This is a genomic window from Coriobacteriia bacterium, from assembly GCA_018368455.1.
Taxonomy (GTDB): domain Bacteria; phylum Actinomycetota; class Coriobacteriia; order Coriobacteriales; family UMGS124; genus JAGZEG01.
Map to the genome: position 1 here is coordinate 1 of JAGZEG010000015.1, position 57,671 is coordinate 57,671.

Here is a 57,671-nt window from a genome sequence, read left to right on the forward strand (position 1 = left end):
CTTCCTTACCGTCGTCTAAATCGACCTTCTGCTCTCGCAGTATCCGGCTCTCAAGGTTCGCCGCGCCCCGCGGTGCCCGTGGGCCCCGCCGTTGCGCGATGAGGTAATATACCGGAGGGCGCGCCCCCCGCGCAAGGGGGAGGGGCGAGACCACGGAACGGACACAAGGAGGAACATAAGCAAAAAGAAGGGCCCCACTGCCCGGCTATCTGCCGAGCGGCGGGGCCCTCGTTCGATCCTATCGCACTAACTACTTGCTTACTGCTGCTCGCGCGTCTTGCGGCGCACGAGAACGCCAGCGCCCGTCAGGACAATCGCACCCATGATGGCACTCACGAACGCCATCGGGCCGGTCGCGTCGCCCGTCTTGGGGATGCTCGGCTTGTTCGGCTCATCGCCGCCGGGCGTCACGGATGTGTCGGGCTCGTCCGGCGTCGGGGGCTCGGGCTCCTCGGGCTTCTCGTAGCTGTTCGAGAAGGTTGCCGGACCGTCGGGGTAGCCCGCCGTGGCCACGAGATTGCCCTTGCCGTCATCGGCCACGCTCACCTGGATGCGATACGTCGAGGCGTCATAGGTCATGCCCTCCTCGCGGCCCGCCACCTCCGAGATCACATAGCCGTACTCGCCTTCCGCCTCAAAGCGCAGCGCCGGGAAACTGATCGAGCCGTCGGCCGCGTTCGTTGCCGTGGAGACAACCTGCCCGGTCGCCGCGTCCGTCAGGGCGAACGTGAAGTCGCCGCCCTTCAGGTCGCGACCGGTCAGGGACTTCGTGGCAACCGGCGTCACCTGCGCGGCGTCGCCAGCCGTGGGCTTGTAAGCGTTCGTGAACGCAACACCACCCTCGGGGTAACTCACCGTCGCGCTCAGCGTGCCATCGAGGTTGTCAACAACGCTAACGTGTACCGTAAAGCTGACATCAGAGTACGTGACGCCATCGATCGTCTCGCCAGCGTGCACCTCGCTCAGGACGAAGTCATACTCGCCGGGCTCGGCGAACGTGATCGGCGTGAACGTGAAGCCCGCAGGCTGGCCGTCCGAGGCCGCCTTGGAGGACGCGGTGGCCCAGATCTGGCCGTCCGCGCCCGTGGCGACGAAGGCGAACTCGCCGTCGGCCATGTCACGGCCCGTCAGCGTCTTCGTACCCTCAAGTGTGACGCTCGTGCCCTGCGTCGCCTTGTACGTGTTGACGAACTCCATGCCCTCAGCCGTGACGTCGAAACCGTCGGCGTCCAGGATGCTGGCGACGGAAGCACTCAGCGTGCCGTCACCGTTGTCGACGACGTGGATGTTGACCGTGTACGCCATGCGGTCATACGTCACACCGGCCAGAGTGCTGCCCGCGTTGTTCTCGACGACCGTGAAGACGTAGTCGCCAGGCTCAGCGATGGAGAAGGAGCCGAAGCGGATGGCGCCCGGCTGGCCGTTCTGCGCCGCGAGGGACATGCCGCCCGCCACGACGTTGCCGTTGGCGTCGAGCACGCTGAACGTGAACTCGCCGTCAGCCGCGTCGCGACCCATGAGCGTCTTCGTGCCTTCGAGCGTGACCTTGGCGGGATAGATGGCCTTGTACGTGTTGGTGAACACGACGTTCGCCATGCCATCGGCGCCCTCGAGCGTGATCTCGCTCATGGAACCGTCCGTGCCCGTGCGCTCGATCCTCGTGATAGCGGCAGCCATCGTGCCGTTGCCGGCATCGGTGACGTTCACGGTCACGTGGTAGAGAGCGCCGTCGTACGTAACGCCGTCCTGGCCGTCGTTGACCTCGTAGATCGTGTAGTGGTGCTCGCCAAGGTCGCTGGAGATGAGCTGCATGCCCGGATCGACCGGCTCAATGGCGTAGGGCTCGGCGCCCTGGTCATCGGCGATAGCGACCGTCGGGGCGAGCAGGTCAGCTGCCACGTCGAGAACCGTCTCGTCCGCGACGGTCTCCTCGCTCAGGGCCTCAGGCTCGACGCCCTCCTCCTCAGAGACAACCGTCTCGTCGGGCGTGGGCTCGGCGGCCGGGATGTCCGTGTTCTCGGTTGCGCCCTCGGCGGGATCCGTCGTATCCGCGGGCACATCGGGCGTCACCGGATCGGCGGGCTCAATGGGCTCGACAGGCTCAGTCGTGGCATCGTCGGCAGCGGCGCTGTTTTCAGGCGCAGCGGCCGGCTCGACATACGGGCCGTAGACGTAGACCTCGACCGAGGAGTTCGTCGCTATCGCCGTACCGGCAGCAATGTCCGCGCCGTCGGCCATGACGCGATAGACAACACCGGCCTGCTCAGGCGTCGGGGCAGCGTCGCCCGTCACGACCGTCGGGATGAAGCCGGCGTTTGCCAGGGCCATGCTCGCCGCGTCAGCCGTCTGGTTGAGAACGTCGGGCAGCACCGAGGCCGTTGCGTCGTACGTATAGAAGATGGAGCCGAACGTAACGTTGCCGCTCGCGTCGCTGACGCCGCTTGTGACGACCTGGCCCGTGGCGTCGTCGACAACGTCGAAGCGGAAGCCCGCCTTGCTGTGCGGATCGTTGATCTCCTTCGTGGCCGAGAAGTTGATGCTCGTGCCCTTGAGGTTGTACGTGTTCGTGAAGTACGGCGCGGCCACGAGCTCGCCCGTCGTGTCGTCACGGTAGGACGCCTGGTAGTCGTACGTGCCGTTGCCGTCACGCGTCACGGTCAGCTCGAGCGTATAGGTCGTCGTGTCGTAGCCGATGCCGTTCTCCGGGTTGGCCGCGCCGCTCCAGACCTCGCTGATTGTGTAGTAGAACGTGCCCTCACCACGCAGGGTGATGGGCGTGAACGTGATGACGCCACGCGCGTCGGACAGGCCCGTGGAGACAACCTGGCCCGTCTCCCAGTCCGTCACCGAGAACGTAAAGCGCTTGCCGTCGAGGTTGACGCCGTCGGCGGCCTCCGTCCACTTCTCGCCCTGCGGCGTGAACGTGATGTCCTCGCCGAAGACGTTCGTGAAGCTGGGCTGGTCGAACTGGGCGCCGTCCGCTGTGTAGGCAGGCTGGACCTCGGCCACGAGCGAGCCATGGCCGTCGTCGGTCACGACGACGTCGACGTAGAAGACCGTCTCGTCGTAGCGCACGCCGAACGTGCCGTTGTTGATCTCGCTCACCTCGTAGGTAAACGTCTTCGTGCGCGTGACAGTGCCGTCGCCGTTGTCGGACGTCGTCGCATCGGAGGCGTTCAGGTCATCCATCTCGTAGGCGAGCGGGAAGCTGAACGTGCCCGTGTTCGTCGTACCGTCAGCGAAGAGCGTCGTGGCACCGGCGGCGTTGGGGTCGCCGTCCGTGAGCGGGCGCACGAAGAAGCTGTACTCGCCGGCCTGGAGGAACGTGCCCTCGGGCAGGCCCACCACCGTCTTCGCGCCGACGATCGCCGTCGTCTCGGGCTCGGCGCTGCCGTAGCGGTTCTCGAACGGCAGGCTGCTCATGCCCTCGGGATACGCGACGGAAGGCGTGAGCGCGCCCTTGCCGTTGTCGGTCACCGTGACCGTGACCTCGTAGTACGTCGCGGCACCGTTCTCGTCGACCGGGAAGGTCGGCGTGATGCCAGCGGCACCGAGGGCCGCGGTGGTCTCGTAGACCCGGTAGGTATACGTGTACGTGACGAAGCCCTCAGCGCTGGTGCCCTGCGCGGCCAGGCCGTTCTGGGCGTCGGCCTTCAGCGTCTCCGTCGTGTAGACAATCGTCGAGAAGTCGATCGCCGCGCTGACACCAGACTCGGCGGCAGCGTTGGAGCCCGTCGCAACCATAGAGCCGTCGGCAGCGTTCGTGACCACGAAGGAGAACTCGCCATCGGCCATCGGACGGCCGACAAGCGCCTTCGTGGCGTCGAGGCTGACGTTGCTCTCGCCGCCGAGCTGGCCCTTTGCGCTGTACGTGTTGGCAAACGTCAGCGTCGGGGTTGCGCCGTCGGCGTCGCCCTGCGTGTGCGTGTACGTCTGGGTCTCGCCGTTGGAGCCGGCAACCGTCGTCGTCACGACAAGCTGGCCCGCCTCGTTCTGGCCGACAGCGATCGTGACCGTGTACGTCGTGCCGTCGTACGTGACGCCGCCCTTGGCGTCGTCCACCTCGGAGACCGTGAAGCTGTAGGACGCACCCACGTCCTCCTGCGTGAAGACGATGCCGGAGACGGGGTTGCCCTCAACATCGGTGACCAGGCCCTCGAAGAGCGGGGTCGTGGCCGTCTCGCCGTCGAGCGCCGCGGACGTGTGGTACGTCGTGCCGCTCTCGGAGAGGCCCAGGCGGTCGGCCGAGGCCGCGTCGGAGGCAGTGGCAACGAACGAGAACGTCTCGCCCTCGGTCATGTCGCGGCCCGTGAGCGTCTTGGCGATCTGGACGTTCACCGCGTCACCGAAGTCAACCTGTCCGGACTCGAACAGGTTCGACCAGTTAGCGCCGCCCGTGATGACCGGCTCAGAGGCGGTCAAGTTGCCCTTGCCATCGTCGGTCACCGTGATGGAGAGCGTGGCGTGGTGACCGTCGTACGTGATGTCGCCGAGCGTCTTGTAGCCGTCAGGCAGGCCCTCCGCCTTGGCAGCACCCTCGGGGATGATCTCGGAGACGTCGTAGGTGAAGGTCTTCTCGAACACGCGGTTACCCTCGGCGTCACGCATGTTCGCGTCACCGAACGTCACCGTGCCGAAGCCGAACATCTTCGTTTCGCCAGCGTCGGCATTGCCGGCATCCATGCCAGGATCAACGGCATCGTCAGCCTCAACGGTGGGTGACCCGGCATCAACCGTCGTCTCGCCCGAAGCAAACGCCGGTGCACCGTCCTGCGGGACGATCTGGAAGTTGAAGAGCTCCGTGCCCCAGCTCTTACCCATGAACGACTTCGTGAACAGGGCGGAGGTGTCCGTCGGGTTCGTATCGACCGTCGTCTCACCCGTCTTATATATGTTGGTAAACGTCAGGGAGGCATCAGCCAGCTCGCCCTCCTGCTCGCCCGGCACCGTGATGGAGCCGATGCCGGCGGTCAGCGTACCGTCGCCGTTGTCCTTCACGTTGACCGTGACAAGACGCTGCGTCGCGTCATAGGTGATGCCATCGAGCGTGTAGCCATTCTCAGGCGTGGCGCCCTCGGGCAGCAGCTCGGTAACGTAGAACTGGAACGTGCCGGCCTGCTTGAACGTGATGTCGTCGAAAGCCGCCTTGTGCTCGGGCATGGTGCTGTCGATCGCGATGTCAGAGGCGTTCTCGGGCAGCACGATATTGCCAGCATCCACGGCCGCCTTCGTGGCCTCGTCGTTCTCGTTCGCAGAGAGCGCGAAGGAGAACGCGTCGTTCTCAGTCCAGTCGCGGCCCTGGAGATCCTTCGTCACCACGAGGTTGGTTGCGCCCTCAAGCGTGGTGGGCGTGACCGCGTAGTGGTTCTCGAAGAAGGCCGTGGCAAGCGCCTGACCGCCCGCGATGGTGCCTGTGAGGGTGGTTCCCTCCACCATCTCGCCAGCCTCTTCGGGGCTGTTCGCTCCGCTGTCGACACGAGTGGTGTAGCCGTCAGGCACCTCGATCTCGGTCACCGTCCACGTGGAGCCGGAGGGCAGGCCGGAGATCTCGACGGACTGGCCGTCCTTGAGCGTGACGGTGCCCTTGCCGCTGGTAGCTGCGAGCTCAAGCTCGCCGTCTGCGGCGCCGCCCTGGCCAACGTACGGGAATTCGCCAGTCACGGTCTCGCCCGTGGCGCTCGTGACGGAGACCTCGAACTTGAAGTCCTTGCCCCTGGCCTGAGCCTCGTCGATGCCCTGGCCGTCCTCGATCGTGACCTGCTTGCCGATCACGAGCTTGCCATTAGCAGGCGTGACCTCGGGGCCGGGGACGGTGTTCGTGCTGATCGCCGGGTTGTCGCCGATGTTCAGCGTCGCCTGGTTGTCAATGGTGCTCGTGAGGGCGGCGTCGTTCACCGCGACACGGACGCTCACCGTGCCGTTGGCGCCGTCGGGCTGCTCGCCCAGGCTCCACGTCACCGTGTTGTTCTCACCGAGGACACCGCCGTCGGAAGCCTCGAGGAACGTGAGGCCCGCGGGCAGGACATCGGTCACCGTGACGTTAGCTGCGGCGCCCGTCGTGTTCGCCCACTCGATCGTGTAGACGAGCTCGTCACCGACCTTGATCTCGCCCTCGACCTCGGGCCTGCCGTCGACCGTCTTCTTGGGGAAGTCGTTCGTCGTCTCCGTCGAGGTCTTCGGATCGTTGTCACCGACCTTGATCGTGGCCGTATTCGTGATGGGGTCGTTGTTTACGGCGTCATCTGTCACCTTCACCTGGAAGGAAACCATGCCAGAGGCGTTGGCGGCAGCGTTCTCGATCGTCCACGTGATCGTGCCGTCATCCGCGACAGACACGCTGTAGCCCTCAGCGCCTGCCTCCGCGCCAACAAACTTGGCGCTGCCGTGCACGTACTCAGTGCCCTCCGGCGCCGCATCCGTCACCACGACCTTCGCCGCAGCCGCATTGCCAGCATCGTCAATGGCGTCGTTCGCCCACTCGACCGTGTACGTGAGCGTATCGCCCGCGCCCACAAGCTGGCCGTTGATCGACGTCGTGGGCTCGCCGTTCTCGTCGGTGCCAAGGACGTCCTTCTCCGGCTGCTCCACCGGCGTGTAGACGTTGATGAAGTTAGCCGTCCACTCCGTGTGCCCGTCAACCTGCTCCTCGCCAACCTGCTCAGCATCGGAGCCGGTCCCAAGAACCTTCGTCATTATCGAAGACACCCTGAGCGCGCCGTTATCGTCCGTACCCCACACCGACACGACCACCTCGTACTGTGCCGTGGAGTACGTCAGGTTGGCGTCACCGGACTTACCCGTCTCCGTGATGAGGTAGGTGTACGTGCCCGCCTTGCTGTACTGGATGTCGCCGAAGCTCGGGCTCGGGTTGTCAGCCGTCGCCACGATCTCGGTGACCTCAGGCATCGGGGTGTCTTCAGGGCTCACGTCAGAAGCAGTGATCTGGAACGTGTACTGCTCGTTCGGCTGCCAGCCACGGCCCTCCAACGTCTTGGAGACCTTGAGGTTCTGCGGGCCGGGCAGGATGCCATGCGACGGGGCATAGGTGTTGGTCACGACGACCGCAGAGGTCTCGTTAGCAGCGATCGTACCCGTGCTCGTGTCGCCCTCGCCGGCATCGTAGGACGTCCTGAAGTTTGCGAGAGGCGTCTCGCTCACACGGTAGCTCGCGCCCTCGGGAAGGCCCTTGATGACGGCCGTACCTCCAGCCTTGAGCTTCAGCGTCCCACCATTGGTGACCTGAGCAGTCTCCGTCGTCTCACCGTTGTAATTGATATCGACGTCGTACGTACCCGCGAGAGCCTGGCTCGCCTTGTCCTTGAGCTCGACTGTGAACTCGAACTCCTGGCCCTCAGGGGCAGGCGTGTTCTCGTCGTACAGTGCGACGTTCTTAGTGATGGACAGGTCGCCGGTCTTGAGTTCGGGGCCAGGGACGGTGTTGGTGATGACCTCGGAGTTGTCGCCAACCTTGATGGTGGCCTTATTGGTCAGCTCGTCGACGACCAGCGCCTTGTCGGTTACCTGTGCCTTGATGGTCACCGTGCCAGACGAGCCAGCAGGAACCTCGCCAATAGTGACAGTTACAACCGTACCGTCATCGGTACCGCCCAGCGCGGTTACCTGATAGTTCTCAGCGCCCTCAACCACAACCTGTTCGTGATCCGCAAACGGCTGCAGACCATTCATGAACGCGTCGGTCACGACGACATCGGCAGTCTCGCCGGTCGTGTTGGCCCACTGAATCGTATAGGTGAGAACGTCACCGACCTGGACGCCATCCTCAGAAGGCTGCTCGACCGTCTTCTTGGGGAAGTCGTTTTTGACCTCGACGTTGTAGTCGTGGCCGCCCACGTTGATCGTGGCCTTGTTGGTGATCTCGTCCACCGGGGTTGCAGCAGATTCGTCAACCACAACGTCGAAGCTCACCGTTCCGGTCTGACCGGCTGCGGCCTCGATCGACCAGGTAATCATCCCGCTCTCGTCCTGCGTGCCCTCATCGTTGATGCGGATGAGCTTCGTACCCGCAGGCACGGTGTCCGTGATGGTCACCTTTGCCGCAATGGCCTTGCCTGTCTCAGGATCGACCGCGTTGTTCACCCAGTTGATCTTATAGGTAAGCTGGTCGCCCACGCCCACGAGCTGACCGTTGATCGTCGTCTCGGGGGCGTCGGTCTTCACGACGTCCTTCGTGTTGTCCTGGGACGTATACGTGTTGGTAAAGACGGGCGACCCGGACACGCTCGTCCCAATCACATTCGCGACCAGCTTCGAGCCGCCCGACGTGACCTCGACGTCGTAGCTGTAGCTGTGATCGTCGTACGTCATGAAGGGTTCGCCAGAACCCTCGGCAGGCACGACCTCGCGCACGGTCACCGTGTAGATGCCCGCCTTCGTGAACGTGATGTTGCCAAACGTCACAGCGCCCTGGTTCGCCTCTCCGCCCTCGACAGGCGCGGCGTTGGTCGTCGTCACGGGAGCCGTGCCGCCGTCGGGCATCGTGAAGCCATCAGCCGGCGTATTAGTGTCAGCCTTCGGCGCCACGCTCATTTCGAACGTGAACTCGCCAGCCTTGAGCGGCTCGGTGCGGTTGCCCTCGAGCCGCTTCACCACGTCAACCGGCGTATTGGTGATGTCAGAAGGCGTGTACTTGTTCACAAACTCGAAGCCCGTCGCCTCGGCAGACAGCTCTCCGCTACCGTTGTCCGTCAGCGTGACCGTAACCTTCTTGGGCTCGACATCGTTGGTAACGCCATCGACGGAACCGGTCTCGTTAACCGTATAGGTGAACTGCTTGCTGCGAACTCCATTCTCACCGGGCTCGACATCAGCCAGATCGGCCATCGTGTACATCAGATCGCCAAACACGACCGAGCCAGAGTTGGAGCCCTCAGCGGGGGCCTGGTTCGTGGGCTCGTCTTTGAAGCCCTCCGCCTTGTTCAACGGAGCGCCATCCTCAGCCGTAAGGGAGAACGTGTACTTGCCCGCGATATCAAGGACGTCCGTGAAGCCGTTAGTATCAAGCGTCTTCACGCCTGCGATGGTTGCAGACGCCGTTGCGTCTTTGCCGTACGTGTTCACGAACGCAGGCGCCACTATACCCTCGGCAGGAGCAACCGACAGAGTGCCGTCATGGTTGTCCGACACGACCACGGCGTACCGGAACACCGACGCATCGGCCGTCACACCGGCGGGCATCTCGCCCGTCAGCTCGATGACGTTGTAGCTCACCGTCCAGGTGCCATCGGCATTCTTGGTGACGTTGCTGCCCTCCGTCGCAGCTACCTCGTTGAGGGCCTGGGCCGAGTAATAGATCGGGGAGAACACAACGTTGCCATCGGCATCGTTCGTCGCCGTCGCGAGGAAGTCCACCTCGGTCGGGTTCTGTGCATCGACATTCGAAGGCAGCACCGCGAAGCCAAACTCGTCTGCCTTGAGCGCGCGGCCGTTCAGCGCCTTCGTTCCCGTCAGATTGAACGTGCCCTCGGCGTTGTACGTGTTCTCGAACTCAATGGCATCAGAGGCAGTGGCCACCTTGGCAACAGCAAGCGTGCCATCGCCGTTGTTGGTTACGCTGACCTTGATGTTGACGATCTTGTCGTCATAGATCCAGCCAGCCTTGCCCTCATCGGTCTCAGTGATCTGGAAGTAGTAGTCGCCCGGCATCTTAAATACGATGTCGCCGAAGTGGAACGCGCCGTCCTTGTCAGACTTCGCCAGCGCATCCGGCAGCGTCACATTCGGGTCGGGCTCTGCAAGCTCGTTTCCGTCCCTATCGACCTGAACCAGCGTGAACTGGAACTCGGGCAGATCACCCGACCAGACGCCACCAGCAACCGTCTTGACACCCGCGAGATCGTTCTCGCCCACGAGCGTGCCCGGGATGACCGAGTAGTTGTTGGCGAACGTATGGGCGGTCGTGACGTTGGACTCGATGGTACCCTCGGCGTTCTTGAGAACCGTCTTCCCGTCAATAGTGCTCAGCGTAAAGCCGTCGGGGAGATTCGTCTCCCTCGCGGCATAGACCGTGCCGGCCGGGAGATTCTGAATGGTCAGGGTCTCGTCGGCCTGGAGCGTAATTGTGGCGACGCCATCAGGCGTGAAGGTCACCGTTCCAGGCGTCTCCGTGCCATCGGCCAGCTTTGTGACGGACGCGTACTCACCGCTCAGGGCAGCACCGTCAGGACCCTTGGCAGCAACTTCGAACGTGAAGCTCTTGCCCGCAGGGGCAGTCAGGCCCGCGTCGGCCGTGACCTTCTTGGAGATGGACAGGCTACCCGTCTTGATCTCGTTCGTGAACTTTGCGTCCTCGTCATCCGGCTGTGCAGACGGCGTAGCAACAAGCTTGCCGTCCTGTGCCGTCACCGTCACTTCGTACGTGTAGGAGTGCTTGTCATACGTAACCGTGGCGTCATAGGCAGGGGTGCCTTCACCAGGGATGGCCTCAGTGATCGTCACCTCGTAGGTGCCGACCTTCGTAAACGTGATGGGCGCAAACGTCACAGTAGCCGAGTTCTCGCCCTCCGCAGGAGCGGCGTTGGACGCGGTGGTGAAGTCGTTACCCTCGGCATCCTTGGTGTACGAGAAGCCATTATCCGGCGTGCCGGTACCAGCCTTCGGGGCCACGCTCATCCGGAACGTGTAGGCACCCTCGACGAGGCCCGTCTTGCTGAAGCCCGCGAGGACCTTCGTCACCTCGGGGGTGTGCTCGGCCGAGGTAGGCGTGAAGGTGTTGGTGAAACGAGCATCGGCCCGTTTACCGGCCGGGACGGTGCCACTAGCACCCTCAGACGTGGAGGAGTACCCCGCCACCGACGCTTCCTCGACGCTGTACCTGACGTCAGCGGGCAGGCCGTTGATCATGATGGACTGGCCATGCTTGAGCGAAATCTCCGCCTTGCCGGTCACGTCATCGAAGTCGAACGTACCCTGCGTTCCGTCGCTGTAATCGTAACCGTATGTACCCGTAATGGGCGTGCCATCGGGGGCCGTCAGCGTGATGGTGAACTCGAACGTCTGGTTCGTGTCGATGTCAGCGCCCGTGGTGCCAGCGTCCACCGTCTTGTAAATGGCCAGTGCGCCCTTGCTCACCTGGTTCGTCGTGGTGTTGGTCTTGGACTCGCGGTCGCCAATCGTGATGGTGGCCTGGTTCGTGACTGGATTGGTGGCGGAGACGGCCGCCTCCGTCACGCGAACCGTGAAGGAAACGGTGCCCGCGGTGTTGGGCTCGACGCCCTCGAGCGTCCAGGTCAGAGCGCCGTTGGTGTTAACGCCCTTATCGGCAGTATCGCCATTGAACTTCACGAACTCGGTGCCAGCAGGCACGCTATCCGTGATGGTGATGTCAGCCGCCGTGGCCTCGGTGTTCTTGTAGGCGATGGTGTAGGTGAGCTCCTTGCCTACGTAGATGTCGCCGACAGTGGTACCGGAGCCCTCAGCGCTCTCGGCCTTCTTGCCAGGCACGGAGTTGGTGACGGTAACCTCGTTGCCATTCACCGTAGCCGTGTTCACCAGGTCGGCAACCTCACCGGCCGTGGCGGCATCGTTATCGACCGTCACCTTGAAGGAGACGGAGCCGCGCTCGCCGGGCTGCTTGCCCGTAAGGTTCCACGTGATGGTGTGCTCATTGGCGCTGTAGGTGCCGCCATCAGTGATCGTGCCATCGACGAGCGTCACGCCCGTAGGCAGCGTATCGACGATGGTCACGTCGCCGGTTTCGTTGGTGCTCTCGTTGGCCCAGTCGATGACGTACTCGAGCGTCTCGCCCACGCCAACCAGCTTGCCGTCGATCACGGCGCCGTCGGTATCCTTGACGTGCTTGGCGTTGTCAGTGGGCACCGGCGTGGTGACCACGTTGGACTCATGGCCGTTCACCTTGGCGCCGTTGTTGACGGAGGACAGGGCGTCGCGGGTGATCGTGGCCTTAAATGTGATGACGACATCGGCGTTGGCAGGCAGGCTGTTGATCGTCCACGTGAGCGTGCTGTCACCGACGTTCAGCTCAAGGCTATCCCAATCCTCGCCGTTAACCTTCACGTTACTCGTGCCCTCGAAGGTCAGCCCCTCGCTCAGGGTATCCACGACGGTAGCCGTAGCGCCCTCGCCATCGGTGTTCTTGAAGGAGATGCTGTACTCCAGCGTCTGGCCTACCTCGATGCTATCGGGGTTGGTCGTCTCCTCCTTCTTGGGCACGAACGTCTCGGTCTCGTTGGTGGACTTGGGCTCGTTCTCGCCCACCGTGATGCTAGCCGTGTTCTTGATGCTGTCGTACGTGACAGCGCTCTCGTCCACCTTCACCTGGAAAGACACGGTACCGGAAGCAGAAGCCTCTTGCTCGTCGAGGTTCCACGTGATGGTGCCGTTGGACTCGCTACCGTTGTTGGAGATAGAGCCTGCCACCAGCGTGGTGCCCTGGGGCACGACGTCGGTCACCGTGACGTTAGCCTTGGTAGCCACGCCGTTCTCATCGACCGCGTCGTTCTTCCAGTTGATGGTGTAGGTGAGGGTGTCGCCCACGCCCACCAGCTTGCCGTTGACGGAGGCCTTCTGATCCTCGGCGCTGTTGTTTGTGACGTCCTTCGTGTTCTCGTTGCCGCCGTAGGTGTTTGTGAAGGCCAGCTCCTGCGTCGTGGAATCGTCCGCATCGATGGTCGCGGAGAGCGGGTTGGCGCTCACCGTGAAGCCAGTGACCGGAGTCTCCTTGGCCTGGACCGTGGCTCCCACGGGTAGACCGGAGATGGTGATGGACTGGCCGGCGGTCAGCTTGACCGTGGCCTGGCCGTTCGTAAACGTCACCGTGCCGTCAGCCTTGCCGTTGGTGCCGGTGTAGTTGTAGGTACCGCTCAGGTTGGTATCAGCCGCGGACCCGGTCAGCGTAAACGTGAAGGACTGGCCCTCAGGCGCATCCTCGCCAACGACCGTCTTAGAGATGGTCAGGCTACCGGTCTGCGGGCCAAAGTCAGGCACCGTGTTCGTGGTGTAGGACGAGTCGTTGCCCACCTGGATGGTGGCCTTGTTGCTGTTGTCGGCGTCAACCTTCACGGCGTTCTCGTTCACCCTGACGGTGACCGAGACGGTGCCGGAGGTGCCGTTGTCCTTGTTCCCCAGATTCCACGTAACTGTACGGGTGGCCTCGTCATAGGCGCCGCCCTCGGCCGCCACGAAGGTCAGGCCCTCGGACAGGACGTCCGTGACCTTGACGTTCGCGGTCTCACCCGTCGTGTTGGCCCAGCCGATGGTGTAAGTGAGCTCAGAGCCAACCTGGACGTCGCCCTCGACCTCGGGCTTACCGTCGACAGTCTTCTTGGGAATGGTGTTGTGCGTGGTGTCAGTGCTCTTGGAGTTGTCACCAATCACGATCGTCGCGGTGTTGTTGATGTCGTCGTAGTTCACGGCAGCGTCGGTCACCACGACCTCGAACTCAACGGTGCCGGTTGCGCCAGCCGCCTGCTGGCCGAGGTTCCACGTCAGCGTGCGCGTGGCCTCGTCATAGTCGGCTCCCTCGGGCACATTGAGCTCACCGCTGTCCATGGTGATGAGCTCGGTACCCTGGGGCAGCACGTCGGTCACGACCACATTGGCAGCGACGGACTTGCCCTGAGCGTCGAGCGCGTCGTTGGCCCACGTCACCTTATAGGTGAGCACGTCGCCCACGCCGACCATCTTGCCATCGACCGAAGTCGTGGGATCTGCAGCGGAAGCGTTGAAGACGTCCTTCTCCTGCTTGGGCGTCGTGTAGGTATTCGTGAACGTTGAGCCACCGTCAGCCGTAGAGAAGTTCTGTGCCTCAGCCTTGAGGTTGCCCGAGCCGTCGGCAGAGACAACGACGTCATAGGTGTACGTGTGGCCGTCGTACGTCATGTACGGGGCCTTGTCGTCGTCGGCAGGCACCTGCTCCTTGACCGTCACCGTGTAGGTGCCGGGCTTGGTGAAGGTGATGTCGCCGAACTTGACGTCACCGTTGGCATCATTCTTGGCCGTCGCATCAGCGGGCATGGTGAAGCCGTCCTCAGGCGTATCCGTACCCGCCTTGGGAGCAACGCTCATCTCGAAGCCAAACTCCTGGTCCTGCAGCGCCACGCCACGGTCACCCGTGAGCACCTTCTTGACGTTTGCAGGAGCATTGGTGGCAGAACCCGGCGCATAGGTATTGGTGAACGCAAAGGCGTTGCCATCGGTGGCGTTCTCGACCGTGGCGGTCAAGGTGCCCTTGCCGTCGTCGGTCAGCTTGACGGTAATCGTCTTGGGGTTGTTGGTGTCGTTGGTGACGCCCGGAACCTCGCCAGCCTCGGTCACGGTGTACGTGAACGTCTTGGAACGCACGCCGTCCACGTAGTCAGCGCCATCCAGGTCGGCCATCGTGAACTTGAGGTTGCCGAAGGAGACGGTACCGGTACCGTTCTCGTTGGTGTTCTTCACGTTGTTGGCGAAGTTGTCGCCACCGACAAGCTGCATGCCCTCAGCCGCAGCAAGCGTGAAGGTGTATTGCTCCTTGATGTTGGGGGTGACGTCGTACCCGTTGGCATCGAGCGTCTTGGTGCCCTTGATCTCCACCTGGGTGTCTGAGTTGGCACCATAGGTGTTGACGAAGGCCAGGTTCTCGGACTGGTTGGACACGACCTCAGGCGTCAGCGTACTGTCGCCGTTGTCAGTCACGCGGACGACGATAGTGCGCTCGGAGTTGGTGTCGTTCGTGACGCCGGGAACAGCGCCGCTCTCGGTCACCTTGAAGGTGTAGTCAACGGTGGTAGCACCCGTGGACTTGAACGTGATGTTACCGAAGGCGAACGTGCCGTCGGTGTTCTGGATGGCACTCGAAGTCGGCAGGGTCACCGTGCTGTCCGCAATGGCAGCGTTGGTGGCATCGTTAGCACCCTCAAGCGTGAACGTCCACTGACGGCCGTTCAGCGGCACGTTGTTGTTTTCGCTGTCCCGGAGCGCCTTGGTGCCCGCGAGGTTCAGGGAACCATCGAGCTCACCCGTGGCGGCGTAGCTGTTCACGAACGGCACAACGGCAGTCGCAGAGGCATTCTGGGAGTTATACGTCTCAGTGCTATCGCCCTTGGTCACCGTGGTGACGGTGTAAATCTTACCGTTGGCCTGCTTGACCTCGATCGTCACCGTGGCAGACGGCGTGCCGTCATAAGTGTAGCCCGGCATGGAGGTCTCTGCGTCGTCGGGCTTCACCTCGGTCACCGTGTAGGTATAGGTCTTGTCGATGTCGGCCTCGGTGAACTCAAGGCTGCCGAGCTTGTCCATGGCAACAGGCGTGCCCATGGCGCCCTCGGGGTTGGAGAACGCAATGGTGTCAGCCTTTGCGTCGCCAAGCGCATCGAGCTTCGCCTGCGAATCGTTGTCGTTCGCGGTGATGGTGAAGTTGAACTTGCCCGCCTCAAGCGCACGGCCGTTCAGGGTCTTCGTCACCTGCAGGCCACCCTGCGCGCTGTAGGTGGTGGTGGCACCGAAGCTGTTGGTAAACGTCGAGCTCTGCTGTGCCTGGTCGACGCCCTCTGGGGAAGCCTGCGCAGTCAGCTTGGCATCGTTGTCGTCATCAGACACGACAATCTTCAGCGTGTAGGTATGACCGTCGTACGTCCAGCCCTCAGGTGCGCTGTTGGCGCCGGCCTCAGTCACCTGGAACGTATAGGTGCCCGTCTTGGTGAACGTGAGCTTGCTGAAGTCCACGGTCTTCTCGGCGCCCTTGGCCATGAAGGCATCGCCCTCGACACCCGTGGACGCGGTTGCCTTGTAACCGTTGTCCTTGGTCATGCCAGAGTTCTGGATGACGTTGGTGTCGATGGCCGTCTTGGTGGCGTCATCGGCAGCAACCATCTCGAACGTGAAGTGCTGCGTGGCGTCGAGGCCCGTCACCTTCTTGGTCACGCTCGGTGTGAAGGCGGCGTCGGTGGTCTCGTAGATGTTGGTAAAGCCAAGAGCCGTGGCGGGATCGAAAGCCTGGCCGTCCCTAGTAACAGCCACGTTCAGCTGACCATCGCCGTAACCGTCGGCATCGTTCTCGGTCACCGTAACGTCAAGGTAGATGGGCGCAGCGTTGTACTGGACACCCGCGGCCTTATCGGCGTCCGCGGGCACGACCTCACTCACCTTGAAGCGATAGGTACCCGCCTCGGTGAAGGTGACATTGTCGAAGGTAAAGTTGCCGTTTCCATCCGAGGTTGCAACCTCGGGCAGCGTCACCGTGGAAGCACTCCCGATAACGTTGTTGCTTGCATCAACCTGCTCGATCTTGAACTGGAAGCCGCTCAGACCACCGGTGTACTCGCTCTTGGTGGCGTTCACGGTCTTCGTGCCGCTCAGAGCCAGCGTACCCTCGGAAGCGTAGCTGTTCACGAAGTCGAGCGAAGCCGTCGCAGGGTCGCCCTGGTTCCACGTGCTATCAAACACTGTCTTGCCATCAGTTGCACCGGTGGCGTTCTGCATCCTCTTGATGACCGTGTGGATGGTCATGGTGCCGTCGCCGTTGTCGGTGGGCGTCACGAACATCTGATACACGGACTTGTCGTAGGTGTAACCGCCCTGCGTGCCCTGCACCTCATCGAATTGGATGACAAACGTCTTGCCGCTGTCAGCCTGGTTGAAGCTCAGCTGCTGAGCACCGTCCATCATGGTGACGGTCTCGTCCTCGTCGCCAGCCTTGCCAGGCACGGGAATGGTCGTGGCGCCGCCCGTCAGACCGATCTTGGCCGCAGTTTGCGCAGCAGTCGTGCCCGTGCCATCAAGCGCGGTCACATTGAACCGGAACTGGTTGGCAGCCATGCTGTGGCCGCTCAGCGTCTTGGTGAGCTGGAAGTCAACCGCACTGTCAAAATACTCGCTAGCGTTGTAGTAGTTGTTGAAGGTGCCGAAGGAAATCATCGGCGTCCTAGCTTCGAGCTTACCCGTGCCACGGTCGTCTACGGTAACGCTAATGAGCGCAACGTCTTTGGTGTAGGTAATGCCGTCTTTAACCCAGCCGGTATCGGTTTCGGTCGCATCGGCAGGATGCTGCTCACTCACGCTATAGACATAGGTGCCGGCCTTGGCAAACGTCAAGCCGCCGAAACCAAACGCAACGGACGTACCGCTCGCCGTGCCGGCGAGGTTGCCATCTCCATTCAGCGTCACGCTCGTGACGGTGTCGCCATTCGCGTTTTTAGGCATCGGCATCGCGTCGAAATCGGCGCCGCTGGTCCGGCCGTCATAGCTCACCTTCTCAATATCGAAGGCGAAGGTGTCGTTTGCCGTCCAGGAACGACCGCTGAAGACCTTATTCAATTCGGGGGTTACGGGGTCGGACGGCGCAGGAACGTAGCGGTTCGTAAACGCCGCAACCGTCACGGCAGCGCCCGTAGCATCGTTGTTCTCGTCAACGGGAACAATAGTGTGCTCAAGATCAAGGGTGCCATTGCCGTTGTCGGTTACCGCAATGGTCAGCTTGTAGCGCGTGTCGTCATAGGTGACGCCCGCCAACTTGTCGGCATCGCCATCTGCCGGCTCAACCTCATCAATAATATAGGTGAAGGTATCGCCCGCATCGGCCTGCGTGAAGGTCAGGCTCGAGAGTTTGCCCCTCATGCGCTCCGCGGTGCCTGCAGCGGCGCCCGTCACGGTGCTGAACGCGGCATCGCCGGCAGGAACATCGTGGCCTGCGGCATCAAGCGCTTCAATGGTGAAGTCGAATTCGTTAGCACCCATGGCGCGACCCGTAAGCGTCTTGCTTACCGTGATGCCGCCAAAGGTCTGGGTGGCCCTGTACGTATTCGTGAAGGCGGCAAGATCAGCCTGGCCACGATCGGCCTCGGTCAGGCCGTCCGAATTATCGAACGTGCGGCTGGCCACACGCAGATTACCCGTGTGCAAAACGGTGCCGTCCGCAGACGTATCGTTCACCACGTAGGTCACGTAAGCATCATGCGTGTCATACGTCAGGCCATTGCCGTCGGTGCCATTCTCGTGAATCTTGAACGTGTAGGTGCCTGCCTTGGTGAATGTAGGCTGACCAAAGGTGGCAACGCCAACCTTATCGTTGCCATCGCCCGTTACCGTAGCCGTAGCGGCAAGACCGGTCGCACCATCCGTGGGACCAGCAGTCTGTTCAAGCGTGAACACAAAGGTCTCGCCATTAGCCAGGTTACGGCCGTCCATGGTCTTTCGAACCTGCAGCGCATCATGCGCAGGCGTCGGATTCACGTCATAGCTGTTTGAGAAGGGGATGCGTTCAGCAGTGGCAGAACCGTCGCTCTGAACCACCGTTTCGCCCGCAGCGTTTTTATAGGTAATGTGCGTCCAGGTTGTCTGAGTACCGTCGTCGGCCTCATCAACGCCCACCTCGACCTCAGCGGTATACACCTCGTTATCATAGGTTACGCCACGATAGACCCAGTGGCCGTCAACCATCTTTGCTTCGGACGGCATGCCCGCATCTAGCGGACTTCCGTCAAGCTTGCCATTGGTCGTGGGCTGCTGCTCGTACAACTTATAGATGTAATGGTCGCCATCCATGGCATTCGTAAACGGCACAGAACCCCACGCAACCGAGCTGCCAATGTGGCCCACGATGGCCCCTCCGGCATTAGCGGGCATGGGAATGTCCGTGATGTCCACCGCGTTGCCGCCGTGCGTGCCGCTTACCGCTTCAAGCACGAACCTGAATTGATTGTCACCAAGCGCCGGGCGGCTGCCCGAATTGTCGGTCCAGTTCTTCGTCGCCAGGAAGTTGGTGTTCTGCACGGTGCTCTGGAACGTGTTGGTGATGTTGGCAACATCGGCATCAACGTGGACATCCGCACTGTCGTCATCTACTTCCATATACATATCGGAAGCGTTTTGGTCGATAGACAGCGTGCCGTCGCCGTTATCTACCACAACGACGATCGCATGATACACAGCGCTGGAGTAGTCCACGCCCGCACGCCAATCGGAATCGTCCTTGCTAGGCGATTCTTCCGATACGTGATAGACGTAGGTGCCAGGCTTGGCGTATTCAATGGCACCAAAGCCGAAGGCGTCGGCATTTGCCACCGTCTGGTGCTTCACGCCAGCGTCCGAACCTCCAGGCATGGGGACATCTGCCACAGCAACAGGATTATTGTTCACATCGCGGCTACCCGAACCATCGGTGCCGCCGCCAACAGCTTCAAGCACAAAGTCGAAGGTGGCACCGTCCCAATCCATGGGCGTATTGGTGTCGAGGTTCGTGAAGGTCTTCTGCGCCTGGATGCCGTCGGTCAAATCGATGGGTTCCACGGTGTAGTTATTGGTAAAGCTTGCCTGGGCGGGCGTGGTGGAAGAAATCGTGCCCGTGTCGCCCGACTTCTCGGAGTTGGTCCAACCTTCGCCCTGCGGCAGACTCTCGGTCACCGTGTAGCTCGCGCCATCGTTCAGGCCCGTTATGATCAGCGTTTCGCCGTCTTTGAGGCTTTGGCTACGGCTGCCGTTGCCATCAAGCGGGAAATCGAACGTGGAGCTCACAACAGCACCGCCGTTAGTGCGTACAACCTGAGCCTTCACCGTTTGGTTAGCCATACCGTCAACATGAACGGTGAAATTGAAGCTCTTGGCGTTATCGCCTTCCGTGAACTGAGTCTTGTCCAGGCCGTCATCAACCGTCACGGTCTTGCTCACATGGAGCTCGCCCGGCAGCTCAACGAACAGCTTACCGTTGTTGCCCAGCTTGGTGTTAATGGTCGAAGCATTGAAGGCCTTGACATTCCACTGAGGGTCGGCGGTGTTGGAGGCCGTGCTGGTGTTGTTCTTCGCCTTTGCATCATGTAGGTCACGGATGTGCGACAGGCGCGGAGCGCCAGCAGCCAGATAGTAAGAACCGTCGGAGCTGCCCGTATTGATTATGAATCCATCGGTAACGCCCTCGGCAAACGTGGAAACGGGGAAAAAGGACACTACCTCTTGCGCCTTACCCACGTTCTCCTGATAGAACGTTTCCTTGTAATAGAGAATGCTGGTCTCTTCGTTGCCATACCTATTCCAGTTATCTTCCGTCAAAGGCCTCGTGCAGGCTTCATCCATATACAGAGGCGTGTTTTCCTGCACGTAGTAATACGCGTTGTTCTTGGCAGGCGAGAACGACGAGATGGTGGCGCCATCTTCTCCGCCGTTGTACAGGTTGGACAAGAAGCTCACGGTCTTCTTGCCGCCCTGTTCAACAGTATGGTTCTCGATATAGCTTTGCAGCGCAGCATCGGCCGAAGCGTCTTTGATCGCTTTAGCAGCATCGTCTTTAAGGCTCACGCCATAGAACGCGCGAATGGGATACGCGGCAGAAACGCCATCCCACGTCACATTGTCGTCCTTATCGACGCTTGCTTGATAATTGCGCAGCGGAAGCAGGCTGGCAGGGATGGTCACCGTAACCGTGTCGCCTTCGGCAAGGGTGGCGGATTTCGTCACGCGCACCTCGATATTCGCCATGTTGCCTTCGGTGAATATGCCGTCGGGGTCGGAAACTTCACCCTCGAAAACATACCTGGTGGTGTTTTCGTCCACTTTCTCGGTGCGTACGGGCGTAAATTGCTTGTTCGCATACACGATGCTCTTGAAGCTGTCCACTTCCATGTATTCACCGAGCTGGTCGGTGAAGGTGAGGGTGCCCTCGGCACCGCCCGAGGCGGCAACGGGAGATTCCGAAGTTTCGGTTTGAAGTTCGCCGGCAATGTCGGTGAAAATCTGCGAGAGCTGGTCGGCGTTTTCGGCGGCGCGGTAATAATCGCGCGTGCCCGCAGGGCTACCAAGATTATCGAATGATTGAGCATAGGGGTACTTGCTGGACATAGCGTTCATGTAAGCATTGAACTTGCCGGAGGCCGAAGCGTCCGGACTGGTCTCGTCGGGGTTGGCGCCGTCGAACACGCCGATAGTATACGTAAGCGTGTCCTTGGCATTCAAAGCCGATGCCTGCTGAATAGCGGCGTTGGCAATGTCGTCAACAAAGCCGGAGCCATTGTTCGGCTCGCCGTCGGTGAAGAAGATGACGACCTTCTGGGCGTCAGTGCGAGCGCGCTGGTCAAGTTGGTTGGCCGCAAGCGTCATACCGTAATCAGCACGCGTTGAACCCGCCGCCACAAGAGCGTTAACCCGATTCTTCAGATTGTTTGCATTGCTCGAATCGTATGCAGCAAGATTGCTGACCGTTTGAGAATAGTTGACAGTCGAGCCGTCGCTGGGGTCGGTATAAGTATTGTTGCCAACAGTGGTGCTCTGGTTGTTGGCGAATTTCACAACCGAAATTCGGTGTTTGAGATCGTTATCGGCGATATCGTCGTTTTCCTGAGCGGTTGTATCAATGAAACCGTTAACGGCCTCCTGCAGCGCGGACATCTTGGAGTTGGTAACTTGATAGAAAGTGGTGTAGGTGGGAGTAGCGCTTCCCCAATCCGGGCGACCATTTCTATTGTAGGGCCAATACCACGTTTGGTTGTCTTGGCACCACCAAGCACCGGTACTGTGGTAGTACACCTCTCGATATGTACCGTTATCATTGATCCAATACTTATCCGTAGAATTCGTCGAAACGCTATTCGCGGCAACCTGAGAATACTGCGGAGTGCCCATGGGGTCGTTCATGGAGCCCGACACATCGAGCACGAGCACGATATCGAGGGGCTTGGTAACTTCGTTCGTGATCGTGGACATCGAGGAGAGCGCGGAGAGGCCGACGAGGAAATCGGAGTTGCCCTTCGCTACGCTGAAGGCGCCATCACCCGTCAGACTGGCATCGCCATCAAGAACAGTCTTGTCGGTCCAGATGCGGCCGATATTCTGAGTGGAGGCCGAGCCGGGCGTCAGGTGCTCAGCCCAGCCTGTCAGGGTATTGCCGTCCACCACGGTATCGACCGTATCCCCTGCAGCGGCGGGGGACACACCGGCGTCGGGGTTGGAGGTCGCGCTATCGGAGGCGGCGGAGGGGGCCGAGCCCGTCACGGTACCGTCAGCGTTCGGGGCTGTGCCGTCGGCCGTGCCAGCCGTGGCATCGGACGATCCCTCGCCCGCGGCAGCGCCGTCGGCCTCGCCGGTGGGTGTCGAGGTGCCACCGTTGCCGTTGGCGTCACCAGCGTCACCCTGACCAGCCTCGGGAGTCACGCCCTCGGCGGCAACAGGAGAGTCGCCAGCAGCACCTTCGTCAGCAAGGGCCGCGCTCAGGTGCATCGTGCTGGCAAGGGCCATCGCGACACAGAGAGCTATTGCAACGAACGCGCAGATTAGAGAGCGGCGCTGAGACATACGGCAACCCCCCCCCTGGCCAAAACGGGAGTCACGGCGCGCGCGTTCTCATCACACGCGTGCTGAGCGGCGTCATCAAGACGGCCCGCCTCATACGCCGCACGTGCTGGGGTCTCATCAACCCCCCGTGCGCTTCCCACATCCAAAGCTTCGAGTCGACGGTTAAACATGGCACTCCTCCGAAGGTACCGATTCATACATAGTTGCCACAATAAGAGTCGACTCCACCAACGTCAACACTGCTGGTACATCTGTTGCTCAGTTGTTGCAGTTGTTGTTCTTTGGGCTTCACGGGTACTTCTAGCTGCAGCTTTCGCGCCATTACAACGCAGTGGGTTGTGGTGCCACAGCATGAACGATGAGTTTTATGGAACAAGTGCTCTCGGTTTGCTGAAGGCCATTTTCAGTTCATCACGCAAGCGTCATGATCCCATATGACATCACGCCGCCTAAGACAAACCACGCCGTCACAGTCGGAACGGCAGTGCCCCGCAAAACGCAACTAATATATATAAGAAGTCGCTCAAGCCACGAGACACGGGGCGACGAGGGGTCACAGGCACCGCGTGATACCGAGATGATACCGACGTGATAAAGAGAATTCTCGGGATCTCCGAAGCACCTGGCAGGAAAACCGCAGGTCAGAGGAGTACGTGCTTAGCATGGCTCCCCTTGGACAGGGTGAAATGTTCCTGAGTGATAAAGAGAACGAGCATCCCGCCCGCACGCCACCTCTGCTACGCCCAGGCGGGAATGTAGCGGCGATACTTCGTGCCCGCCGCCTCGTCCTCCTCCTTGATGATGCCGTCGTCGCAGCACTCGCGTATCAGCCGCGACATCGCGACCGAGCTCGTCTTCGAATCATCCAGGCCAAAACGCTCCCTCAGAGACTGATTGCCCATCGGTTCGTCCTGGGCATAGGACAGGCAGGCATGCCAATAGACGGCGTCTTTGCGCTCGGCCTTCGTCATACGCGCGTAGGCCCGTCCTCCGAACAGCGTAACCTCGGTGCCGAGCCCATCCTCGCTGCGTACCTGCGGCGCCGGCATATGGAGCGCCTCGCATGCCGCAACCGTGAGGTCCCAGCCCGAACCGCCCTCCTCGCACAGTCCCATCTGGCGCAGGCACCTGACGAGCGCCCCGTTTCTCGTCTTGGGCTGGTCGTTCAGCATCCTCTCGACAGGGATGAGCGTCGTCCCAGGGTTGGAAAACTTAACGCGGTTCTCGTAGATCCAAACAACGGGACCGCATGTCATGTCGGAAAGATCCTGGTGGATAACCATGTTGGAAAGCAGCTCTCGCACCGCCCTTTGCGGATACTCCGAGCGAATGCGTCGGAATGCCCCGTCGACACCTTCGGTCGCAGGCGTCATCGACATGATGTGGCGCTCGGCCTCGGGAAGCGAAAGCGCGTATCCCTTGTCAAACGTCACATCGTCAGTGATGTCCAGTCCGGAGGCCCCGGAAAATCGCACGACACGCAGGGCCTTGCTGCGCAGCGACCGGAAAGAACCGAGGTCCCTCGCCATGAGCAGCGCCCCGAGATTCGTTATGGCGTGGCGCCCATTGTCCTGCAGCTTGATAAGGCCCTGCTCTTCGAGCGCCTTCCACACGGCGCCCGGATCGCCGGGACGCCTCACGCGCAGCAACTCGAAATAGGCTGGAACATCGAGCAGCCCCTCAATCTCGTCGGCAGTTACGTCCTTTTCGGCGATCAGGCCTTCAAAATTGCCCGACTGCAGCCGACGCCAAAGCTCGGCCTCCTTCGCGGAGCCAGGTTCGAGGCGAGTCGTGCTGCTTCCCTCGCGGATATACGCCATGCCATTCCAATAAACAGGCTGGCCGAGAGCAGCCCGTATCTTGAGAATCACAAATGCAAGGCCGCCCGCCTCAGCCGACTCGAACTCGTACGACGCATTCTGCGAAACGAATCGCCTGAGCCAGATGAGCAGGTCCTGGTTGCCTTTCGCCTTCTTGGTCAGAGGGTCAAACGAAGTACCCACGAGATGCCTTGTCGCATCATCCACACCCCAGATTTTATAGCCCCACTCTCTGCCATTGAACGCGGCCGCGTTGGCAAGCGCCGAGATGTCTCGCCCGATACGCTCGGGGTCGGCGTTGGCGTCCTTGAATTCCAGCCATTCCGTCTCCGCCGGGTATCCGATGAGAGAATAGATCAGCTCCATGGGACTGGCCTCACCCATACGATCCCTCCGACACGCGTTGCCAAGAAAGCGGGGTGGCAATGCCTCCCCAGCGGTTTTTGATACCGAGATGATACTGAGATGATAAAGAGAAGGCAAAGAGAATCTTGGGCAGACACGGGAAAAGCGTGACGGAAACTGCAGGTCAGAGAGGTATATGTCGATCGGGTCGCCCTGGAAATGGGGCGAAATGTTCCTGAGTGATAAAGAGAAGTGATCGCGGCGGGACCTGAGGGCGGAATTTGGGCGCGGCATTGTCCCGCCGCATCTACCCAGATTCGGACGCGTCCGTGATAATCAGAGGCAAGCTCCGCGAGAAGGCTCCGCTCACTCGCAGGCAGCCCGTCACGCACAGACCACTGGGAGGCTCCCATGCTCGCATCGCGTCGCTCGTTTCTTGTTGGGGCCGCCGTCTCTGTGGCGTCCGCCGTTGCGCCCCTCGGATCCGCGATGGCGACCGAGCGAGACCGCGAGAGCCTCGACGCCTCGCAGTGGAGAGACGCCACCTCGCCTGCCCGCAGCACTGCGCCCGACTACGCTGACGCCGCGAGCTGGGTGTACTGGGACGACGTTGCCGACCCCGCCCGGCTCGAGGGCGCCGGTGGCTCTGCTGCCGCCAAGGACGCCGACCTGTTCATCGTCTGCCCCACGGTCGCGTCGGGCGGCGACGAGGGCGCGCCGAACATGGCGCTCGACGACGCCCGCGACCGCGCAAACTTCCTCGGCGCGCTCAACATGGAGCTCGGCATCTACGACGCCCACTGCCGCGTCTTCGCCCCCTACTACCGGCAGGCCACGCTCTCCGCTTACGGCGACGGCCCCGCACTCGACGGCGCGCTCGCCCTTGCCTACGAGGACATCCGCGCAGCCTTCGAGCGCTTCCTCGCCGAGCGCCCCTCCGGCCCGCTCGTGCTCGCCGGATTCTCGCAGGGCGCCGACCTGGCCATCCGGCTCGTGCGCGACTACTTTGGCGCCGCCGACCTGCGCGAACGTCTCGTCGCGTGCTACGCCCTGGGCTGGCGGCTCACGCAGGAGGAGTGCGACGCGTGCCCCTGGCTGCGCGCCGCCGCCGGCGAACTCGACACCGGCGTCGTCGTCACGTTCAACTCCGAAGCGCCCGAGGTCACGACGTCCCTCATGGTCCCCGCCGGAACACGCACGCTCGCCATCAACCCGCTGAGCTGGGTCACGACGAGCGACCTCGCCCCGGCCGCGCTCAACCTAGGCGCATGCTTCACCGACTACGACGGCGTCATCACGCGCGAGATCCCCCAGCTCTGCGGCGCGCGCATCGACCCCGAGCGCGGCACGCTCAAGGTGAGCGGCGTCTCCCCCGAGGACTACCCCGCCGGGCTCAGCCTGTTCGAGGACGGCGTCTACCACCTGTACGACTACCAGTTCTTCTATCGCAACCTGCAGGAAAACGTCGAGAAACGACTGGCGGCGTACGCGGAGGGGCGCTAGGGGATGCCGGCGCGAACGCGCTCGGGGCGCGGGACCATTGCGCGTAAGGTTCGCAGAGGGGCCCTCCGCGCGAAGGAAAGCAGACGCCGGGGCCGGGACGCTTGCGAAACGCGTGCAGGACGCGGTGTTCCACTCGCGTAAGGACCTCGCGCAGAGGGACGGGAAGGCCATTCCTTGCGGTTGTGCGAGGTCTTGCAAAATGAGGCGCTGAAAATGGGCGCGAATTGCGGGCATGCGAGGTTTGCAGGGCGATTTTGCAGCCTGGGGCGATGGCGAGCAGGGACTGCAAGCCGCCTACCTGCTGGTTTCTTGTGCGCCGGGATGAAGGGCGGCCCGCAAACCTCGCACAGCCGCAAAACGCGCCCAAATCCGAGCGACGGTTTTGCAAAAGCCAGCAGAGCCGCGTTTTCTGACCAGTGCGACCAGCGCGCGACACAGAGCAAGCCCGCGGGGCGCCGGAAGCGGGGCGGGGGATCCTCGCGATGAGCTCAGCGTCCCCTCCCCGCGCGATGCGGAGAAACCGGGAGCGCGCGTCCGCAGCCCACACGGGCCGGTACAATGTCCCCCGTCCCGTCACCGCCCACCTCGGGAGGCCCGCCATGACCACGCCCTCGCCTGCGCCCGAAAGCGCCGCACCCCGTAAGCACATCCTCATCATCGCCACGGGCGGGACGATCGCCTCGACCGAGGACGGCAACGGACTCGCCCCCGCGCTCACCGGCGAGCAGCTCGCAGGCTACGTACCCGAGATAGCAAAGCTCTGCGAGTTCGACATCGTGCAACCCATGAACATCGACAGCACGAACATGCGCCCGCGCGACTGGATGCGCATCCGCGACGAGATCGTCACGCGCTACGACGCCTACGACGGCTTCGTCATCCTGCACGGCACCGACACGATGGCGTACACGGCCGCCGCGCTGTCCTACCTCATCCAGGGCAGCCCCAAGCCCATCGTGCTCACCGGCTCGCAGCGCCCCATGGCCAACCCGTTCACCGACGCCAAGCTCAACCTCTACCAGAGCATGCTCTACGCGACCGACCCGCGCTCGCACGACGTGGCCGTCGTGTTCGGCGGCGAGGTCATCGCCGGCACGCGCGCCCGCAAGCAGCGCACGATGAGCTTCAACGCGTTCACGAGCGTCAACTTCCCGACGCTGGCACTCATCCGCGGCGAGCGCGTCGTGCGCGCGGGCATCGACCAGAGGCCGGCGCCCGAGGGGCTGCGCACCTTCGACCGGCTGAACGAGCGCGTGTTCGTGCTCAAGCTGACGCCCGAGGTGGGGCCCGGCATCTTCGAGCTGCTCAAGGCCGACTACGACGCCGTCATCGTCGAGACGTTCGGCATCGGCGGCATCCCCGAGCACGGCGAGGGCGACGGCCCCACGTTCGAGGAGGCCATCTTCGACTGGGTCGCGTCCGGGCGCACGGTCGTGCTGACGACGCAGGTGCCCGAGGAGGGCTGCGACCTGGGCGTCTACGAGGTCGGGCGCGCCTACGCGGAGTGCCCCGCCATCCTGAAAGGCGCAGACATGACGACGGAGGCGCTCGTCGCCAAGACGATGTGGGCGCTCGGCCAGACGCGCGACCCCGAGGAAGTGCGCGCGCTGTTCTACCGGAGCGTCAACCACGACCGCATCGACGCGGAGTAGCGGCGGGGCTCGCCAGAAAGCGGGAGACCCAGCGCTGGGGCGTCGGGCTGGGATCGCCCTCGCGCGAATCCCCACGCCCCCACCGCTAAGAATTGACGGCTTGGCGACCCTTCCCGGACGCGCTTGCTATTTTTTGACGCTTGGGCGAGCCACTCGCAGAGAAACCCGGCCCTTTTGCCCCCCGTTGTGGCGGCCCCTGCGTCGCCTTTCGGCAAAAGCCCAGGTAACCACCTGGCCCATACGGGCCTTCTTCGCATGCGGCATCGCCAGACTGGCAATTCTTAGCAGCCGTCCTCGCAAGAGGTCGCCAAAGCGTCTTTTTCTAGCAATGGGGCCGCCTCGAGCCCTCTGTCCCGGTAATGTATCGGGCTAACCGGGTCAGCAAGGCCACGCTCGTTCCTCCGAACCGCCCGTTCGCGACCTCTGGCGCGAAACATCGCCCCGTCAGGCTGCCCCGCACGCCTCGATGGCTACACTGGAGGCGCCCACCCAGGCTCAACCAAATCGGGAGGTCCGCCATGAGCATCGCCAGCCATCCCGCCCCATCCCTCCGCCGGGAAGCGCCCACAACGTCGCCGGCGCCCGAGGGCCTGACCCGCCGGACGTTCACCGGGCTGGGCGCCGCGCTCGCCGCAAGCGCCCTCGCGGCCGGTGCGGGCATCCCCAGCTCGCTTGCGCGCGCATCGGAGGCCGCAACCTCCTCGGGAGCCGACGCGGCCCCCTCGCCCGTGGACGACTTCTACGAGGCCGTCAACCACGATACCCTCGCCTCCTGGGAGATCCCCGCAGGCGAATCGCGCGTCTCCACGTTCACGAACCTGCGCGACAACGTGCGCGACGTGCTCGACGACCTCATCAGGACCGCGGCGACCAGCCCCGACCTCGACGATCCCGACCTGCGCACCGTCGGCGCACTCTACGCGACCGGTACGGATGCCGAGACGCGCGACGCCAATGGCTTCGGCACGGTCACCGAATCCTGTCTGCGAGCCATCGAGCAGGCCCAGACTCCCACGGAGCTCCTGTCGTGCACGCTCGACGCCGCCCTGCAGGCAGGCAGCCTCTCCTTGCTCAGGTTCAACGTCGACCAGAATCCGCATGACGCCACGAAGCGGTGCCTGTCGCTCTGGACACCCGACCTCGGCCCCGAAAGGGAGGTCCTGCTCTCGGAAGACGAGGCGCTCAGGCGCGTCGTCGACGCCTACGAGGGCTTCGTCGCCCGCCTCTGGGAGATTCGCGGCGCAGGCAGCGAGGAGGCCCGAGCCATCGCCGCCGATGTCGTTGGGCTCATGCGCGAGGTCGCCCCTTCGTCGCTGAGCGTCGCTCAACAGCACGACCCCTCCGCCACGACAAACCTGCTCACGCCGGGCGAGCTCTCGGAGCTGCTGGGTGGCGCGCTCGACGTCGCGTACTTCTGCGAGGCAACAGGCGCAGACCCCGACGCGCAGCTCAACGTCTGCGACGTCGGCGGGCTGCGGGCGATGGCGTCCCACCTCACCGACGAGGGGCTGCCCCTGCTCAAGAGGTACGCGCAGACGGTGCTGCTCGTCGACACCGCCAGCTATGCAAGCACGGAAGCGGAGGCAGCTAAGCGCGAGTACCTCATGGTCAGCGACGGCCTGACCGAGGCCCCGGAGGCAGAGCGCGACCTGCTCAACACCATCGAGGAGACGCTGGCGAAGCACGAGTGCTCGCGCCTCTTCTGCTCCGCCCGCTTTCCCGAGGCGGCCCGGCAGGACGTCGCAGACATGGCCGGCGACATCGTTGACGTGTTTGCCCGGCGCATCCAGGGGCTCGACTGGATGGGTCCCGACACGAAGGAGCGCGCCCTCAAGAAGCTCGACACGCTCAAGGTGCGCGCCGGGTATCCCGACACCTGGCCCCAGGACTTCTACGACGATGAGGCGAGGCCGTCGTTCCCCGAAGAGGGCGGCGTCTTCGCAGACAACGCGGCGCGGCTTGGGGCGGCAGCGGTGCGCAACGACCTGGCCCTCCTCACCGATGAGAGCCGCGAGTTTGAGTGGTCCCCTACCCCCGCCACGGTCAACGCGTTCTACGAGCAGTCGGGCAACTCCATCACCATACTCGCCGGCATACTGCAGCCGCCGATCTACGACGTCACGGCGCCGCGCGAGCAGAACCTGGGCAGCATCGGGTCCACCATCGCCCACGAGATCAGCCACGCGTTCGACGCCAACGGCGCCCAGTACGACGAACTCGGCAACGTGAACAACTGGTGGACCGAGGCCGACTACGCGCACTTCCGGGAGCTGGCCGAGCACATGGCGGCGTACTACGACGGGTTCTCCGTGAACGGGCGGCAGATCCACGGCGAGCAGACGCTCAGCGAAAACATCGCCGACCTGGCCGGCATGTCGTGCGTTACGCAGATCGCCGTCGAGGAGGGGCTCGACCTCGGGGCGCTGTTCGAGGCGTACGGGCGGCAGTGGGCCACGAAGGGCACGGACGCGTGGCTGGCCGACCAGGTCGCGACAGACGTCCACTCGCCCGCGAAGGTGCGGGTCAACGCCGTGCTGAGCGCGCTTGACGAGTTCTACGAGACGTTCGGCGTGACCGAGGGCGACGGCATGTGGCAGGATCCCGAGAGCCGGCCGAAGATCTGGTAGGCGCAGGGGCAGAGCGTCTGGGACAGCGGGGCGCACCTGGCATCCAGGCTGGGGGCGCCCCGCTTTTTGGAGGGCGGGGCGCCCGTCGCAGCCCGCTACTCCTCCTCGGGAAGCGGCTCGGCCTCCACGAGGTCGATGAGCTCCTGCTGGCGGTGAACCCCCAGCTTGGCGTAGATGTGCCCCATGTGCGTGCGCGCCGTGCCCTCGGCGATGTTGAGCTCGCGCGAGATCACGCCCAGCGTTCGGCCGCGCGCGATCAGCACGAACACGTCGCGCTCGCGAGGCGTCAGGTCGTAGCGCCGCGCCACGGCCTCGCAGCGCACCGCGAGCCCGCCGTCGCCCTCGCCGGCCCGACCCGCGCCCGCGCCCCGGGCGCCCGAGCGCGAGGCGCCCACTTTCGACAGCGTACCCTCGGGCAGCACGAGCACGACGAGCAGGACGAGCGCCAGGATGCTCACCATCGAGAACGCCGAGATGTCCAGCTCGCCGGAGAGCAGCCGGGCCGCCGTCGCGCGGCTGATCATCGTGCCGAACGCCATGCCCGCGTACGTGCACGCCACGCCCCAGCCGAACGTCGCGACCGGCCGGCGGCCGCCCGTGCGCACCACGCCCACGAGCATCGCCCAGAACAGCACGTCGAAAAACTCGTAGCCCGCCGTGATCACGAAGATGGACTCGAGCGTGAAGCGGTCCATGAACAGCGTGAGGATCACGAAGCCCGCCACCATGAGCGGCAGCGACAGCCGGTAGACCATCATCGTGTCGAACCGCTTGCCCAAAACCAGCACGAGCGCCATGAACAGCACGCCCACGGCCAGGATGGCAAGGAACATGTAGTTGGCCTCGAAGAACGCCGGCGTGCTCGCGTCGACCCCCGCGGGGAACGAGTCGAGGCAGCGCCCGATGAGCGAGAACACCGCGATGGACGCCATGAGCCGCACGAGCGTCGTCGACGCCACGGGGTTGCCCGCCTCGCCCGGGACGCTGGCCAGCACGGCGGCATCGGCGGGCTGGGGGCGCAGGCTGAGCACGAGCGAGCCCGCCTCGCCGCGGTTGGTGCACAGCAGCGCTATGGAGAGCAGCGGGGCCACGTAGACGCAGGCCTCAACGGCAGCGTCGGGCAGCGCCATCATCACGAGCGCCGTCACGATGGCCGCCGCCGGCGCCGCGAGCAGGGCGAGCCGCATGCTGTGCCGCACGAAGCGCTCGCCCCAGAGCACCTGCAGGATGCCCGAGGCCGCGCCCGCCAGCGCGAACGCCGCGACCTGCGCCGGCGCGGCCGCAAGCGCCCCCGCGAGCGCCATGGCGGCAAGGCTCAGGACGACGAGGCCCAGCGAGGCGTAGTTGAGCCGCGCGAGGCCCTGCGGCGAGTCGAACAGCCGCGTGCCGAGCAGGGCCGCGACGCACGTGGCGGCCGCGCCCGCGAGCAGGTAGATCTGATCGAGCTGGAAGGCGCCGCCCCCCGCAAGCTCGAAGCCGCCGGCGAAGGCCATCGTGCTGACGACCCACACGCGGCACAGGCCGAAGCCCAGCGCAAGGACGAGCAGCTCGAATAGGGGAATGCGCGGGCGCGCGGAGGAGGCGTCGCGCGGAGACTCGGACGCGTCCGCCGGGATCGAGTCGGTGCCCGCCGCCGTCGCGACCGCTGCGGCCAAGCCGCCCATACCCGACGCTCGCTTTGCTCTCTGCGCTGTCACGGCCACGCTCCCCCGATGCTCGACATTCCACCCGCAAGCGGCGCCGGTGATCTTCTCCCCCGAGAACGAAACGCCGCTCGTCAATGCCACGCTGCCGCCCATTGTCGCACGCGCGAGACGGTTGTGGGGCGCCAATCACGCGGAAGGTTTGGCTAACAGGCGCGTACGGCTCGGACGGGCGGACGCCCGGCATCGGGGCGCCTTGGAGGCCGGTGCGAGCCACGCGCCGCCCGCCGCCTACCGACCGCAGAGCGCCCCCTCCCTTGTTTGCGCAGCTCACGGGGGTCTACGACGATGGATATGATACCGGTCTCGCCCGAAATACGACGCCGCGCCGCTTGGCCACCCGAGCCTGGAGCGGCATTGTTGGAGCCAGCTCGCCGCCTGGGCGAGCATCTGAGCGTCCGGTTCCCGCACGCCGCGAGGCCCGCGAGTTCCTCGGACAGACGCAACGCAAGGAAAGGGGTACGTTAGCTATGAGCAACGACATCTCCCGCCGCAACTTCGTCAAGGGTGCCGGCTGCGCCGCCGGTGCCGCCGCGCTGGCCGGTGCCGGCATGGCGATGGCCGACGAGAAGGCCTCGGCCGCGGCCGACAAGCCCGCCGCGGGCATCCCCGAGACGTGGGACTACGAGTGCGACCTGCTCGTCATCGGCTACGGCGGCGCCGGCATGTGGGCGTCGCTCATCGGCGCCGACGAGTGCGGCCAGGAGGTCCTCATCCTCGAGAAGGCCCCCGTCGAGGGCGGCGGCAACTCGCGCATCAACAACGGCGAGTGGACCATCATCCCCGAGGACAAGAAGGAGGTCTTCAAGGAGTACCTCACGACGTTCTCCAAGGGTGCCATCCCCGCCGAGATGGCTGACGCGTGGGTCGAGGAGTGCGCGCGCAACACCGAGTACGCCGACAAGTACGGCATGACGTACACGATCGTCGACACGGCCCTGGCCGGCGCCATCCCCGAGTACTACAAGCTCGACGAGTCCAAGTTCGCCGGCTGCCAGCGCCTGAGCTCCGTCGAGGGCTTCGGCATGAAGACGTTCCACGAGCTCGACGCCAAGCGCGAGGAGCTCGGCGCCAAGATCATGTTCGACTGCCACGACGAGTCTCTCATCCAGGACCCGACGACCCGCGAGATCCTGGGCGCCTACACGCTCATCGGCTCCGACGAGACGCCGAAGGCCGTCAAGGCGCGCAAGGGCGTCATCATGACGTGCGGCGGCTTCGAGTTCAACGAGGAGCTCAAGAACAAGTACCTCAAGATCTACCCGTTCAAGTTCGAGGGCTGGCGCTTCAACACCGGCGACGGCATCAAGATGGTCCAGGACGTGGGCGCCAACCTGTGGCACATGGACAACGTCATCTCCATGACGGCCATGTACACGCGTGACCCCGAGAACGACTTCTCCGTCCTGTGCTTCTGCCCCGGCTACTCCATGATCTGGGTCAACCGTCTGGGCAAGCGCTTCGTCGACGAGAACAACACCGGCTCGCCCCACAACGGCTGGCACACGCTCATGTCGTTCTCCGACGCCATCTGCGACTTCGACCGCATCCCGACGTGGTGCGTGTTCGACGAGGCCACGTTCACGGCCGGCAAGATGGGCACGAGCCAGGGCGACTCGTTCGAGTGCGGCAACTTCGCGAGCGACCTGCCCGACGAGCTGCGCGACTGGGACGGCTGGAGCCAGGACAACCAGGCCGAGGTCGACAAGGGCTGGATCATCAAGGCCGACACGATCGACGAGCTCGCGGCCAAGATGAAGGAGTGGGACTCCTGGATGGACGCTGAGACGCTTAAGGCGACCATCGCCGAGTACAACGGCTTCTGCGCCGACGGCAAGGACGCGCGCTTCGACCGTGAGCCCCAGACGCTCATCCCGATCGCCGACCAGGGCCCCTACTACGCCTACGCCATCTACCCGGGCAGCTGCTCCACGCTGGGCGGCCCCGAGAAGAACACGAACGGCCAGGTGCTCGATCCCGCCGGCAACCCGATCCCGCGCCTGTACGCGGCCGGCTGCTTCGGCAACTTCCAGGATCACAGCTACGGCATCACCGGCGGCAACAACGCCGAGAACATGGTGTGGGGCCGCATCTGCGCCCGCCACGCCTCCTCGCTGGAGAACTGGGACGCGTAAGGTCTCGTCCTGACGGCGCGCGCTCGGGGCTCAACGGCGCCCGGGCGCGCGCCTTTGCCATGCGGCCTGCGGGCCGAACGCGCCACCTGCGATGATCACGCGGGCGCGGGGCCGCTCTCCCCCGAGGCGCCCCGCACGGCCCGCTGACCACGAGCCCCGTCGCCTCCCCCGGGCGGCGGGGCTTTTTGCGTGCGCGAGCGGCGGGCGGCGACGAGGGCCCCAGGGAGCCGAGAAGCTTGCGAGGAAGCGGGTCCTCGCGCGAGCGGCGGGCGGCAGGGGCTCGCGGGGCAGCAAGACCCGAAGGGTCGGAAGGCCCGCGGCGCGGCGGGAGGGCAGGGCGGGGCGCGCAGAGCGGCAAGGTCTTGCGCGCGGCGGGGGTCCCAGGGGCTTGGCGGGCGCTCTCCGGCAGGTGCGTAGGCCCCGCGCAGGCCCCGATTTGGCAAAAGTGCGCGGCTCTTGGCCATCGGCTGTACTTTTCCAGCAGAAGTGCGCGGCTCTTGGCCCTCGCGGGGCGCCATCACCGCCCAGCGATCCCCTCGCCGCGGCAAAACCGCAGGTAGCGAATCGGCATGTTTTCGCGAGCCGGCGTCGTGAGCCCTCGCCGCACGGAAGAAACGCGCACTTCTGCCCGATCGGTGCAGCGCGTTTCCAAGAGAAGCGCACTTTCGCAGTTTTTAGGCGCCCGGCCGCCCACAAAGATGACACCTCGCAAGAAAAGGCCTCGTGAAAGGCGGCGTTTTGCTGCCGAAGCGGCCGGCCGGCCCGGATCCCGTGGCCGGGGCGCCCGGACAACGGGTAGAATGGGGAGACTTCTGCGCTTTGGGAGTCCCGCGACTTTCATACCGCCGGGACATCCGAAGGCACGGAAAACGACGCAGCTCAAACACAGACGCAGGGCGAGGCATTCATGACTTACAGGCACCCGGCCAGCAGCGGCCGCACCGAGCAGGATATTCCGACAGGCGGGGAGGCCGCGGCCCTCACAGACGCGCTCTTGAGCCGCCGCTCGTTCGCACGCGGTCTGGCGGGCGCCGCCGCCGGGCTCGTTCTGGCGCCGATGGCCCTGCGAAGCTTGGCGCTGGCATCTGAAGCGACGGAGGCAGCCCTGGCCGACGCGCAGAGCCGCTACGAGGCCGCGCAGGGCCAGCTCTCCATCCTGCAGGACCAGGCCTTTGACGCGCAGGCGGCCTACGACCAGACGTCGACCGACCTGTACAACACGAACGTGCAGATAGACGAGCTGCAGGTCTCCATCAACGAGGAGCAGACGGAGCTTGCGCAGGCGCAGGACGTGCTGGCGGACCGCGTGAACGCCAGCTATCGCGCCGGCTCGACGGGCATGCTCGACGTCATCCTGAGCGCCACGAACTTCGACGATTTCGTCAACCGCGTGTTCTACGCGGGCAAGACGTCCGACGCCGACGCTCAGGCCATCCAGAACGTCAAGGACATCAAGGCCTCGCTGCAGGCCGACCAGGACGCCCTCCAGGAGCAGAAGGCCCAGCAGGAGGAGCTCCAGGCCCAGCAGGCCGTCGAGCTCGAGACGCTCAACGCGCAGGTTGCCGAGACCGAGAGCTACGTAGCCAGCCTCGACAGCGAGGTGCAGGGGCTCATCGCCCAGCGCAACGCCGAGATCCAGGCGGCGGCCGAGGCGGCGCGTCGGGCAGCCGAGGAGGAGGCCGCGCGCCAGGCAGCCGAGGAGGAGGCCGCGCGCCAGGCAGCAGCCCAGCAGCAGGCCGCCACGAACCAGGGCGGCGGGGATGCGGGCACGACCGGCGGGGATGCGGGGACCGGCGACGCCGGGACCACCGGCGGGGCAGACGCGGGCGCGGGCGACGCCAGCGGCGGCTCCGATTACGACGATGGCGGGTATGACGACGGCGGCTACGACGACTCCGGCAGCTCGTCAGGCGGCGGCAGCGGCTACCAGCCGGCCGGCGTCGTGAGCGCGGCGTACAACTACATCGGGACGCCCTACAGCGTCATGGACTGCTCGGGGCTCACGTCGCAGGCGTATGCCGACTGCGGGTACTACCTCTATCACCAGTCGGGCGTGCAGTACAACACCGTCGCAGGCGCGGGCGGTATCGTGGGCGCCGACAGCCTCGTGCCCGGCAACCTCGTGTTCTACGCGCGCGGCGGCTCCATCTACCACGTGGCGCTCTACATCGGCGATGGCTACGTCATCGACTCCATCCCCAACGGCGGCGTCCAGGTGCGCAGCATGTACTTCGTCGACGGCTTCTGCGGCGGCGGCAGCCCGTTCTAAGGGCGCGCAACCGCACTGGGGGTATCTCCCTGCTCACAGCCCCAAAAATCTCGGCAGCGCCTGAAAGGCCCGGGATCGCGCTCGCAGAGGCGCAATCCCGGGCCTTTTTGCGCGCGGGGAGGCGCCTCGCGGCCAGGAATGCCGCTCGTGTACGGGCGGGCACCACTCTCGGGTGCGGCCGCGCAGAGAGGGGCACCCGCCACCTGCGGATTCGCTGGACGGCGCGGGGCTCGCGGCAGCTGCGGGCCCGCGGCGGCGTGCACGAGCCCGGTTCCTGGCCGCGGGACGCCGGCGCGCGTGCAGCAACCCTCCTCGGGAGATAACCCCGCGAGCCGGCCAGGCGCCAAAAGCACTACGAGGAGCAAGCCTCCCGTGGCGCGGCGCCGCATCGCGGGCCTATCATGGCGGCAAACCACCTCAGAGAGGAGATCCGCCATGCCCGCAAGCCAGCCCACCCCGCTCACGATAGCCATCCTCGGCGACGAGACGGCCTACCGCCGGCTCCTCCCCGGCAATCCGTGGCTCGACTCCGAGCGGTGCGCGTTCCTGGGGAGGGATGCATCGATCGAGGACGTGCTCGCCTCCGCGCCCGACGCCGACGTCATCCTCTCCGACGTCGTGGCGTCCGTGCCGGCCATGCTCATCGAGGGGCTGCCCCGGCTGCGGCTCATCAACTCCGAGGGCGTCGGCTTCGACCGCATCGACTGCGCGGCCGCAGCGGCGCGGGGTGTCTTCGTGTGCAACAACCAGGGCATGAACGCCGGGGCCGTCGCCGAGCAGACCATTCTGCTCATGCTCGGCCTGCTGCGCTCCGTCGTGTCCGGCGACGCCGCCGTACGTGACGGCCGGCAGATGGAGGCCAAGATGGCCGGCATGCGCCGCGGCATCACCGACCTCGCCGACTGCACGGTGGGCCTCGTGGGACTCGGCTGCATCGGACAGGCCGTCGCCTCGCGGCTGCGGGCCTTCGGGACGCGCGTCGTCTACGGCGGCGGGCACGGACGCAAGGACGCCGCGCTCGAGGCCGAGCTCGGCGTGACGTACCTGCCGCTCGACGAGCTGCTCGCCACCTGCGACTTCGTGAGCCTGCACTGTGCCGTGACGCCCGAGACGACCGGCATGGTGGACGCCGCCTTCCTCGCGAAGATGCGCCCGGGCGCCTACCTGGTGAACACGGCCCGCGGCGAGCTCGTGGACAACGCAGCGCTGGCGGAGGCGCTGGCGGCCGGACGGCTCGCCGGCGCGGGGCTTGACACGGTGGCGCCCGAGCCCGTGACGGCAGACAACCCGCTGGTCAACCTGCCGGTCGAGGCAGCGGGGCGCGTGCTGTTCTCGCCGCACGTCGGCGGCATCACGACAGGTAGCCTCCGCCGGGGGCAGATCCACATGTGGGAGAACGTCGGGCGCATCAAGCGAGGCGAGCGCCCCACCTGCGTCGTCAACGGGATATAGGGAGCGACGCCCCCGCAGCGAGCCCCGGGCAGCCACACGTACTCCGCAGCAACTCGGCGGTTTTCTTGTTTCCCCCCGGTTAAATAGGCTCGGCTTGCCACCCGGCGCCCAGCCGCATCGCTACATTTCCGTAGTACCTGCAATGTACGCGCCCCGGCGCGGCATCGCCCAGTCACCGGCCGCCCGATCCAGCTCGCGACCAGCGGCCCGCGGCGATCGCCGTCCCCGAGGCCCAGACGAGGAGGCATCCCATGGCCTGCTGTGATGAGGACAAGCCCACGCCCGCAAATCGCCTCGTGAAGTTCGTCGAGAAGCTGCGCGGCGACGACTTCGCGTGGGTCGAGCTGTCCCACGAGGTTTCGCCCCAGACGCCGCACTGGGTCGGCTTCGAGCCGTTCCACCAGGTGGCGCAGCCGCTCAACTACTCGGACGGCTGCAAGGCTGACGCCTACTACATCGTGAGCCAGTACGGCACGCACATCGACGCCCCGCTGCACTTCGTGCCGGGCGGCCGTCCGCTCAACGAGGTGTCCGTGCGCGACACGCTCATGCCGCTGTTCGTCATCAACGTCGCCGACAAGGTGCGCGCCAACGCCGACTACGAGCTCACGGTGGCCGACATCGAGGAGTTCGAGGCGAAGTACGGCAAGATTCCCGCCGGCTCCTTCGTCGCGATGCGCAGCGACTGGTCCGTCGACCACGCCGACGACTACGAGAACAACGACGCCGACGGCAACCCCCACTACCCGGGCTGGAGCCTCGACGCGCTCAAGCTGCTCATCGAGGACCGCAAGGTCACGGCCATCGGCCACGAGCCCACGGACACCGACGCGCCCGGCGCGGGCCACGGCTGGGCCGGCGAGCTCTACGTGCTGCAGCAGGACCACTACCAGATCGAGGTCATGAAGAACCTCGACAAGGTGCCGCCGGCGGGCGCCATCATCTCGTGCACCTGGCCCAACGTCACGAACGGCGTCGGCTTCACGGCCCGCTGCATCGCCATCTTCCCCAAGGAGCTCACGCCCGGCTGCGGGTGCGGCTGCTCCGAGGCCAAGCCGGCCGAGGACAAGGGCTGCGGCTGCTGCTAAGCGCCGGCCGGCCTGCACACCCCTAGGGGGGCCGCGCAGGCCTTCACGCCAGAAACGCGCACAACGGAAGAGGACCCGATCGCCACGCACGAGCGGCGGTCGGGTTCTCTCGTACGAAGCGGGGTGCCTTAGGGATGACGCGCCGTTCGCCTAGGCTAACCGCATGAGGAGGCTCATCGTGATACAGGCATCGGTCATCTACTACTCCAAGACGGGCACGACAGCCGAGATGGCCGGCGAGATCGTGACCGGCATGAACGCCGTCGAGGGCGTGCAGGCGCGAACGTTTCCCATCGAGGCCGTCGACGAGGAGTGGGCCAAGGCGAGCCAGTGCCTCGTCTTCGGCACGCCCATCTACGCGGCGACCGTGGCCTCCCCCATGGCCGAGTGGATGCAGTCGGGCACGCACGGCCTCGAGCTCGCGGGCAAGCTCGGCGGCGCGTTCGCAACGGCGAACTGGGTGCAGGGCGGGGGCGACCTCGGCATCCGCACGATCCTCGACCAGCTGCTCGTCTACGGCATGATGACGTACTCGGGAGGGATGGCGTGGGGCAGGCCGGTCATCCACCTCGGCCCCGTCGCCATCCGCGAGCACCTCGATGACTACCGCGCGTGGTTTCACCTCTACGGCGAGCGCATAGCAAAGCAGGCGGTCAAGGTCTTCGGGTAGGCCCCGGCTCACCCCTCGTCCCCGGCGGGCGAGATGACCTCGCGCTCCACCAGGTCGATGAGCTCCTGCCGGCCGTGGACGTCGAGCTTCATGTAGATGCGCTTGATGTGCGCCCACGCCGTGTTCTCCGTGATGCCCAGGTCCGCCGCGAGCGCGGGGGCGCTGCGCCCGCGCGCCAGCTGGACGAGCACCTGCGCCTCGCGCGGCGTGAGCCCCTTCTCGCGGGCGAAGAGCTCGACGCGGGCGCTCACCTGCTCGCGCACGCTCTGCTGCTCGGCGTGCTCCCCGGGCGTGGGGTGCGCCGAGACACGCGCGCCATCGGCGGTCCCATCGGGCCCGGAAGCCCCCGCCTCGCCATCGGGCCAGGCGGCACGGGCGGCATCGTCGCGGGCAGCAGGTTCGCCCGCGGCCGCGCCGCCGACCGGTGGGGCGCCAGCGTCGTCCCCGCCCCGCGTTCGCTGCGAGAAGCGGTTCCCCTCGCGCGGAGCGAGGGCTGCGTCGTCGTCCGGCCCGGCGGCATCCAAGACACTCCCCCGACGCCGCAGCAGCACCATGAGCACCGTGGACAGCAGGTAGATGCAGGCGAGCATCAGGATCGTCACGTACGACGCCTCGGAGGCGTGCGCGCCCAGGCGGTTGATGCCCAGCCCCAGCACGAGCCCCACCGCCACGGACGCCTCCGTCCCGACCTGATAGACGCCGATGAGCGCCGCAGGCGGCACGTCACGGCGCGCCTGCGAGACCTCCACGAGCAGCAGCACGAACGCGATACCCACGATGTCGTAGCACACGACCATCGCCAGGCCCGACAGCGTGCCGAGGGCCTCGGAGACGAACGGCAGCAGGGAGAGCGCCACCAGCATGACGGGAAACAGCACGCGGTAGACAAGCGTCGTGTCGGGCACGCGGCGGCGCAGGGCCATCACGGGCACGAAGATCGCCGTGGCCAGCGCGTGCGCCTCGGCCATGGGAACAGCGCCGAGCACCGGCTCGAGCTCGTTGCCGATGACGGACGTGTGCATCAGGCTCACGACGATCGTCAGGATGAAAACGCAGGTGAACGAGCTGACCAGCGGGATGAGCGCCGAGCGCAGCGAGCGGCGGCGCTGCCGATACGCGGCGGTGCGACCGCTTCCCCCGTCAACGGGAGCCGCGGAGAAGACGCCCCGACGCAGCGCGTCCCCCATCAGGGCGCACGAGAGCGCCAACGCCAAAATGCAGGCGACAAAGGCGGCCCACCCTCCGAGGAACGACATCCCGAGGTACAGCGCCGCCTGCGCGAGGTATCCCGCGATGACGCAGCGCACGGCAAGGCTCGCCTCGGCCATGCGAGCGAACGGCACGAACCACGCCAGCGTCAGCGACGCCGAGCCGACCGCGTACAGCACCGTGCGCAGCGCGAAGCTCACGGGGCCCGGCAGCGCGGCAAGGGCGCCCGTCAGGCCCAGCACGAACCCCAGCGCCAGCACGAGGCTCGCCGCATACGTCACGAGCAGCAGCGGGTGGCCCAGGGTCGTGCGGTCGTTCGCACCCGGCCGGGCTCCGGAAGCGCCGCGCAGGCTCAGCCAGATGGACGCGAGCACCCAGAGCACGCCGAGGGCGTTCGCCGCGAGCGCGAAGCCCGTGGACGACACGAAGCCGACGCTCGGCTCGGCCCCGCCCCCGAACGACGTGGCGTAGGCGCTGGATATGACCGTCCGCGACAGGCCGAAGCCCAGCGCCAGCTCTATTCCCCCGATCACCCTATTCGTCACGCACTGCCCCCTACCCGCGCTGTATGTAATAGCTCTCCATTGTACGCAACTGAGGCGCTGGTCGCCCACAGATTGGGAACGCCCGTGGCGCAATGTCGCATCCGGTCGGGCGGCGGCGGGCCCGAACCCCGGTCGTTTCGAGGGGATCGGATCAGCAGGTGAAACGCGCAGTTCGCCGTCCCAAACCCGTCGTACTATACGGGCCGCACGATTCCGCCCCCCATCAAAAGGTGCCCATGAAGCTCTACGACGCCATCCAGAAGATCCCCGCCGGCACGATGCTCGTCCCCACGCTCATCGGCGCGCTCATCCACACGTTCTGCCCTCAGGTCCTGCAGGTGGGCAACCCGACGCAGATGCTGTTCACGTCCGAGGGCATGCAGGTGTGCGTCGGCATGATGCTGTTCTTCACCGGGACGCAGCTCGCCCTGGGGCAGATCCGGCCCGTCCTGCGCAGCATCCTGCCCACGCTCGCGTTCAAGATGGTCGTCGCCTACGCGCTGGCGGCCCTGTACTTCGCGCTGTTCGGCCTCGACGGCGTGGGCGGCGTGAGCTTCCTGGCGTTCACGGTGGCCATCACCTCCTGCAACGCCGTGCTGTTCCTCGCGACGGTCAAGCCGTACGGGGGCGTCGCCGAGTACGCGATGTTCGGCGTGTTCATGCTCGTCTCAATGCCCGCGCTGCCCCTGCTGCTGCTCAGCGGAACGAGCGGGGCCGGCGTCGACTGGATGGGGCTCGCCTCGACGTGCATCCCCCTCGCGCTTGGGCTGGCGCTCGGCAACGCAGACGCCCGCTTCCGGGAGATGTTCAAGGGCGGTAGCTCGTGCATCATCCCGTTCTTCGGCTTCCAGTTCGGCTCGCTCGTCGACCTGGGAACGGCCGCCGGGCAGCTCGTGCAGGGCGTGGGCCTCGTCGTCGCGTTCTATGCGCTGTCGGCCATCCCCCTCTACGCGTTTGAGCGCCTCGCGCTGCACCGCCCCGGCCACGTGGGCATCGCCACCTGCTCCGTCGCCGGCATTGCCGTGTCGTTCCACACGATGGCGGCCGCCAGCTCCGCCGTGTATCTCCCCTACGTGGACGGGGCCATCAGCCAGCTTGCCATGGCCATGTTCGCGACGACGTTTCTGACGCCGGTGATCGCCCACTTCGTCGCCCATCGCAACGGGGCGCCGCGCACGGACGGGCTTGCGGAGAGCGGCGAGGCCGCTCGGGGGCGAGACCGAGCGAACGGCAGCGCCGAGGGTCTCGAGAGCCCAGCTGGGCACGCGGCGTAACCCCTTTCGGGAACCATTTTCGAGATTGTCGAAAACGGGCAGGTCAGAGCCACCATACTCGATTTCCCCGACTCGCTAACCAGCTTTCGGTGATGCGGCCGCCAGCCATTCGTGCGATAAAGGAATGAGGCGCTATGCCAGGATGCGCCGCCTGCCATACGGCGGTCTGACACGTCGCCCGCGCATCGCAATCGAGCCGGTCGAAGGGACGACCGGGACAAGGAGGCTCGCATGGCTCTTGATATGGATCGCAGGAACTTCGTGAAGGCTGCCGGCGCCGTCGCTGCCGGGGCAAGCTTCGCCGCTATGGGCGCCACGGCGCTCGCCGGCGAGAAGGCCGCCAGCTCCACCAAAGACGCCTCCGCCGACGCCAAGGTCGAGGCGGGCGCAAAGGGGCAGGGCGTCCAGGACGGCAAGTACGTCACGAAGGCCCTTGGCCACGAGAACTATATCTACATGGAGACGACGTTTGCCGGCGGCGCCATCGCCTCGTGCCGCTGCCTGCGCAACGACGAGACCGTCGGCGTCGGCACGTATCCGTGCGAGCAGCTGCCCGCCAAGATCGTCGAGGCCCAGAGCGTCAACGTCGACGCCATGACCGGCGCCACGCTGACGTCCATGGCCATCAAGCGCGCCGTTAAGGACGCCATCGACATGGCCGGCGGCGACTCCTCGAAAGACTTTGCCGCCGAGGTTTCCGCGCCGTCCGGCGGAACGCCTCAGGAGGCCGTCTGCGACGTCGTCATCGTGGGCGCTGGCACGTCGGGCCTCATCTGCGCAGCGCGCCTGCTCGAGATGGGTTACAGCGTCATGCTGTTCGAGAAGCAGGACATCCCCGGCGGCTCCATGGGCATGACGTACGGCGGCGTTGCGGCTGCCGGCTCGCAGCTCCAGGCCAACTACGCCCTGGGCCGCTTCGACGACAACCCGATGTTCAACGTCGACGCCATGCTCGCCCTGCTCGCCAACTACGTGAACCCCGAGCACGACATCTACAACGGGGCCATGCCCTTCCAGACGGCCATGTACCACACGTCGGGCAAGCTCGTTGACTGGCTGCACTCCATCGGCGTCGGCTTCTACACGATGGGCGTCAACAAGGCGTACGGCATCACGCCCTACCTCGCCCCCGGCTGCTACGAGGGCGGCTGCGGCTACGCGATGGAGTTCCTCGTCGACCGCGTGGGCGCGCTCGGCGGCCAGATCATCTACGGCACGAAGGTCACGGGCATCACGCAGCGCGAGGACGGCGTCGTCATCGGCGTGACGGCCGAGGGCAAGGACGGCTCGACGTGGACGGTCGGGGCCAACGCCACCGTGCTCGCCACGGGCGGCTACGGCGCCAGCAAGGAGATGCTCGCCAAGTACAGCCCCAAGTACGCCGACTACACGTTCAACTGCTCGCCGTGCTCGACGGGCGACGGCATCGAGCTGGGCATCTCCGTAGGCGGCTACACCGAGTGCATGGACCGCGACCTCGGCGCGTTCCTGTCGAGCGACGGCAGCGACGGCTCGTTCTTTGAGCTGGCGTTCCTGTACCAGACCACGCCCGGCATCATGGTGAACGTCAACGGCGACCAGTTCGGCAACATCACGAGCGACAACCACGGCATGCAAGCCCGCGCGCTCATGGATCCGGCCAACGAGGCGACGTTCTATCACATCTTCGACGAGGCGGCCGCCGTCACGACAAAGAAGAACGACACGTATGCGTTCGACACGTACGCGGCCATCTTCGACCGCGGCCTCGTACAGCACTTCGACACGGTCGAGCAGGCGGCCGAGGAGCTCAACCTGCCGAACCTCGTGGCGACGATCGAGAAGAACAACCAGGTGGCACTCACCGGCGAGCCTGACGAGTGGGGCCGTAAGCGCGTGCCCTACATCGAGACGCGCGACGGCATCTACGCCATCAAGGTGCTACCGACGTTCTATCTGACGACGGGCGGCCTGGCCATCGACACGGCCACGCACGTGCTGCGTGAGGACGGCTCCATCATCGGCTGTCTGTACGCCGCCGGCGACGTGTGCGGTTCCGTCGAGGAGAAGGACGGCGCCAACTACAAGATGGGCTTCGACGCGGCGATGGCGTTCGGCTACATCATGGCCGACACGATCAACACCGACCTGGCGAGCGTGGGCCTGGCCCCCGCAGCCGAGTAAGGCGTCCGAGATAGCGTGAACCACGCGGGGCCGTCTGCCGAAGGTGGCGGGCGGCCCCTTTTTTCGTGGCGCGAGAAGTGGGTCGCGAAACCGAACCACCTGCGCAGCCGAAGTCTGCGGGCTTTGAAAGCCGACGAAAGCTAGACGGACAAGAAAGCGAGTCGTGCATGGGGCTGCTTGAGGAAGTAGCGAGCCCGAAATGTAACAGCCTACAGAAAAGTGAGGGAACGGATCACGAAAGGATGGATGCGATTAAGATCCTTCAAGAAGTTCAAGCCTAGCTAGTGACGTCTTTCGAATAGGGGCGTTCACGGGGGACATTCTTGGCCACGAAAGGGCCCTAAAGGTGCAGATCATCCCTTCGGCCCGAATGCGTCCTCCGAGAAATCCCGCGCAGCTACACGAGCATCGCGACGAGGGGGATCGTGGCGACGGAGGCGGCTATCGAGATGAACGTGCCCTGCATCATCGGCTTGACGTCGGCACCGTAGAGCAGGCAGAACAGGACGCCGTTGCTCGCAACCGGCATAGCACAGCTCACGATGAGGACGCCGCGGGCGAGATCGTCGGTCAGCAGCGGGCCCAGCGCCACGAGCATCGCCAGCGGCACGACAAGCAGGCGGCACGCCGCCGTCACGTAGGCGCGCCAGTTGGTGAAGATGGAGCGCGGGTCGTACTGGGCCAGCGACGAGCCGACGACAAGCAGGGCCGCGGGCGTCGTAAAGTTGCCAACGACCTCGAGGCCATCGCCGAGAATCCCCAGGCTGTTGACGCCCAGCAACACGAGCACAAGCAGCACGACGCTCGAGACAAACGTCGGGTTGACGACGTCCTTTGCCATGCGGAGCAGTCGCCTCTTCAGCGGGAGCCGGCGCGTGCCCTCGCCTCCGCCGCGCACCATGGCGATGCCCAGCGAATACATGAACAGGTTGCACGGGATATTGGCGATGGCGGCGTAAATGAGCGCCTGTGGTCCAAATATCGCTGAGACGACCGGATATCCGATGAAGCCCACGTTGCCAAACGTGATCATAAAGCGATACGCGCCCGCCTCCGCCTGCGGGGCGCGCATGAGCAGCGGCGCCAGATACGCGACGGCGATGGCGATGAGATAGCCAAGCGTGCCCACGCCAACAAGCGCGAGCACGGTGGACGGGTTGGGAAGCTCGCCGGTCGAGCCGACCGAGGCGATGAGCAGGCACGGCAGCGTGACGTTAAGGACGAGGCGCGAGATGGCGCTGCCGAGCTCGTCGCTCAGAAAGTCGAGCTTGCGCGCCACGAAGCCGACGGCGATCGGAACGCACAGCACGAGCATCTGGGAAAGGATATGCAGGAAGTCCATCGGGAGCAGCTCTCGCGCTATCGCGGGGCAAGGAGTCGCATTGACAGGTCCGCGCTCGCCACGTCACGCGTTCCGGGCCGCCGGCGCGGTGCGTGTGATTGCCCCGCAACGCACGCATGGACCGCAGCAGCATCTCCCCCGCTCAAGGGCGGACCCTCGGCCCGCTCGGCGCCGGCAATCGTACCCCAACCCGCCCGGCGCGCACAATCGATGAGGCCCGGACACGCCGTGGCGTCACAAAGAGGCAGGGGACACCGACCTCGCTTGGCCGGCGGCGACACGCGCGAATTAACGCAGCAGATGGCCCGCAAAACCTTCGCCCCTGCGAGGCCGCGGCACGGCAGATGCAAGGCGGGCCAAGGTGAAGCGTATTTACTGCGTGAGCCGAGGATCAGCGCGTCAGGTGCCATGCGAGCCAGAGCCGCCGGCCGGGCGCGTCACGGTGCCCCAGATGCAAGCCCGGGCCCAACGCAGCAGATGGGGTGCCGCGATGAGAAGCGACCGCCCCTGGGGCGACGGGGTGGGCCAGATGCAAGGCAATCGGCGGCGCAGCGTATTGGACATACGTAAGCCGCCGATTAACGCAGCAGATGGCCTGCCCCGTCGCCCCAGGGGTTACATGCCTTTGGAGGCGAGCCAAGAACTTAGCTTCGTGACGGGATGGACGGCGGAGACGGAGCCCGCGGCCTCCTCGCCACCGTGCGCCCCGCCGGAAGTGAACTCGGGATCGTCGCGGTAGCGATCCATCATGGCGCCCTGGAGCTCTTGAGCCGACGGCGGCGTCCAGGACAGGGCATTCGCGCCGGCCTCGATCGTGCTCAGGATGGACGATGGCTTCGTACCGCCCGTCGCCACGACAGGCAGGTCGGGGTACTCCTCGCGAATCTGCCGCACAACATCGGGCGTCTCGCGGGCCGCGGCCACGTTGATGATGCGCGCGCCCGCCTCGATCTTCGCCCGGGCGATGTCGTCCCACTGAGTAATGGTCGCCATGACGGGAATGTCGACGATCGTCGCCACGTGCTGCACGGTCTCAACCGTCGACGGCGCGTTTAGCACGACGCCCATGACCCCCTGCATCTCGGCAAACATCGCCAGCTCGACGACGCGCTGGCCCGTAGTCGTACCGCCGCCAACACCGGTGAACACCGGGGCCTTCGCGACAGAGAGGATAGCCTGCGTGATCATGGGGTGCCCCGTGAAGGGATACACCGCGAGTATGGCATCGGCATTCGTGTTGTGGATGACGGCGACGTCGGTGGAGTAGGCGAACGAGCGGATGCGGTGGCCGCGCACGACGATGCCGGTGCAGCCCCCGATCTCCTCAGGCACGCGGGCTGCCGATGAGCTGAGCCTTCCCTCGATGTGCACTGGTTCGATTGCCGTGCTCATGACAACCTCCTCGGCGTCTCGGAGACCTCGGGCGATGCGGACGCCAGGGAGCGGGCGCGAGAGCTCGGAGTCCAGCCTGGGCGCATCGATCAGCACGGACCGAGCACCCATCAACCTGCAGCTTTGTCGCCGAAAAGAGGCCCTGCCAGCTCCCACCGGCACAAAAGCCTCCCTATGATACCCAGAACCTATTCGTCTTCTTCCTCCTCCACGTCATCACCGTGTAAGCAAAAGCGGCCTCTCAGCGTCTGAAGTCTGGCCAGTTTTTTCGGGTGTGCTAGGTCTTGCAAAAGTCTGGTCTAAAAATGGGCGCGGATTACGGTTGTGCGAGGTTTGTGCGGAGCCCTCGTGCGCAGGGCGGAAGACCTACGCTACGCACAACCCTCCTACCTGCGGGTTTCTCGAGGCGCCCCAAGCCTGCGAGGCATAACCAGGCCCGCAAACCTTGCATAGCCGCAAATCGCGCCCGTTCTCAGACCCCCATTTTGCAAAACCTGGCACAACCGAAAATCGGGGCCACCTACTCCAGAGGAGGGCCTGGGCTCGCACGCCCCATCCCGCAAAAAACGAAACCGGGCGCCCCAACCTCGGAAGCGCCCGGCCCGCAGGTCACTCGCTATGCCTCGCTACTCGCGGCGCAGTGCCCTCTGGGCAACGCCGGCTCGCACGACACCACGCGAGACGCGGTACGTCACGAGCAGGTAGCCTCCGTACACGAGCACGAACGCACCACCCGACATCAGCGCCGGCGTCGTGATGTCCATGTGGCCGAACAGCGCCACGACGTCGGTCACCACGTGCAGCGCCACGACGGAGTGGGCCAGCGCCACGAGCAGCGGCGCCACGAAGTACAGCAGCGTCTGGCGCAGCAGCGCGCGATACATGAGCCGCTCGGGACAACCAAGCTCGCCGAGCAGCCGGTAGCGGCCCGTCGCGTCGCTCGCCCCGGAGAGCTGCTGGATCGCCAGGATGGCGGCGCACGCGATCACGAGCACGAAGCCGATGTAGATGGCCAGGTAGCTCACAAGGCCCGACGTCGAGTTCGTCGTCTCGTAGGCATCGGCCCTCGACACCAGGATGTTCATGCGGCCCACGTCCACGCCCTCGTCGTTGTAGAGCCGCGTTGAATAGTCAGCCTGCACCTCGCTGAGCACCGCCTCGGCCTGCTCCTCCGAGACGCCGTCCGCATACATGAGGTTGAGGTAGCTGCCATAAGGAAGCCCCTGCCTGGCGATGTCATCAGGCACGATGAGCGTGCCGCCGTTCATGCCCATCGAGCTCGTCATGAAGCACGCCTCCGCGCCCGAAACGACGCCATCACCCACGGGGTGCAGCTCGCGTCCTGCTACGACGGGCCGTGCGCCAGCACGCACCGCCGCGCGGAAGAAGTCCGCCAGAGACTCGCCACTGTCCGTCGAGAACAAGCAGCCGTCCTCGCCTAGGTCGACGGGCTCGAGACCCTGCAGCGCGCGCATCTCGTTGTATTGCGTCTGGCCCATGAGCAGCATCGGCCGGCCGTCGTCGTAGTCGCTCGTGCCGTCGCCCACCTCTTCCGGGGTCTGGCCCGCCAGCGACGCACCGCTCACCCGCATCATCCACTGCACCGTCAGCATCCCCGGCTCAACAAGGTTCTCCGACGAGTAGATGTCAACCTGCGCCATCTTCGCCACGACGCTCGAGAGGTCCACGCCCTGCTCCGCCACAGCCTTCGCCAGGTCAACGGGCTCGGTAGGCGCCGCCTCGGGCTTGCCCTCGGGGTTAATCGTCCCCTCGGGCACGATATCAGGCTCGTAGTAGACGCTCGAGATGCTCGCGTCGTAGGGCGTGTGGGACTCCATGCTGTCCATGAGCGTCGTGCAGATGGACAGGCCGCCCGTCACGCTCGTAATGGCAAGGAATAGCACCATCGAGATAACGGCCATCGAGATCGACGTCGTGTTGATCTTGGCGTTGAGCTCGCGCATCGTGAAGGCGTTGAGGTCGCGCCAGTAAAAGCCCCGGGCGGCCTGGGTCGCCTTGAGCAGAAAGCCGCTTACCGCATAGAAGAACAGGATCGTGCCGACGACGACCATGACGGTCGTGATCGTGAACTGCGTGCCGGCGTCCGAGCTAGCATCTGTGATAGGCAGGCCGTCGCGCAGCAGGCGCACGTACGACCAGACAATGAGGGCGAGGCCCACGACGAACACGACGGCCATGACCGGCACGCTGCGCACCTTGATGGCCTCGTTGACGCGATCGGCTCCCATGAGGTCGATGAGCTTGGAGCGGCGCAGCGTGAACAGGTTCATGACGAGCATGACCGCGAAGATGACGACGAAGCAGCCCAGCGTCAGCCCAAGGGCGCTCGGAGAGAAGCGAAACGCGAAGTACGTCACGTGGTCCTGGAACAGCGCCGCCGTCACGAACACAAGCAGCTGCGCCAGGATGAGGCCCACGACGATGCCCACGACGAAGGACGCGACGGAGGCGATGAGCGTCTCGAGCGTCAGCACACGCGCCACCTGGCCCGGGCGCATGCCGAGCACCTGGTAGAGACCGAGCTCGCGCTTGCGACGACGCACGAGGTAGTTGTTGGCGTACACCATGAGGAAGCCGAGCACGATGGCGAGGAAGATCGTCACGCCCGACAGGATGCCCGCCAGGCCCTTGATCATCTCGCTCGTGGACTCGAGCGAGAGGAAGTCCGCCTGGTCGGAGATTGTATTGAACGCGTAGAACACAGCCACGCCCAGCACGAGCGTGACGAAGTAGATGGCAAAGTCACGAAACGAGCGGCGGACGTTGCCCCAGGCAAGCTTAAAGAGCATCGGCGCCGTCACCGCCGATCATCGCCACGACCTCCATGATGCGGTCGAAGAACTCCTTGCGCGTCGCCTGGCCGCGGACGACCTCCGTGAACACGCGGCCATCACGGATGAACACAACGCGACGGCAGTAGCTTGCGGCGAACGAGTCGTGCGTCACCATGACGATCGTGGCGCCGAGCTTGGCGTTCAGCATGTCGAAGCACTCGAGCAGCAGCTTGGCGTTCTTGGAGTCCAGAGCGCCCGTGGGCTCGTCGGCAAGCACGAGCTTGGGATCCGTCACGATGGCACGGGCCGCGGCGACGCGCTGGGCCTGGCCGCCCGAGACCTGGTAGGGATACTTGTCGAGCACCTGCTCGATGCCGAGCGTCGCGGCGATGGCCTCGACGCGCTCGCGAATCTGGCGCGCGGGGACGCGGCCGATGGACAGCGGCAGCGCGATGTTCTCGCGGCAGGTGAGCGTGTCGAGCAGGTTGGCGTCCTGGAAGACGAAGCCGAGCTGCTCGCGGCGGAAGTCGGCCGAGGCGCGGGCGGACATGCGGGCGACGTCCGTGCCGTTGATGAGGATCTGGCCGCTCGTGGGACGATCGATCGTGGAGATGCAGTTGAGCAGCGTCGACTTGCCCGACCCCGACGGGCCCATGATGCCGAGGTAGTCGCCCTGCTCGACGCGCAGGGAGACGCCGTTGAGCGCGTGGGTCACGCTGTCGGACGAGCCGCCGGTCGCGCGGCCCCTCCCACTCCCGTATGCCTTGTCGACGTTGATGACCTCGAGAACCGCTGGCATGGCTGGCATTCCTTTCTCACGCGTTTCGGTATGAGCATAAGGATGCCGGAGAGCCCGGCGCAAGACCATCGATTGCGCTTGCGTCTCGCTTACGAACGTGAAAGGTAAGGGCGCGAGCAAGAAGGCGTTGCGCCAGCGCCCTTGCCTCCCTACTATGGAACGCATTTCAACATGTGGGGAGGAAAGTTGACCGAACCTACCGCTTGGGGTGACGAAAGCATCCGCATGTCGCTCAGCCCGCCATCGTACCTGCTGGCAGCCAGCTGGCCCGAGCCTGGCTATGAGCTTGATCTGGCTGAGTTCGAACGCATCAAGCCAAAGGGGGCGAGCAAGCTGCATTGGATGGATATGGATGCTCGACTCAAGCGGCAATCCATCCAGGCACTCTCTCGTCTTCCCATGCTTCATACACTCATCGTGGCAAATGACCTGCCCGGCAAGAAACAGGAACGGGGTCGCAGGAAATGCCTTGAGGTTCTTCTGCCCGCACTTGAGACGAAGGGGATATCCCTTCTGATTCTCGAGAGCCGCGGCAGACTCAATGACAGCCGCGACATCGAGCTGCTTCTCTCGCTGCGCAGAAGCGGAGCTGTCTCTGAAATTGAGATTGATCACCGCAGGGGCTCTGACGACGAAACGCTCTGGGTTCCTGACCAGATTCTCGGGGCATTTGCCGAAATCGAGCTCGAAGGAAAGACTGGGCTCATATGCGCAGAGAATAATTGGGCAAAGATCTCGGAAAAGCTGGCCATTCTACAAGCAAGGCTATAAAGACGTCGGAGCCGGGCCCCGTGAAACACGGGTAATCCGGCTCCGGCTTCCAACCCCTCGCAAGGGGCGGCGTTGGCTCCATGATACACCATGTGAAAGCAACCCGGCAGAGGGGCCGGCGCCCTATTCGAACAGCTGCATACGGTTTGTGGGGAACGTGATGTCGATGGCCGTCCAGGCGCCCGGGGCGCTCGACGCCTCCACGGTGAGGCCCATCTTCTCGCAGAGCTGGCGCACGAGGTAGAGACCGATGCCGGTCGACTTGGCGTGCGTACGGCCGTTCTCGCCGGTAAAGCCCTTGTCGAACACGCGCCCGATGTCGGCCGCCGATATGCCGCAGCCGTTGTCGCGCACCGTGAGCGTGACGCGCTCCGTCGCGCGGCCCTCGTCGTGGGAGGCTCCCTTGAAAAGCAGGCGCGGGCGCTCGGCAAGGTCGCCCACCGACCCAGAGGCGCGCCGATACTTGATGGCGTTGTCGATGAGCTGCCCCAAGACGAAGCCCATCCACTTGGGATCGGCAAACACCTCGTGCTCGAGACCCTCCATCTCGACGGCAACGCCCGCCTCGATGAGCGCATGCGCCCGGCTCTTCACCGCGTCGCCCACCATGCCGTGCAGCTCGCAGGAGCGCACGAGATAGTCGCGATCGACGGCCGTGGCCCGCGCAAAGAACAGCGCCTGCTCCACGAAGCCGTCGATGCGGGCGAGCTCGCGCGACAGGGAGCGCATCAGCCTCACGCTGTCGGGATCTCCCCCACCCTGCTCGCGCGCGTTCTCGATGAGGAGCTCCGCGGCAGCAAGCGGAGTCTTGACCTCGTGCACCCACGCCTCAACGAACTCGCGGTGCTCCGTCTCCCGCCGGCGCGCGTTTGCCACCTCAGCGTTCGCCGCGTGCGTCACGGCCTCCAGGGCGTCAGCGGCGATCTGGGCATGCGGAGAGTCGGGCCGCTCGACGTTGTCGGCCTTCACGAGAACGTCCGGCCCCTCGCCGTTTGCCACGCTGCGCATAGAGCGCCAGAACGCATGGTCATGCACAAAGTCGAGCGCGGCCGCCACGACGAAGAACAGCAGCACCGTCAGCGTGATCAGCAGCGCGAGCTCCGCGCCCAGCGCCACCATGCGCAGCATGACGTAGAGGGCCGCCAGCCCCGCCAGGCACACGACGATGGGGATGGCCCGACCGCGCAGCCAGCTCAGCGGGCTCATACGGAGTAGCCCAGGCCGCGGTGCGTCGTCAGGTAGTCCGTCACGCCGATGCCGCCCAGCGTCGAACGCAGGCGGTTCACGTTCACGGTCAGCGTGTTGTCATCGATGAAGGCGTCGGAGTTCCAAAGCTCGCACATCAGGTCCTCGCGCGAGACGATCCGCCCCGCGTGGCGCATGAGCATGGCAAGGATGCGCAGCTCGTTCTTCGTGAGCTCGACAGAGGCACCAGCGCGCGGGCCCTTCGTGCACGTGGCCTGCGAGCGAGCCAGGTCAAGCGAGACGCCGTTGTGCTCGAGGACGCGCCCCTGCTCCTGGGCGCCCTGCACTCGGCGCAGCAGCGCGTCAATGTGGGCCATGAGCACCTGGCCGTTGTAAGGCTTGCTCACGAAGTCGTCGGCGCCCATCGTCATGGCCATGAGCTCGTCGAGGTCCGTCGTGCGGCTCGTGACGACGATAACCGGCACGCTCGAGACCTGGCGCAGCTCGCGGCAGACGTACTGGCCGTCCGTGCCCGGCAGCGAGAGGTCGAGCAGCACGAGGTCGGGGGCCGCCGCAACGATGTCGTCGACGAGGTGGTCGAAGCGCGTCGCGCTCGTCGTCATGTGGCCATTGCGCTGCAGCAGGCGCGTGAGTTCGCCGCAGATGGTGGGGTCGTCCTCGACGACATAGATGCGCGCCATGTAAGGCCTCCTCGAAGACGGCGCCAATGGGTGGCACGAGCCCGTCCATCATACGCCTGCGAGGCGCGGGGCACGAAGCGCAGCCGGGACCTGAGGGCCAGGACCGCTACTTACTGGCGCGCGCGAGGGCCTCGTTCACCGCGGAGATGAGCGCCTCGCTCGTGACGGTGGCGCCGGCAATGACGTCGACGTCGGTCGACTGCGTCTCGATGATCTGCTCGACGAGCTCGGAACGCACGCGCTCGACCATGACGACCGACTCTTCGTTGGCGCCCAGGCTGATGCGCGTGATGACGCCGTCCTTGATGATGACGACGACGGGGAGCTCGCCGAACTTGCCCTCGCCGCTCGCGTAGTACGTGCCGTCGCGATAGGGGGAGTCGCCCTGCGAGCTCAGGTTGTCCGCATCTGACGATGAGGACACAGGATGCACCATCGCAGACGAGGCGACAGCCGACGAGCGTGGCGCGTTCGCCCGGCTCGAGGAGGGCGGATCGCTGAGGTCGGAGCCGCTCGACGAGGACGTCTTCCCATCCACCGAGGATAGGCAATCGGAGGAGCCCGCAGCGAGGCGTTCGGAGGCCTGAAGCGCATCCTGGGTCGAGGAGGTGCCCTGGATATCCGGCACGGCGCCGTCAGAGAGCGCGCTCCATCCAGCCTCAGGAGCAGAGAGCGCCTCTTGGGACGTCGGACGAGACGTGCCGCCGGCAAGCGCGGAGGAGCATCCGGAAAGCACGCCGGCGACCATCGTGCACGAAAGAACGAGGCCAAGGCCTGCACACGCAACACGCGATGCTCTCACTGCTCACCCGCCTCTTCCGTCCCCCGCGCCGCACAAGGCGAGCGCGCACCTGATCGCCGCACGGCACGTCCGGGCCAGGGCGAGCCGCGCTTGGCGGCGTTAATGCCGTCCATCGTGAAGGGAGCGTGCGGAGCAGATGTGGTGACGCCCCCTTTTTCGGAGGCGTGCCATCGAGAATACACAGCCGTGGGTTTTTGGTGTAGGCGTCGCGTGCGAAGAGGCAGGCGAAGCTATGCCCGGTGGCGTCCGAGCGCCTGGCCCATGCGGTCGGGTTTGGCGGTGGCGAGCAGCTTGGCGTAGCACGTCGCGAGCTCGCGAGCCATCGGCCCGTCGTGATCCGCCGCCGCAACGACGCCGAACTCGTCCGAGACAAGGAAGCACTCGTCAGCCGGCGCAAGGCGGCCGAGGACATCGGACACGCCGGCATGCCCCTCAAACACCGGCTCGAGGTGAAGCGTCCGCGCGAGGTCGACGGCGAGCGAGTTGGCGCCCGACAGGGGCTTGCCCTCGTCGGACAGCACGTAGAGGCGACCCGTACGACACGTCCAGACCGTCTCGGGCTCGACGGCGTCCCCCTCCGTGCCGGCGATGCGATCGAGCAGGAGGGCGGCCGACATGGGCGGGAGCGGCTCGAACGGTGCGATGGACATGATGGCACGGCCCTCGGCGTCGACGTCGAGGACGAGTACGCCGTTGGGCTGCTCCATGGCGCCCTCGGCCAGCGTCCACTCGAGATGCTGGTGAGCCCAGGAGACCAGGGCGCTCGAGACATCGCGCGCCGCAAGGGCCCGCAGATGGCGGTTCTTGAGCGGGAGCGCACCGTTTTGGAGACGCCAGCGCGCTTCTATGACCGGCTCGCCAGCGAACAGATCCTCGGGGATGCTTTCGGCCATGGGGTGATTCCGTCCTTTCGGTTCAGGGCGCTCGGAAGCGAGCCCGTACCGGCCTGCCTGCCGGATGGGGATGCGCCGGCGCATTATCGCATTATTCGGGGCGTGGCGTCGCGCTTGTACCTGCGGGAGGCGTTGACGACCCACCGCTGGTGGGCGGCTTCTTGGGACTTGCAAGCGTCTTGCCTGCCATCAGAGCCAGGCCCGCGGCGATGGCGGCGAGGCCGGGACCGGGCAGCACGAGCATGGGAATGCCTGCCAGCACGAGCATCAAGCCCGCGATGCGGCGAGCGAGCGGGCCCATCGAGCTAGTGGGATTGTCGTGGGGGAAGACGTCGTAGTCGCGCGAGCCGTCGTCGTTGATGACGTAGACCTCCGTCTCGACCGACTGGCCCGTGGCCTCGTTGACCGACACGCGTGGGCGCCCATCTGCGCGAGAGGGCGCGGAATCCTCCGTCTGCGCCTCGGCGCCGGCGCCCCTGCGTTGTGCGGCCCCGCCCAGCGCACGCTCTCGCGCAGCCTGGCGATAGCCATCACGCACGCGGGTGGCGGCTTCGTGGGCAGCATGTCCCGCCTGGGCGGCGGCTCGCTCTACGACGGGGGCGGCCTTCTCCGCCGCCTGCTTGATGACGGGGGCGGCCTTGCGCGCGGCATCCTGCACGACGGGAACCGCCTTGCGCACGACGGTACCCACCGCGTGCACCGTGGCCGCGCCAGCACGCTTCGCCTCAGGCGACGTCGCCACGCCGTGCACGACGCGGGCTGCCTTGCCCACCCCGCGAGCAGCCGCGTCCGCAGCGCCCGTCAACTTGTCTTGCCAGCGCGATGCCATGTTCGCCTCCTGCCGAGAGCGTCTCCCTCGTAGAACCGGGATCCTTACAGCGAGTATGCCCAGGCAAGACGTCGCCCAAGCCTCGGCTGGCACAGACCTCACGGCGCCCACAGCAGCGGTGTGCATAGAATGGCGTTAAGTGCACGTCTTTTGGGGTGGGGGCAGCACGGACTCGCGTCAAGTGCACGTTTCTTGGCCCTCGCGCGAGGCTTTTTAGGCGGATCGATGCCGAGTAAGCCTTGGCGCCCTGCGGAAATAGCGCGGCCTCACGCGCGGCAGATCGAAGAAACCTGCACTTCGCCTCATTTTGGGAACGCGCGCTCCAAGAGACGTGCACTAGACGAGTTTTTGTGCAGTGCGGCGAGGAAGAGACAGGCCGGGGCGAAGGGAAGGTCCCGAGGGGGCGCGTCGGGCGTCGGGGAAGGGCGCCTCTTGGGCGCACGCCGAAGGGCGCCGTGGTGCCCGAGGTCGCCGGCGACAAGCCCGAGGACGCGTATGGCATACGCGACGAGGGTTGGAGCGGCGAGATCGGGCGCGAGAAGGAAGCGCCCCGCGGACGCGCACGGTGCCCCAAATGCAAGGCGGCCGGGGCGTAGCGTACTAAACGCTACGTGAGCCCCGGCCCAACGCCGCAGATGGAGTGCCTTTTAGGCACACGCACGCCGAAGGGCGCCGTGGTGCCCGAGGTCGCCGGCGACAAGCCCGAGGACGCGTATGGCATACGCGACGAGGGTTGGAGCGGCGAGATCGGGTGCCACGGCGCCCCGCAGGCTAGTGGCGGAAGTGACGGTGATTAGTAAACACCATCGCGATGCCATACTCGTCGCACGCCTGGATGGACTCCTCGTCGCGGACGGAGCCGCCGGGCTGGATGATGGCTGTCACGCCGTGGGCCGCCAGCACGTCGACGTTGTCGCGGAAGGGGAAGAAGGCGTCGGACGCGCAGGCGAAGCCGCTAGCCTCCACGCCCATGCGCTCGCAAGCAGCCTCGGCGCGCTGGCAGGCGAACAGGGCGGAGTCGACGCGGTTGGGTTGGCCGGGCCCCATGCCGATGCCGGCGCAGTCCTTGGCAATGAGGATGGCGTTGGACTTGACGGACTTCACGACGCGCCACGCGAAGAGCAGGTCCGCCATCTCGGCCTCGGTGGGCTGGCGCTTCGTCGGAACGGTGAACGTCGCCGGGTCCTCGCTCACCGTGTCGACGCACTGCACGAGCATGCCGCCATCGATGGAGCGCATCTCGAGGCGGGCGTGGCCGTCGGCGCCGCCCGTGGCAAGGACGCGCAGGTTGGCGCGCTTCTCGAGGCGCTCCAGGGCCTCAGGCGTGTAGCTGGGCGCGATGATGACCTCGACGAACTGCTTGTTGACGTCGGCAAAGTGCTCAACGAGCTCGAGTGGGACCTCGCGGTTCACGGCGATGATGCCACCGAACGCGCTCTTGGGATCGCAAGCAAACGCACGGTCGTATGCCTCG

The 57,671-nt window shown here is 65.1% G+C and carries 24 protein-coding genes and 1 pseudogene (1 of these 25 running past the window's edge); 11 read left to right on the plus strand and 14 right to left on the minus strand.

Annotation, left to right across the window (positions count from 1 at the left end):
* Positions 1-258: 258 nt before the first annotated feature.
* Entirely contained in the window at positions 259-22,176 is a 21,918-nt protein-coding gene (locus tag KHZ24_09690) for a DUF11 domain-containing protein (GenBank protein MBS5451459.1), read from the minus strand.
* Positions 22,177-22,970: 794 nt separating this feature from the next.
* Entirely contained in the window at positions 22,971-24,692 is a 1,722-nt protein-coding gene (locus tag KHZ24_09695; GenBank protein MBS5451460.1) for a putative DNA binding domain-containing protein, read from the minus strand.
* 117 nt (positions 24,693-24,809) lie between these two features.
* Here KHZ24_09695 and KHZ24_09700 point away from each other — a divergent pair, with 117 nt between their 5' ends.
* The 3 genes from KHZ24_09700 to KHZ24_09710 all read left to right on the plus strand — a co-directional run bounded on the left by KHZ24_09700 (position 24,810) and on the right by KHZ24_09710 (position 30,180).
* Positions 24,810-25,901: a DUF3089 domain-containing protein gene (locus tag KHZ24_09700; protein ID MBS5451461.1), complete on the plus strand. Its 1,092-nt coding sequence runs from the start codon at positions 24,810-24,812 to the stop codon at positions 25,899-25,901.
* Between the two features lie 599 nt (positions 25,902-26,500).
* Positions 26,501-27,553 (plus strand): asparaginase, encoded by a 1,053-nt coding sequence (locus KHZ24_09705; protein ID MBS5451462.1) that lies wholly within the window; start codon positions 26,501-26,503, stop codon positions 27,551-27,553.
* Between the two features lie 518 nt (positions 27,554-28,071).
* On the plus strand, positions 28,072-30,180 hold the full coding sequence (locus KHZ24_09710; GenBank protein MBS5451463.1) for a M13 family metallopeptidase: 2,109 nt from the start codon (positions 28,072-28,074) through the stop codon (positions 30,178-30,180).
* 95 nt (positions 30,181-30,275) lie between these two features.
* Here KHZ24_09710 and KHZ24_09715 read toward each other — a convergent pair whose 3' ends face one another.
* Positions 30,276-31,844 (minus strand): hypothetical protein, encoded by a 1,569-nt coding sequence (locus KHZ24_09715; GenBank protein ID MBS5451464.1) that lies wholly within the window; start codon positions 31,842-31,844, stop codon positions 30,276-30,278.
* A 509-nt stretch (positions 31,845-32,353) separates the two neighbouring features.
* On the opposite strand from KHZ24_09715, the gene KHZ24_09720 reads away from it, so the two are divergent.
* The 5 genes from KHZ24_09720 to KHZ24_09740 all read left to right on the plus strand — a co-directional run bounded on the left by KHZ24_09720 (position 32,354) and on the right by KHZ24_09740 (position 39,497).
* Positions 32,354-34,018, plus strand: coding sequence for an FAD-binding protein (locus KHZ24_09720; protein ID MBS5451465.1), 1,665 nt, complete (start codon positions 32,354-32,356; stop codon positions 34,016-34,018).
* Between the two features lie 907 nt (positions 34,019-34,925).
* Positions 34,926-36,287, plus strand: a complete 1,362-nt coding sequence (locus KHZ24_09725; protein MBS5451466.1) for a C40 family peptidase — start codon at positions 34,926-34,928, stop codon at positions 36,285-36,287.
* A 435-nt stretch (positions 36,288-36,722) separates the two neighbouring features.
* Positions 36,723-37,739: a hydroxyacid dehydrogenase gene (locus tag KHZ24_09730; protein MBS5451467.1), complete on the plus strand. Its 1,017-nt coding sequence runs from the start codon at positions 36,723-36,725 to the stop codon at positions 37,737-37,739.
* A 251-nt stretch (positions 37,740-37,990) separates the two neighbouring features.
* On the plus strand, positions 37,991-38,827 hold the full coding sequence (locus KHZ24_09735) for a cyclase family protein (GenBank protein MBS5451468.1): 837 nt from the start codon (positions 37,991-37,993) through the stop codon (positions 38,825-38,827).
* A 178-nt stretch (positions 38,828-39,005) separates the two neighbouring features.
* Positions 39,006-39,497 carry a hypothetical protein gene (locus tag KHZ24_09740; protein ID MBS5451469.1) on the plus strand — a complete coding sequence of 164 codons (492 nt, stop codon included), beginning with the start codon at positions 39,006-39,008 and terminating at the stop codon, positions 39,495-39,497.
* Positions 39,498-39,505: 8 nt separating this feature from the next.
* Here the strand turns inward: KHZ24_09740 and KHZ24_09745 are convergent, their stop codons facing one another.
* Entirely contained in the window at positions 39,506-40,825 is a 1,320-nt protein-coding gene (locus KHZ24_09745; protein ID MBS5451470.1) for a helix-turn-helix transcriptional regulator, read from the minus strand.
* 662 nt (positions 40,826-41,487) lie between these two features.
* Here KHZ24_09745 and KHZ24_09750 point away from each other — a divergent pair.
* Both KHZ24_09750 and KHZ24_09755 read left to right on the plus strand, forming a co-directional pair.
* Positions 41,488-42,525, plus strand: a complete 1,038-nt coding sequence (locus KHZ24_09750) for a 2-keto-3-deoxygluconate permease (GenBank protein MBS5451471.1) — start codon at positions 41,488-41,490, stop codon at positions 42,523-42,525.
* 231 nt (positions 42,526-42,756) lie between these two features.
* Positions 42,757-44,688 (plus strand): FAD-dependent oxidoreductase, encoded by a 1,932-nt coding sequence (locus KHZ24_09755; GenBank protein ID MBS5451472.1) that lies wholly within the window; start codon positions 42,757-42,759, stop codon positions 44,686-44,688.
* Positions 44,689-45,085: 397 nt separating this feature from the next.
* Here KHZ24_09755 and KHZ24_09760 read toward each other — a convergent pair whose 3' ends face one another.
* From KHZ24_09760 to KHZ24_09775, 4 genes and pseudogenes are all read right to left on the minus strand, one after another.
* Positions 45,086-46,030, minus strand: a complete 945-nt coding sequence (locus tag KHZ24_09760) for an AEC family transporter (protein MBS5451473.1) — start codon at positions 46,028-46,030, stop codon at positions 45,086-45,088.
* 732 nt (positions 46,031-46,762) lie between these two features.
* Positions 46,763-47,422: pseudogene (locus KHZ24_09765) on the minus strand (dioxygenase).
* A gap of 626 nt (positions 47,423-48,048) precedes the next feature.
* Positions 48,049-50,232, minus strand: a complete 2,184-nt coding sequence (locus KHZ24_09770; protein MBS5451474.1) for an ABC transporter permease — start codon at positions 50,230-50,232, stop codon at positions 48,049-48,051.
* Positions 50,222-51,016 carry an ABC transporter ATP-binding protein gene (locus tag KHZ24_09775; protein MBS5451475.1) on the minus strand — a complete coding sequence of 265 codons (795 nt, stop codon included), beginning with the start codon at positions 51,014-51,016 and terminating at the stop codon, positions 50,222-50,224. The genes KHZ24_09770 and KHZ24_09775 overlap by 11 nt, the downstream gene beginning before the upstream one ends.
* A gap of 225 nt (positions 51,017-51,241) precedes the next feature.
* Between KHZ24_09775 and KHZ24_09780 the strand changes: the two genes are divergently transcribed.
* Complete coding sequence (locus tag KHZ24_09780) at positions 51,242-51,787, plus strand: hypothetical protein (protein ID MBS5451476.1); 546 nt, start codon at positions 51,242-51,244, stop codon at positions 51,785-51,787.
* A gap of 123 nt (positions 51,788-51,910) precedes the next feature.
* On the opposite strand, the gene KHZ24_09785 is transcribed toward KHZ24_09780, so the two are convergent.
* From KHZ24_09785 to purH, 6 genes are all read right to left on the minus strand, one after another.
* A complete protein-coding gene (locus tag KHZ24_09785; GenBank protein MBS5451477.1) occupies positions 51,911-52,993 on the minus strand; it encodes a sensor histidine kinase in 1,083 nt (360 codons plus the stop codon).
* Complete coding sequence (locus tag KHZ24_09790) at positions 52,990-53,673, minus strand: response regulator transcription factor (GenBank protein ID MBS5451478.1); 684 nt, start codon at positions 53,671-53,673, stop codon at positions 52,990-52,992. The genes KHZ24_09785 and KHZ24_09790 overlap by 4 nt, the downstream gene beginning before the upstream one ends.
* Positions 53,674-53,779: 106 nt before the next feature.
* The gene (locus KHZ24_09795; GenBank protein ID MBS5451479.1) at positions 53,780-54,475 is read right to left on the minus strand and encodes an FMN-binding protein; all 696 of its coding nucleotides are present in this window, start codon (positions 54,473-54,475) and stop codon (positions 53,780-53,782) included.
* Between the two features lie 230 nt (positions 54,476-54,705).
* Positions 54,706-55,368: a hypothetical protein gene (locus tag KHZ24_09800; GenBank protein MBS5451480.1), complete on the minus strand. Its 663-nt coding sequence runs from the start codon at positions 55,366-55,368 to the stop codon at positions 54,706-54,708.
* Positions 55,369-55,459: 91 nt separating this feature from the next.
* The gene (locus KHZ24_09805; protein MBS5451481.1) at positions 55,460-56,197 is read right to left on the minus strand and encodes a hypothetical protein; all 738 of its coding nucleotides are present in this window, start codon (positions 56,195-56,197) and stop codon (positions 55,460-55,462) included.
* 771 nt (positions 56,198-56,968) lie between these two features.
* On the minus strand, positions 56,969-57,671 hold the 3' portion of the coding sequence (gene purH / locus KHZ24_09810) for a bifunctional phosphoribosylaminoimidazolecarboxamide formyltransferase/IMP cyclohydrolase (protein ID MBS5451482.1). 929 nt of this gene lie beyond the right edge of the window; only the last 703 of its 1,632 coding nucleotides appear in the window; the start codon falls outside the window, past its right edge — the gene reads right to left on this strand; it ends in the stop codon at positions 56,969-56,971.

Bases quoted from the DNA above. Each gene is read 5' to 3' on its own strand.
- KHZ24_09690 (MBS5451459.1), bottom strand. From the start codon at position 22,176: ATGGCCCTTGCCAGCACGATGCACCTGAGCGCGGCCCTTGCTGACGAA.
- KHZ24_09695 (MBS5451460.1), bottom strand. From the start codon at position 24,692: ATGCCGCGCCCAAATTCCGCCCTCAGGTCCCGCCGCGATCACTTCTCT.
- KHZ24_09700 (MBS5451461.1), top strand. From the start codon at position 24,810: ATGCTCGCATCGCGTCGCTCGTTTCTTGTTGGGGCCGCCGTCTCTGTG.
- KHZ24_09705 (MBS5451462.1), top strand. From the start codon at position 26,501: ATGACCACGCCCTCGCCTGCGCCCGAAAGCGCCGCACCCCGTAAGCAC.
- KHZ24_09710 (MBS5451463.1), top strand. From the start codon at position 28,072: ATGAGCATCGCCAGCCATCCCGCCCCATCCCTCCGCCGGGAAGCGCCC.
- KHZ24_09715 (MBS5451464.1), bottom strand. From the start codon at position 31,844: ATGGGCGGCTTGGCCGCAGCGGTCGCGACGGCGGCGGGCACCGACTCG.
- KHZ24_09720 (MBS5451465.1), top strand. From the start codon at position 32,354: ATGAGCAACGACATCTCCCGCCGCAACTTCGTCAAGGGTGCCGGCTGC.
- KHZ24_09725 (MBS5451466.1), top strand. From the start codon at position 34,926: ATGACTTACAGGCACCCGGCCAGCAGCGGCCGCACCGAGCAGGATATT.
- KHZ24_09730 (MBS5451467.1), top strand. From the start codon at position 36,723: ATGCCCGCAAGCCAGCCCACCCCGCTCACGATAGCCATCCTCGGCGAC.
- KHZ24_09735 (MBS5451468.1), top strand. From the start codon at position 37,991: ATGGCCTGCTGTGATGAGGACAAGCCCACGCCCGCAAATCGCCTCGTG.
- KHZ24_09745 (MBS5451470.1), bottom strand. From the start codon at position 40,825: ATGGCCGAGGCGAGCCTTGCCGTGCGCTGCGTCATCGCGGGATACCTC.
- KHZ24_09750 (MBS5451471.1), top strand. From the start codon at position 41,488: ATGAAGCTCTACGACGCCATCCAGAAGATCCCCGCCGGCACGATGCTC.
- KHZ24_09755 (MBS5451472.1), top strand. From the start codon at position 42,757: ATGGCTCTTGATATGGATCGCAGGAACTTCGTGAAGGCTGCCGGCGCC.
- KHZ24_09760 (MBS5451473.1), bottom strand. From the start codon at position 46,030: ATGGACTTCCTGCATATCCTTTCCCAGATGCTCGTGCTGTGCGTTCCG.
- KHZ24_09770 (MBS5451474.1), bottom strand. From the start codon at position 50,232: ATGCTCTTTAAGCTTGCCTGGGGCAACGTCCGCCGCTCGTTTCGTGAC.
- KHZ24_09775 (MBS5451475.1), bottom strand. From the start codon at position 51,016: ATGCCAGCGGTTCTCGAGGTCATCAACGTCGACAAGGCATACGGGAGT.
- KHZ24_09780 (MBS5451476.1), top strand. From the start codon at position 51,242: ATGTCGCTCAGCCCGCCATCGTACCTGCTGGCAGCCAGCTGGCCCGAG.
- KHZ24_09785 (MBS5451477.1), bottom strand. From the start codon at position 52,993: ATGAGCCCGCTGAGCTGGCTGCGCGGTCGGGCCATCCCCATCGTCGTG.
- KHZ24_09790 (MBS5451478.1), bottom strand. From the start codon at position 53,673: ATGGCGCGCATCTATGTCGTCGAGGACGACCCCACCATCTGCGGCGAA.
- KHZ24_09800 (MBS5451480.1), bottom strand. From the start codon at position 55,368: ATGGCCGAAAGCATCCCCGAGGATCTGTTCGCTGGCGAGCCGGTCATA.
- KHZ24_09805 (MBS5451481.1), bottom strand. From the start codon at position 56,197: ATGGCATCGCGCTGGCAAGACAAGTTGACGGGCGCTGCGGACGCGGCT.